Here is a 57,671-nt window from a genome sequence, read left to right as displayed (position 1 = left end):
TAGCAGACGTACAGCTAGAAAACTGTGATTCCACGACCAGCGCCATGAAAGCAGCATTAAATTGCGATAATAGCGCAGCCATTGGTTCAGCTGAAGCGGGTAAGCACCTTGGCTTAGAAGTATTGAAAACTGGCATCGCAAACCAAAGTGAAAACCATAGCCGCTTCATCGTAGTTGCACGCAAGGCAATGCAGGTATCAACGCAAATCCCTACCAAAACCACCCTTATTATGGCGACTGAGCAACATGTTGGCTCCCTTGCTGATGCGCTAATGGTATTCAAGGAGCATGGTATTAACATGGTGAAGCTTGAATCACGTCCAGTACCTGGTAATCCTTGGGAAGAAGTATTCTATGTCGATCTCATTGCTAACCTTGCACAACCAAAAGTTCAAGGTGCACTTGAAGCGCTAAAAGATCACACCCAGTTCGTGCGTATCTTAGGCTGTTATCAAAGTGAATCTCTGCAAGCAGTTGAAGTAAAATAAAAGGGTAAGGCCGAGGGATTCCAAATCGGTTTCCTCGGCTACTATCACCATGATGACGATGTATCCATTTTATAAGCACATAATCATCACTGTGGTGATTATGCTTTTACCCATGAAGGCTTTTACCAAAACAATGACATCCCCTTCTATCAGTGTTCAATTATGGTCGGTTAAAGATGAGCTAAAAGCGGATTTCCATGGTACGCTCACCGCCTTGGCTAATATGGGCTTTGAGGGTGTTGAATTTGCAGGCGACTTTGGCCCTTATGCGAGCAATCCGCAGCAGTTACATACACTGCTCAGTTCACTGGGGTTACAAGCGAGCAGTGCTCATGTCGGCTTTGACCAATTAAGTAGCGAAACCATAAACAGCACACTGCACTTTTACAAAACTCTGGGAGTCACCTCGTTGTACATTCCTTGGGATGAGCGCGCATGGGACAAGGATAAAATTGACGAATTCATAACACAGTTAAATGCGGTTCATAAAACAGCGCAGCAACTCGATATGGAGATCGGATTCCATAATCATGACAAAGAGTTTTTACAATTTGGCGATACCACGTACTGGCAACACATTGCCGATAATACGACGGCTTCTGTGCCATTACAGCTAGATATTGGCTGGGTTCACTATGCCAAACAAAACGCCATCAAATTGATCAAAGCCTACCCAAAGCGAACTCGCTCCGCGCATCTAAAAATAGTAGCCAAAGACAACTCTTTGAGTCCTATCTTGGGAGACAACGGTTTTGCATGGGAGAATATCATTACTTCATTGCGTAATGATGGTCACACACAGTGGCTCGTGGTGGAGCAAGAGCAATATCCACAAGGGATGAGCGCGCTGCAAAGCGTTGACGCATCTAAACGTGCTTTGGATAGAATTTTGTTTCTATCGACAAAATAATAAAAATAATTTAAATCAGCATCTTACACGCCATTAAATGCATTTGGTGGTGACATCAAGTTTTTTATCTCTAGCAACGCCTGCACGAATGCGATCACACACAACGCGTGCCTCGCTATCAGTTAACCCCCAGACAATAATGGCTCCTTTGCGGTCATCATTCTTGCCTGTTAGATGCACGTATCGCGTGCGTGCAGGCTGCTCTTCCAACAGGTCTTGATAGCGACTTTCAATAGTTTCTTGGCAAGTGAAGGTGGCCTGCGAGCAATATTGATCTGCGACACAATGTTGCAACGCCTCTTTAACTAGATTCTCATCACACTGCGCGTCTTTATAGTTATGAGCAACCGCAATAAGCTCTATTTCCCTGCTTGCTATTTTGTATTTAACCAGCGCCTTCGCGTAAACCATTTCTCTATCGTGGTGTGACGGAGCGCCTTTGAACTCATAGAGGTAAAACACTGCAATACCGATAAAAAGTAGCGCGATTATCTGTTTCATCTGCTTCATTCTTCCTTGAAATACAATCAAAAACACCTTTTGGGTACAGTGACATTATTACCAATCGCCTCATGAGATGCCAGTGCTTTTTATCCATTTTTAACCTCTCGATGAAACCCAAGGAGACATACGGCCTGAAATGCACAAATAATAAACAAAGACTATACTGAGGGTGTTCTAAGGAGTGCGCTATGATTAAAAAGCCAGCCTTTTATAGAAGCCATGACAGCGTAATATACGTATCGTTTCGCTGTGCGCACAACTCACGATCTACACTACTTGGATCAACTTCTGAGGATAACCGACAACACAGCGCAACAGTCATTAAACTCAACTCACATAAGAAAAATAACTCCTAGGGCGTGTTGTCGCCGGTAACCAATTAGTTAGATGAATTTCTCCCTCAGTAACCCCCTGTTTAACCTCAATGAAGGGGCACTCATACTAGGCGTTATCCCAAAGGAATTATTGCTAAATATCGAACTATAATTACATTATGTTGACCCTGACTTAGTGCTCAACGCAAAGGGATATAGCGAGTCCACCGATGCATGGCAACACAAGCAAAGGAGCGTTTAGTCATGAGTAAATTAATCTCTAGCGTTTGCGGTATTTTATGTTATTTGGTTGGGCTTGGTGGTCTCAGCGCCTTTATGCTATTTATGGGTGGATGGAGTTTTCTTCCTATTCATATAAACTCGCGCCCACTTTCAGAGGACACCGGCGTTGCCATCGCAATTAACTTAGCCATTTTGCTCTTGTTTGCCTTGCATCACAGCATTGCTGCACGAAGTAGCTTTAAAGAAAAAATAACTCAGTTCATCTCTCCCGCACTCGAACGCAGTCTCTATGTGTTAGTGTCTGGATTATTTATGTTGGCGTTTTGTTTCTACTGGCAGCCCGTCACAGGGGTTATATGGCACACTGAAAATGAATTTCTGGTGAGTGTTTTGCGGGGGATTCACATCTTCGGTTGGCTCTTCTTAGTGGCAGCGACATTCGAGATCGATCACTTTCACCTGATGGGTCTAAAACAAAGTATTTCTATGAACCCTAATGAAGGGAACCAATTTAAAGAAGTGTGTTTATATAAAATTGTTCGCCACCCTATTCAAACTGGAATTCTACTCGGAATGTGGGCCACTCCCTACATGAGCATGACGCAGTTTATGTTGTCTTTGGGATTCACAATCTACATCTTTATCGGCTTATATTTCGAAGAGAAATCACTCATACACCGCTTTGGTGACGTATATATGGATTACAAAAGAAGAGTACCGGCGGTGGTCCCGTTTTTGAAAATACCTTAGCTTGCCCAATGGGCATTAACAGCGCTAACTTACATTGAGTAAACATCGCTCTATGGGTTATGCTGAAACAGCCCCGTTGGGACGCTCCTACATTACCCTAATCCAATACCTTTGCGTCATTAGCCTTGTTCAATAACGCCCGACTTTGGCGTAAGAACACATCGCTAGCATCACTGAAGAAATGTTTTGCATCATTAAATGCCGCTATCAAAGCATCTTTATCACGATCTCTGAGCATGCTGAGCGTTTGCTCATACGTATTTTGATACGCTTCTAATAGTGGCTCTACCCGGTCAAATTGAGCAAGCATGATATCGCTGTATAACTCAGGGCTTTGTGCGAATAGGCGCCCTACCATCATCAACTCGAGCTGGTAGATTGGCGATGAACAATCACGGATTTCTTGTAAACTATGCTCTTGGCGAGCAAGGAACTGGCCGTAAACAAACGTGGTTAAGTGGCGCATCACCTGAATAATTTGCATTGCCTCATCGTGTTTACGCGCGCTCATTTGTACAAGCTGACATCCCCACACTTTTAATTGTGCAATTAATGCGTCTGCTGATGCACTTGGACGACCAGGACACACCACCACGGTTTGTTTCACCCAGTGACTAATATCTGGCCCAAACATTGGGTGCAATCCCAACACGGGGCCACTGTGCTTTTGTTTAAGCGCTGCAATCGGTTTTTCTTTAACCGAGGTAATATCAACCAACAACGCATCATCATCGAGCCTAGGGAGCGCTTCAACGACCTTCTCAACAGCGTTGATAGGCACACTGACAATCACACATTTTGCCCCAGAGATAATTTGCTCAGCTTGTCCACGTTGCTGCTCTTGTTTATCAAGGATGCGAACTTCAAGACCACTTCTTTGTAGTTGTTTAGCAAATAACTGGCCCATTGAGCCACGACCACCGACTATTACAACCGGGCTAAGCTCAGGACACACGCAGGCAAGCTCACTTTGTTGGTTCTGATACGCTTCACGCATCATGCGACGTAAAATGTCTTCAACTAAGTCGGGGTTAACGCCTGCTTGTTGCGCTTGCTCTCTGCGAGCAGCAACTAATGTGGCCTCACGTTCTGGCGCATGAAGGGCTTCGCCGTAGCGCTGCTTTACTTTACCAACTTGCTCGGTAATGTTATTACGCTTGGCTAAAAGACGGACTAATTCACTGTCGCAGGCATCTATTTCACTGCGTAACTGGGCTAACTGCTGCTCGGCTGACATAGTGTAAACTTATAATTACATGTGGAAATTATTTATTACACCGATACTAACATATTCGAAGCTTATGAGAAGAGGAAACTGGTTGGCTCAGTATATTTACCGTTACCTGTATAAAGACATGTCATGAGCTTAACGATACAACCCATATTGTTCAAGATACTCGACAACATCTCAGTGTACAAACCAAAACGGGCCAGCTATTACTAGCTGACCCGTTTTTTCACGTTTTAGTAAAACGCGCGTATTAATTAAGTTTTTCTTTAATACGTGCAGATTTACCAGAACGCTCACGCAAGTAGTAAAGCTTAGCGCGACGAACCGCACCACGACGCTTAACTGCAATGCTGCTGATAAGAGGGCTGTGCGTTTGGAATACACGCTCAACACCTTCACCGCTCGAGATTTTACGAACTGTGAACGCTGAGTGTAGGCCACGGTTACGCTTAGCGATTACAACACCTTCAAAGGCCTGTAGACGCTCTTTTTCACCTTCTTTTACACGTACCTGTACAACAACTGTGTCACCAGCGCCGAACGCAGGTACGTCTTGCTTAAGCTGTTCAGCTTCAAGCTCTTTAATAATATTTTGGTTTACTTTTGCCATTTTATTTCTCACTTTCCTAGGTGTAACTGTCTTCTAGCCACAAGCTATTTGGTTTCCTGCTGAAATTCAGCAAGTAACCTTGCTTGCTCCTCAGTCAGAGCTAGGTTTTGCAACAAGTCTGGACGTCTTTTCCAAGTCCTTCCGAGTGACTGCTTAAGCCGCCATTTCGCAATTTCTTGGTGGTTACCACTCAGTAACACTGAAGGAACCGATTTACCATCCAATATTTCTGGCCGAGTATAGTGTGGACAATCAAGCAAGCCATCCGAAAATGAGTCTTGCTCAGCCGACTGGTTATGACCTAACACCCCTGGCACTAATCGCGCTACTGCGTCGATTAATGTCATGGCCGGTAGTTCACCACCGCTGAGGATAAAATCCCCAATCGACCATTCTTCATCGATATAGGACTCGATGATCCGTTCATCTATACCTTCGTAACGACCAGCTACTAAAATCAGTTTGTCGCTAAGAGCAAGCTCTTGAGCGCCTTGCTGATCTAGCTTTCGCCCTTGAGGCGACATATAAATTACTTTGGCACCCTCGCCAGCAGCAGCTTTCGCATCGAGTATGGCTTGTTTCAATGGTTCAACCATCATCAACATGCCTGGACCACCACCATAAGGACGGTCATCCACTGTGCGATGCTTATCTGTTGCATAATCGCGCGGATTCCAGCAGTGAAACTCGATTAAACCGCGTTTCACTGCGCGGCCTGTCACGCCTTGCTCAGTAATAGCTGAGAACATCTCAGGGAAGAGGCTAATTACCCCTACCCACAAAGGTGCTTTTGCCATTAAAAGCCTGGGTCCCAGTCCACAGTAATTTGGCGAGCATCGTGGTCCACATTTTGAATAACTGAATCAGTTAAAAATGGGATAAGACGCTCACCTTTGCCAAACGCATCTTTGCTATTTGCTTTGACAACTAGCACGTCGTTTGAGCCTGTCTCCATCAAGTCATCAACTTGACCTAAGTCATAACCTTTATCAGTTACAACGGCCATGCCGATGAGATCTCGCCAATAGAACTCACCTTCCGGCAGTTCTGGAAGCTGCGCCGCATATACAGAAATTTCCGCATTGGTAAAAGCCATTGCTTGATCTCTGTCGTTTACTTGCGCGAACTTGGCGATAAAGCCTTTGTTGTGACGACGCCAGTCACTCACTTCAAAGGTTTGCCATTTACCTTGTTGCCCTATCAACCATGGGCTGAAATCGAAGATCCCTTCGGGATCATCAGTAAATGAATGCACCTTAAGCCAACCCTTAATCCCATACGGGGCTCCGAGTTTGCCAACGACGATTGTAGAGGCTTGCTCTTGTTGACTCATGGTTACACTTACGCCTATTAAGCCGCTTTACGAGCGTCTTTAACTAGTTTTGCTACGCGATCTGAAAGAGATGCGCCTTGGCCTACCCAGTGATCAACACGGGCTAGGTCTAGACGAAGCTTTTCTTCTTGACCAGCAGCAATAGGGTTAAAGAAACCTACTTTCTCGATGAAACGACCGTCACGCGAGAAACGGCTATCCGCAACCACAATTTGATAGAAAGGACGCTTCTTAGCGCCACCACGTTGCAAACGAATAGTTACCATACCGTCCTCTAAATAGATTGACTGTTTTCATTAATAAGTTTACTTCCCCATAGAGGGAAGCTGGGGAATTGTACGAATTTTTTGCCACAATGCAAGCAAGAACTGCATTTAATCCAAGGTTTATGTGCGTTAAATACTGATCTTAGCGGAAGATTTTCCTAGGATAGTGTGATTATTCATCCGCTTGCCAATTGAAAAACGCGTTGTCATTTAGGCGTGCGATTATTTTGCATAGCCACTACCAATTGCTGAAAATGGCATTTCTAACTCCAGTTCTGGAACCTGCTGACCAATCCACGCGGGAAAAGTATTACTGTTAGGGCCTGGAAACAAGGTGTACTCATCCGCCCAAGGATAACGTTTAGCCGCCTCAATTATTTTAGGAATAAGTACTTGTGCTTGCGAACCGGTGATAGATAAAAACTTTTGTGGTTTAGCGCCATACCAATACCTATCTGGCGTGGGAGTTTGATAGGTACGCAATGCTTTTCTTCCTCTGTCAACGCCCCAGCCAACCACTTCATAGACTGTGTACTCAGACGCACCGTGTTCTTTAATTGCAAACCAGGTATGAACAGCAAACCACCCTCGCCAACCGAAAGCATCTGCCGCGTAAAACTCAATCACTGCGTCAGGCTGTGATACAGGTGTAGCAATGCCAGCTGGCTCCCTACTGGCACTACGCCAGTCTGTTTTTGCGCACCCACCCAGCACCACAAAAGATAAAACAATAAGTAGCATTCTTCGCATGAATAAAACTCCTCCGAGTGATAGCATTAACATAGTAGGCAACTGTTTGTTGGACAAAAAGGCCGTGCAAGGCCATAAAAAAACGCGGTCGTTACCGCGTCTTTAAACTTAATGCCTATACGAAGCAATTAAAATTTCGGGCCACCAGGACCACCCATCATGCCCGGTGGTAACATGCCTTTCATGCCGCGCATCATTTTCATCATGCCGCCTTTGCCTTTCATCTTCTTCATCATTTTCTGCATTTGCGTGAATTGCTTGAGCAGCTTGTTGATTTCTTGCACCTGAGTCCCCGAACCAGCTGCTATACGCTTTTTGCGTGAGCCTTTAATGATTTCTGGACGGGCGCGCTCTTTTGGTGTCATTGAATTGATAATGGCTTCCATTTGCACAAATGTCTTGTCGCTCATTTGTCCTTTCACGGCGTCCGGTAGGTTATTCATACCAGGTAGTTTATCGAGCATAGACATCATGCCGCCCATGTTTTTCATTTGGCGCAATTGCTCTGCGAAGTCCTCAAGGGTAAACCCGTCGCCTTTAAACACTTTGTCAGCGACTTTCGCAGCCTTCTCTTTATCGACCTTCATCTCAACTTCTTCGATGAGTGAAAGGACATCACCCATACCAAGAATACGTGAGGCTACACGATCTGGGTGGAAAGGCTCTAACGCGTCAGTACGCTCACCGACACCAATAAACTTAATTGGCTTGCCAGTGATGTGTCGGATTGAAAGTGCTGCACCACCGCGCGCATCACCATCCGTCTTGGTCAATATCACACCTGACAATGGCAACGCTTCATCAAATGCTTTAGCTGTGTTAGCCGCGTCTTGACCTGTCATTGAGTCAACTACGAACAACGTTTCTATCGGATTGATAGCAGCATGAAGGGCTTTGATCTCATCCATCATGTCGCTGTCGATATGCAAACGACCTGCGGTATCAACGAGTACCACGTCAATGAACTTTTTCTTTGCGTGACTAATTGCATTCGTTGCAATGTCTACAGGCTTTTGACTGATATCACTTGGGAAAAACTCGACATCTACTTCGCTTGCTAATGTTTCAAGCTGTTTAATCGCCGCAGGGCGATAGACGTCAGCACTGACAACAAGTACAGATTTCTTTTTTCGCTCTTTGAGGAATTTGGCGAGTTTACCAACACTGGTTGTTTTACCCGCACCTTGCAGACCAGCCATCATCACCACGGCAGGCGGCTGTGCATTTAGGTTTAGCTCTTCATTAGCCTCACCCATTGCCTTCTCAAGCTCTTCACGGACAATCTTGATAAAAACCTGACCAGGGCTGAGGCTTTTTGTTACTTCTGTGCCTACCGCGCGCTCTTTTACTTGTTTTACAAATTCACGCACAACTGGCAGTGCGACGTCGGCTTCAAGTAACGCCATGCGCACTTCGCGCAGCGTTTCTTTTATATTGTCTTCGGTAAGACGGCCGCGGCCACTGATATTTTTTAGGGTTTTTCCTAATCGTTCCTGAAGGTTTTCAAACATCGCTAACGAGTCCGTTGCTACTTACATTTTTGCCGATTATAACTGAAAGCGAGGGGCAAATCCCAGTGGCATCTGCAATGGATTCACATAATTAGATCTAGGCAAGCGTGGACGCTTTACTTACAATGACCTTTTAAAGCATTCATTTAATTCCTTAAAAGGTCATTATGCTGATCACAGTTTTGACATTATTGAGTTGTGTTTTCTACGCTTTGGCGACAGCGCATGTACTTTCTCGCTTGTTTCACACTCAAGGTCCGTCACAAAGAACCACTGTCATTCTCAGTACGCTCGCCATTTTGTTACACATGGTGCTGCTGGTAAATTCTGTGTTCACCCATCAAGGCCAAGATGTCAGCTTTGTGAATGTGTCATTGCTTACCTGTTGGGTGATTGTCTTGAGTGTGACCGCTGTCTCACTCAAGTTCCCAGCCACATTATTACTCCCTGTAGTATACGGCTTTGCAGCACTATTGCTGTTAGCTAGTCTCTTTATGCCGCATCATGTGGTGGTGCAAGATATCAATTTGGAAGTTGGTTTAGTCGCGCACATCTCTTTGTCATTACTAGCATATTGCGTGCTGATTATTGCCACTTTATACGCTGTACAGTTTTACTTCATTGATAAGCGCCTCAAGCAAAAGGACTTAGCTATTGTATACAGTCATCTGCCTCCATTAATGGTGGTAGAGCGCCAACTTTACCAACTTGTTACTGTAGGGACTGCCCTACTGAGTATCGCTATCATCACTGGGTTTATTTTCGTTGAAGCCATGGTGAGTAAAGAGTACGCACACAAAACTATTCTTTCTATTATCGCGTGGGCAGTGTTTGCTGCAGTGGTGTTTGGACGCCACCTGCAAGGCTGGCGTGGCAAATCATCAGTGGTAACCATCATGGTGGGCGCGGGTATTTTAACCCTTGCCTATTTTGGTAGCCGCTTCGTGCAGGAAGTCATTCTGCAACGAATTTAATCAATTAGGCTTAGCTAGACTTGACTCTGAGCTTTGAGTACCGCTTAATATACCCTGGTTTTTAACAAAAGGATCCCTCTTTGGACGACATATCGACGAGTACGTTATTTATTATTTTAGCCGTGTTAATCGTACTCTCAGCTTACTTTTCTAGTTCAGAAACAGGCATGCTTTCGATCAATAAGTTTCGATTGCGCCACCTCGAAAAAGAAAATCATGCAGGCGCCAAGCGAGTCAGTGAGTTACTTAAACGCCCTGATCGCCTTATCGGCCTCATCCTGATCGGCAACAACCTTGTTAATATCGCAGCATCTTCAATCGCTACTATTATCGGTATACGTTTGTTCGGCGAAGTGGTTGGTCTAGCGGTTGCTACCTTTGGCCTGACCTTTATTCTTCTTGTTTTTGCAGAAGTCACACCAAAGACAATCGCAGCACTGTATCCTGAGAAAATAGCCTTTCCTAGTTCGTTCATCCTTAAGTACTTGTTGAAGATATCATTGGTGTTTGTTGTTGCACTGAACTGGATCACCAACGGTCTGTTGCGCTTGTTAGGCTTTAGTCCAGAGCAAGTTGAAGAACACAGCCTCAGTAAAGAAGAGCTTAAAACGGTTGTAAGTGAAGCAGGAGCGATGCTACCTGCAGAGCACAAAAGCATGTTGACGTCGATTCTCGATCTTGAGCAAGTGACTGTTGAAGACATTATGATCCCTCGTAACGAAATCAACGCGATTGATATCAACGATGATTGGAAGATTATCAGTAAGCAACTCACCAACGCGCAGCACACCCGTGTATTACTTTATCGCGACCAAATAGATGATGCTGTTGGTTTTATCCACGCCCGTGATGCGTTGCGATTACTTACCAAAGATAAGTTCGATAAATCGTCATTATTGCGCGCGGTGCGCGAGATTTATTTTATCCCTGAGGGTACATCGCTGAACACCCAGCTACACAAATTTCAGCAGGTCAAAGAGCGTATTGGTCTAGTTGTTGATGAGTACGGTGATATTCAAGGACTTGTAACTCTTGAAGATATTCTAGAAGAGGTTGTTGGCGATTTCACCACAACGACAGCGCGCACACCCAGTGAAGAAGTTGACGTTCAAGAAGATGGCTCAGTGCTTGTAGAAGGAAGTGCTAACATCCGTGAGCTTAACAAAGAAATGGGCTGGAAACTGCCTATTGACGGACCGAAGACACTTAGCGGGTTAATCGTTGAATACCTAGAAGACATTCCAGACGCTAACTTGAGTATGAAAATATCTGGCTACCCAATCGAAGTGTTGGAAGTGAAAGAGAATATGATCAAGCTAGTGCGAGTCATTCCACCGAAAAAACGTAAAAAATCTCAGAGTTAACACTCAGCGTCTGTTATCTGTGCTTTAATACCTTTTAGTCTCTAAAAAAGGAAAACACAGATGACAGACATATCCATCGAAAATATCTACAACACCGCAATCGAAATGCTGATGCAATATGGGCCCAAATTTGTGCTCGCTATTATTGTGCTAATTATTGGTTGGTGGCTGATAGGACGCGTTGCCAATGTCAGCGAGCGCTCTATGCACAAAGTGAAGGTCGAACCCGGTCTCACCCACTTTCTCGTTTCGTTTATTAGCGTCATTCTCAAAATCTTATTATTGATTTCTGTTGCATCAATGATAGGTGTAGAAACCACCTCATTTATCGCCATGTTAGGCGCCGCGGGTTTAGCTGTGGGTATGGCATTACAAGGCAGCTTGTCAAACTTTGCAGGTGGAGTACTTATTCTCTTCTTTAAGCCATTTAAAGTCGGTGATGTGATTGAAGCACAGGGCCACATGGGTAAGGTGGTAGAAATTCAGATTTTTGTCACCGTCTTGCTGACCTATGATAATCAAAAGATCATTATTCCCAACGGGGCGTTATCAAATGGCACTGTGAAAAATCTATTTGCTGAAGAAAATCGTCGTGTGGATATAGAATTTGGTATCAGCTATGGCGATGATGTTCATAAGGCCCGTGACGTACTTATGAGCGTGTTAAAAGACTACGACATGGTATTAGGAGACCCTGAGCCGGTTGTGCACGTTAGTCAACATGGCGATAGCCATATAGGCATGTTGGTGTGGGCGTGGGTCAAGTCAGAAGACTACTGGCCTGTATACTTTGGCTTGTATGAACGCGTGAAAATCGCATTTGATGAGGCGGATATTACTATCCCGTTCCCACAGCGCGATGTGTACATACACACATTTCCAAATCAGCCACAATAAATTTGGGCATTAAAAAACGGCGTATTTGCGCCGTTTTTAACATTTTTCACTACGAGAACAATCGTTCAAACCAGCTCTTATCCAAATCAGCTTCACAACGTTTTAGCTGCGCAGAATAGCGGCTCGCACGGTTTTTAACTTTATTCGCAACACCAAGCAACCATTTCTTGCTGTTGTGCGTGCCACGCTTATAACCACCCCACCCTTCGTGATAATTGAGGTACTGTGCGTACGCATCCCATTTCGACACGCCATTCACTTGATGGGTCTTCCACACAAACCACGCCATAAAGTCGATAGCATCATCAAAATCATCACGATCTGCACCAATGTTATCTGTCTCGCGCATGTAGTCTTCCCACGTCATGGTTTTAGCCTGCGAGTAGCCATAGGCATCACTTGCTCTACCAATGGGAATAAAACCGAGGAAATACTCCATCGGAGGGGCCGCATCATGTTTGAAAGAGCTTTCTTGATACATCATCGCCATGAGCACATGTTTGGGAGAGCCCCACTTTTCTTGGGCATCTTTCGCGTCGTAATACCAATCTTCTTTTTCTTCAAAAATCTTACAAATATCATCAGGTTGCTCGGGCGGTGCAGTTGCACAACCTGATAATCCAAGGGCGATTAAGACAATTAAAGAAATTTTTTTCATTTTTTTTGAACTAACTCTTTTATCACTAGTCTGAACTTATGAATGCAGCAGTTTAGCATTGTTTCATCCCTGTAGAATAATTTGCGCGGCCACCTAAGCCGCGCTTTTTTTATGCCTGAAAATAAGCATCCAAAAATGCTTCAAAGCTCTGCGTGTCTGCTTCTTCAATGTGCTTTTGCTCGACAATTGACTGCTGAGCTTTTTCTTTTAGATACGCCTCATCAAAGCATTCATACTGCCAACACGCATGTTGATCTTGATACTGCTGAGCCAAGCTCAACGCAAAAGTCCCATTGTCCAAATTGCTTTGGAGCAACTGTGTCATGTAGCGACCTGATATGGTTTTATCTGGCGCACTCACCCACGTTGCCATGTCATCAATAGTTGCGCTGTAATAATCGACACCATAGGCTTGGTCCATATACTCGGCCACTGCGTGCAACTGCGCAAAGATTTCATCCGCCCACTGCTTGAGGTAAATGCTTTGTTCGCCGCGCGTTAGCGTCAGCTCAGGGTCACGGCCCGCATTAACAACACGGCGTAAATTAACCTGAGATTGCATTTGCTCATCCCAGCTCATAAGCGGTGAGTCTTTTAGCAAACAGTATGTTAAAAACACATCTAAGAAGTGGATTTGCTGTAAATCAATCCCTGTATCGGCAAATGGATTTACATCCAGTGCGCGAATTTCAATGTACTCAATACCGCCACGAGTTAATGCTTCGGTTGGCTTTTCACCTGAGCGCGCGTTGCGCTTGGGTCTAATTGGTGAGTAGAACTCATTCTCGATTTGAAGAATATTTTTATTTAGCTGCTGCGGAGTTGGCGCGTGGTAATCATCAAGGTGCTGATATAAATCCGAGCGCAAGCTAATGGCTTTTTTCAACCCTTCAACATATTCGTCGAGCGAATTGTACATCACCCGTAAGCTAGACTGTGCACTGTTGGTGTAACCCAAATCACCCAAGCGCAAAGCAGTACCATGCTCTAAGTAGAGTGAGCCTTTGCCTAGGGGCTTAAACGGTAAATCCGTGGTGCGCCCTTCAAGGAAAGACTGACACAGTGCTGGGGAAGCACCAAATAAATAACTAATGAGCCACAACTCACGCTTGAAGTTACGAATGAGCCCTAAATACCCATTAGAAATAAAACTTTGTAAGTCACCGTTGTCGCCAGCTTGACGCTGCAGGCTTTGCCACAAACTCTCGGGGAATGAAATATTAAAATGCACACCCGCGATTGCTTGCATCATACTGCCATAGCGGTTTTTTAAACCTTCACGGTACAGTGTTTTCATGCGACCAATGTTAGAGCTACCAAACTGGGCCAAAGGTATTTCATCTTGGCTTTTGATATAGCAAGGCATACTAACTGGCCACAGCAATTCATCATCAAGCTGCGACAAAGTGAACTTCTGTAAATCTCGCAATTGAGCAAGCGTTTGTGTTGCATCATCACTGACAGGCGTAATAAATTCTAATAATGCTTCAGAGAAGTCAGTGGTGATCATTGAATTAGTTAGCGCGCAACCAATTGCTACAGGATGTGGACGCGTTGATAAGCCACCTTTTTTATTGGTGCGCAACGCCTCTCTTTCTATCCCTCGTTGAATGCCAACAATTGCTGCCAATTCCGATGGCGCAGATAACGCGCTAAGGCGTTGTTGTAATTGTGTACAAGTCAAAAAATCCTACCTCTAGCCTGTTGGCTCAATTGTTCTGTTATGGGGTGCACTTGTCATTACTCAAGACCATGGCAGTAAAATAACTTTCCCTTTGCAGATATTTTGCTCAATTTGTTGATGTGCCAACCCAGCTGCACTCAATGGCATAGTGCGGTGCATCAGCGCCAACGTGCCTTGTTTAAACCAATTGTAAAGACACGCTAGCTGAGCGTTATTCTTAACCACCAAAACGCCCTGCGCTTTTACGCCCTGCATCTGTGCGCCTTGAATGATCTGCCCCTGAGATAAGGTAGGAATAGTCACTACCTCGCTTTGTGCACTGAGCCCTTGTAAGCAACGCATACCCACTTCCATACCCACAACGTCAATCAGGTGACGCTTTGCTGGCACTTTAACAAACTCATCATAACTCATGCTTGTGATGTCGACACCTAACGTCTCTGGCAATTCACTACGGGTAACAGCTATCACTGAGTAGCCCATATTACGGGCTATTTGCACAGCTAAAGAGCCCACCGAGCCGGTGGCACCATTGATATAAATAGGCTGAGTTTTTGGGCATGCGAGGGCTGAAATTGCTTGAAATGCAGTTAAGCCCGCAAGACATAGACCGGACAACAGGGAATTTGCGTTCTCTTTACTCACTTTTATAACTTCATTAGCACGCGCGTTAGCATACTGCCCATAGGTGCCTGGTTGGGTAGCAAAGCCAACCATTCCCATGACTAAGTCACCTTGCTCAAACCCTTTGATATCCGGCGCACATTCAACGACTTCGCCAAATAAGTCATAACCGAGCACCAAAGGTAAATTATGCTTATTTTGCTCGGCTGCAAAACCAATACCTGCACGTGTTTTAACATCAATGGGATTAATAGACGTGCTAAGAACTTTCACTAAAAGTTCACCATCGGTAATTTGCGGCATTGGCAAGGTAATGGGTTTTAACACCCCAGCCTCACCAAATGCCTGTATAGCCATAGCTTGATAATCGCTTTGCATAACACATTTTGCCTGTTGGTAATTATGCTTATATTGACATTACCATCCGCTATAAACAATAAAAAGGCGGCTAAAAAGCCGCCTGTGTGTTTGAATATTATTGTATTTACCTATTTACTGACAAAGGTAAAGCCGTCGTCGTTTGCATCAATGCAAATTACATTGCCTGTTGAGAGTTCCCCTGCAAGCAACTTGTGTGCTAATGGGTTTTCTATAGCTTGCTGAATGGCTCGTTTAAGTGGTCGAGCACCGTACACTGGGTCAAAACCGCTTTGTGCCAACTTCGCAAGCGCTGCATCTGTGACCTCTAGGATGTAGCCTTTTTCAGTGAGACGCTCATACAGTTTAGCCAGCTGAATATCAGCAATTTGTTTAATATGCTCTGATGCCAGTGGATGGAAGACCACCGTCTCATCAATGCGGTTAATAAATTCAGGGCGAAACTGCTGTGCTAACACAGCCATCACTTTTTCCTTCATTAACGCATAATCATTATTGCCCGCTTGCTCTTGAATCACATCAGAGCCCAGATTTGATGTCATAATAATCACGGTGTTTTTAAAATCGACAGTACGACCCTGGCCATCTGTGAGACGGCCATCATCAAGCACCTGAAGTAAGATATTAAATACATCTGGGTGAGCTTTTTCTACTTCATCTAACAACACCACTGAATAGGGACGTCGACGCACAGCCTCTGTAAGATAACCACCTTCTTCATAGCCAACATAGCCAGGAGGAGCACCCACTAAACGTGCCACAGAATGCTTTTCCATGAATTCTGACATATCGATACGTACCATGGCATCTTCTGTGTCAAACATGAGCTGTGCAAGTGCTTTGGTTAGCTCTGTTTTACCGACTCCTGTGGGCCCGAGGAATAAAAATGAACCGATTGGCCGGTTGGGATCGGCAAGCCCTGCACGAGAGCGACGAATTGCATTAGCCACAGCCGTCACCGCCTCGTCTTGACCGATCACTCGCTCGTGTAGCTCTTGCTCCATCTGCAATAACTTTTCGCGTTCCCCTTGGAGCATCTTCGCAACAGGGATACCCGTCCAACGCGAAAGAATTTCAGCAATTTCGTCTTCACCCACTTTATTGCGCAGTAGACTCATATCCTGCATTTCAACTTGAGATGCCAAATCCAATTTACGCTCAAGTTCAGGAATACGGCCGTACTGCAACTCAGACATGCGCTGCAAGTCACCTGCGCGTCGCGCTACGTCTAAATCTAATCGAGCTTGCTCCAGTTCAGCCTTGATGACCTGAGTACCTTGCAAAGAGGCCTTTTCGGCATTCCACACTTCATCAAGCTCAGCATATTCACTCTCCAACTCTTTGATGAGTGACTGCATTTCTTCACGACGTTTGTGCGATGCTTCGTCCTTTTCTTTGGCTAGCGCATTATCTTCAAGTTTTAACTGAATGATCTTGCGCTCTAAACGGTCGAGCTGTTCTGGTTTGGAGTCGATTTGTAGACGAATTGATGAGCCAGCTTCATCAATCAAATCAATGGCTTTGTCAGGCAATTGACGATCACTAATGTAGCGATGTGATAAGTGTGCGGCAGCGACAATTGCGGGGTCTGTGATCTCCACTGAATGGTGTAACTCGTAACGTTCTTTTAAGCCTCGCAAAATAGCAATGGTGTCTTCCACACTCGGCTCATCAACCAATACTTTTTGGAAACGACGCTCAAGCGCTGCATCTTTTTCGATGTATTGACGGTACTCATCTAACGTTGTTGCCCCGACACAGTGTAACTCGCCTCGAGCAAGCGCCGGTTTGAGCATATTACCAGCATCCATTGCGCCATCGGTTTTACCTGCACCCACCATAGTATGAATTTCATCAATAAATAAAATCACCTGCCCTTCTTCTTTCGCAAGCTCATTAAGTACTGATTTAAGACGCTCTTCAAATTCACCACGGTATTTAGCACCCGCGACTAAGGCACCTAAGTCAAGTGACAACACGCGCTTGTTTTTAAGACCTTCAGGTACTTCACCATTAATAATACGTTGAGCAAGCCCCTCGACTATGGCCGTTTTACCTACCCCAGGCTCACCAATGAGAACAGGGTTATTCTTTGTTCTGCGCTGTAACACCTGCACTGTACGGCGGATCTCTTCATCACGGCCTATGACAGGGTCTAATTTGCCTTGCTCAGCACGCTCTGTTAAGTCAATGGTGAATTTTTCCAAGGCTTGGCGCGTATCTTCTGCATTGGGATCATCCACTTTTTGTCCGCCACGCAGTGCATCAATCGCTTTTTCGACCTTGTTGGTCGTGATGTTCAAGGCTTTGAAAATACCTCCCAAAGGTCCTTTATCTTCGCACGCAGCCAAAACAAATAGCTCACTGGAGATGAACTTGTCTTTGCGCTTTTGGGCATATTTGTCACACAAATTGAGCAAAGACACCATGTTGTTTGAAAGCTGAACATCACCGCCTACGCCCTCAACTTTGAACAGCTTTTCAATTTCTTGGGAAAGTTTGGTATTGAGCTCATCTGCGCTCACGCCCGCTTGGGCCAGCAAAGCGCGCACGCTTGAGCCACTTTGCTGTAACAATGCATACATCAAGTGAACGGGTTCAATGAATTGATGGTCGCGCCCGAGCGCCAAAGATTGAGCATCGGAAAGCGCTTGTTGAAATTTACTGGTAAATCTATCTAAACGCATGTGTCTGTTTCCACTAAAAAGTTCTATTACTTATTTAATGGGTGCACAACTCGCATTGTTCAAGTTTTGAGGATAAAAACTGGTGATTATTTGCGCCAGATCACGCTTGCCATGCGTCCAGTTTGACCGTCACGGCGATAAGAAAAATAACGTTCATTGAGGGTATATGTACATTGTGCAGCATCGTCAATAGCAGTGACGCCCAAATGAGTTAGCTTCTGTTTTGCCAACATGGGTAAATCCGCAAGGTATTTATCTGTGGTCGCCTTAAAGGCGCAGACATGCTCAGGGTTGTGTGCAATAAAAGCGCTTCTTACCTCGGCCCCTACTTCAAACGCTGATGAACCAATAGCTGGACCAAGCCAAGCACATATATTCGCAGGGCTTGCACTGAACATAGGGAGTGCTTTTTCAATGATACCACCGGCTAGAGAGCGCCAACCGCAGTGTAAGGCAGCTATTTCTTTACCGTCATCACTGGCAAGCAAAACAGGAAGACAATCTGCTGTCATTATCGCTAGCGGCACATTTTTGCACGCTGTGAACTGCCCATCAGCGTCGACAAGCGTATCGCTGTGATCATCCAAGACAATGTGAATATGCGTGCCGTGTACTTGGTTAACATAACGTGCTGGAGCTGGAAGTTGCGCATCAAGTAATGCACGGTTTTTTGCAACCGCATCGGGGGCATCATCAACATGGTTGCCCAAGTTAAAGCTGTCGTACACAGATTCACTAAAGCCCCCTGAGCGCATTGTTTGCAAAGCACCAATAGTATTTGGTGCTTGCCAACGAGGGGTAAAGAATGCGTCGCTCTTAGAACTCTTCATGACCATTGAGTTCGGTGTCTAAACGCAACGCCTCTGTGAGTTCCACCATATCTTGCGGCACAGGTGCCTGCCAGCGCATTTGCTCCCCAGTAATAGGGTGCGCAAGCTGTAGCTTGATAGCGTGAAGAGCCTGGCGTTTAAAGCCGCGAAGAGTCGTTAAAAACTCTTCTGACGCATTTTTAGGAGGGCGAGGACGACCGCCATAGAAAGGGTCACCAACAAGTGGGTGGCTAATATGCGCCATATGCACACGAATTTGGTGCGTACGACCTGACTCTAGACGCAGACGCAAACGCGTGTGCGCACGGAACTTCTCGGCTACACGAAAATGCGTCACAGCTGGCTTACCAAATTCTGTCACCGCCATATGTGTGCGCTTAGTCGCATGACGGCCAATAGGCGCGTCCACCATACCACCTGCGGTCATCGTGCCGTAACAGATCGCTTCATATTCACGCGTGAAATTCTCACGCTTTTGCAGCGCAGCAACCAAATGCGTTTGCGCTGGAATTGTTTTCGCCACCACCATTAATCCCGTGGTGTCTTTATCCAAGCGGTGCACAATACCAGCTCGTGGTACATTTTCAATTTCAGGACAATGATGTAACAGTGCATTCAATACTGTGCCATCTGGGTTACCAGCACCGGGATGAACAACAAGTCCTGCGGGCTTATTAATCACCAAAATGTCATCGTCTTCGTAGACGATATTTAGGTCAATATCCTGCGCTTCATATTCGCGAGGTGCTTCTACTTGCGCTTCAATATTAACTTGTTCGCCACCCAACAATTTTTCTTTAGGGGTGTTTACGACAGCACCATTTACATGCACCATGTCGTCTAAAATCCACGTTTTAATACGCGAACGCGAATAATCCGGGAACAATTGCGCCAAAATTTGGTCTAGACGTTTACCGCCAAGTTCAACCGGAACCTCTGCACTGAGGGAAATTTGTTCTGCCATAAGCAAGTTTTACCTAATTTACCAGTGCAAGCTCTGCTTGACTGGGTTAGAATCGCATAATTCGCATAGTTTACTCGGTTTTACCTACTTGGCCTAGCCAAAGACAACGAAGGTACCTAATTAATGATAAATAAAATAAGTAAACGGGCACTAGCAGTCGTATTTACAGCCACCTTACTTAGCGCATGTTCATCCGCACCCGAGCAAGAAGAAATAGAAAGAGTGCCCAACAAATCTGCGCAAGCCTTATATGAAGATGCCAGAGGAACCTTAGATTCCGGCCTATACGCACGAGCAATCGAGCTATTATCCGCTATTGACGCTCGATATCCGTTTGGCCCATTTTCAAAACAAGTGCAAATGGACTTAGTGTATGCCTACTATCAAACAGGCAACACAGAGCAGGCGCTCGCAACAATTGACCGATTCATCCGCCTAAACCCAAATCATAAAGACTTGGATTACATGTATTACATGCGCGGATTGGTGAACATCAAAGCAGATAAAAACGCATTCCAAGAATACTTTGGCGTTGACCGCGCAGACAGAGATGCTGAGCGCACACGTACAGCATTCAAAGACTTATCGACGTTAGTAAGTAGCTTCCCAGAGAGTAAATACGCACCAGAGGCTAAACGCCGCCTAGTGTGGTTACTAAACAAAATGGCGCGAAATGAGTTGAAAGTAGCGGAGTATTACTTTGAACGTGAAGCTTATCTAGCAGCAGCAAACCGTGGCAAGTACGTAGTCGAGCACTTTTCACAAAGCAGTTACCTAGAGCCAGCACTTGAAATGATGGTGAAAAGCTACAAAAAGCTTGGTCTTGATGACATGGCTGAGCATGCCAAACAAACACTGGATTTAAACAAGCGTAACCGTTAATGGTTCAGCGTTCAGTATTATAAAATTGCTAATAAAAAACCGATGCCATGGCATCGGTTTTTTTGTGCATAACCCAAGAAGAATCAGGACAAATATTAAATTGCTTCTTCGTCTTCTTCTTGTGTACGGATACGCACTACGCGCTCAACATCAGTGACGAAAATTTTACCATCGCCGATTTTCCCTGTTTGCGCAGTTTTAATTATCACTTCAATAGCACGATCCACATCTTCATCAGCAAGCACGATGTCGAGCTTCACTTTAGGCAAGAAATCAACCATGTACTCAGCGCCACGATATAGCTCTGTGTGCCCTTTTTGACGGCCGAAACCTTTTACTTCACACACAGTCATACCTGTGATGCCGACTTCAGATAACGCTTCACGTACGTCATCTAATTTGAATGGTTTGATGATGGCTTCAATTTTTTTCATTGTCTTTATAATTTGCTCTGGCAGATGGGCCGATTCTAGTCAATTGTGCTCCTATACGCAAACTTCAAAAATAGTGACTAATAGGTTAATGGTGTTACACTTAATATAATGATTCTAACGAGAAGATGTTATGAAAAGTTTCGAACAATCAAGGAATAAGGGCTTTACCCTGATTGAGCTGATGATGACAATTGCGATTGCCGCAATCCTTTTAGCTATAGCACTGTATGACACTTCGCAAATGACCGCGAAGGAAAAAGCTAATAACTTTAGTGGTGAATTCAAACGCCAGCTGAAGTTTGCTCGCGCTAAAGCAATGACTACCGGTGATCCTGTGATCGTCTGTCCAGTAACCACTCCTGGCTCAACAGGAGCATGTGGCAACGACTGGCAAGCTGGAACCATCGTTATGTTTTCTGACATTAATAATAACGGTAGTTTCGATGCAGACGCTGATATTCTAGTGCGTGCATTATCCCCTTTGACGGCAAATAGTAAATTAATAAATACCTCAGGAGAGAGTTCAATAAGGTTTGACCAGCGAGGTCAAACAGCCACTACACAGTCATTTATCTATTGCCCCTCAACTTCAGACAACAAATACAATATCTCTGTTGATGTTAGCCCATCTGGCGCAGTTCGCGATAAAGGGAGCACTACAAGCACTTGCGGAACCTAAAAAAGGTACTAAAATAACTAAACAAGGACCTGTTAAGAGCTTCAAGGATGAAAGCTTACACCTTCTCTAGTCAAGCTATAAAACACACTGGTTTTTCTCTAGTAGAGCTACTAATGGCAGTGACAATAGCTAGTGTATTATTGTCTATAACAATATCCAACTTATCACCACTTAGTCAGAAAAGCCGAAAGTATGACTACATGACCCAACTTCATAGTCATCTCATTGCCGCCCGCTCATTCGCTATCAACAATGCTGACTTCATAAGTATTTGTCCACACATTAATTATCAGTGTGTAGATTCTTGGACCAATGACATTATGATGTTTGTAGACAGCAATAAAGACATAACACGCTCACAAAACGAACTGGTCATTGCCGATTTAACATCTCCTGAGGGCGGAGATAGTTTACGCTACTCTCGAAGAGGCCTTACTTTTACACCGTCAGGAGGAATTGTTGGGTTTGCAAATGGAAGCTTTCTATACTGCTCTGAAAATTCTTCTTTAAATCAACCTGCTGTACGTATTTCTGTCGCCAACTCTGGGAGGGTCAGATTGAAAGAGGACAGTGACAAGTGTAAGCAGTCAAATCAAGGATAGTTTAACTAAATATACTCAAAGTAACTCATTAGGGCGTTGCGACGAATATCTGCACGCCCTAACATATCTGTTATCTCAATTTAGCCTTATCGGCAGCTTGCGCCTTCGCATCAGTAAACTCATCCGTGCGCAAAACACATTCCATTACCTGAGCTACGCTGTGACGCTCTGCACCAGGGTACATATGTCCTTCAGCCACAGCCGCTTTTTGCGCTTGAACTTTTGCTTTGTTTTTGACTTCAACATCAATAACAGCAAAGGTGTCATCCTCCAAAAGCGCATAGCACTTATACTTGTAGAGTGATTTTGCCTCTACTGCTCCTGAAGTTGCGATAAGCAATGCTGACGTTAACAGTAAGATAAATAATTTCATAATCACCTCTTCCAACATGTATCTGTACTTGCACTTCCTGTAGAGCCTTTGACACCTATCTCATTCACAGTAAAAGACGTACATTCTGTGTCCTTAGTAACCACGCCAGAAGCAGGTGTCGCAGTAATCGTAAAGCTTTGTCCATTCACTGTTGCTGATAGGGTATATAAACCTGACTCAGACGCTGTGCTTAGACCCAAATCGGCGATTGTAGCTGTGTATTGGCGATTGTCTGCGAAATATTGCTCTTGCTTACTGGCAGCGTCTAACACAGCCGACATCGCTTCAGAACGAGCGCTTTTAATAACAAAGTTCTGATAACTCGGGTAGGCAATAGAGGCTAAGATGCCTACTATTGCCACTGCAATCATTAACTCGATTAATGTGAAGCCTTTTTGCTTTAACATTAGGTTTATTCCTCTAATCGATAAATATAGTTTTGTGTGGTTCTAAAGCTAGGTTTTGTTGTTTTAGAAGGATCGCTTTCATCAACAGCAATCAACTGCAACAGACCGCCATCAGGTGAAGGATTTCCGTTTTCATCGACCGCTCCCCAGCCTGTGCCCGTACTAGTACCACAGTTGAGACAGTAGAACTGGTCTTCAACTACCCATGTTGGTGCGGGAGGAATTTTATTCCCCAAATCAAATGACAGCGAGCTGTATACTGTTGAACCATAATGTAGATTAAACGCATACAACTTGCCGGCGCCACCTTTTAGTACACATTTCGCCAAATCATTATCCTCACTCGGAGTGAAGGTTGTGAAGTAAGCAACACCAAACAGTACTGTAGGTTTAGACAGAGATTTTTCAGTTGCAGGTAGAGAGTACATCCAACCATCATAAGACCCCATAATAAGCTCTTGGTCCACAAACGCATCACTGCCTCCCTCAAGACCATCAAATGGCAGTTGTGTGATATCACGCAAGTCACTCGGTGTTAATGGTGCTGGTGCGGGGTTAGCAACTGGCTCAAATGTTTGAGTCCTGACATTTTCGTCTCGCAACATGTATAAGAAGTTTCCTTCTTCAGTTTCCAATGGATGCGACCGGTTTCCGCTCCCCACCGTAATGGCTTCAAAAGGAGTTTCTATTCGAGAGATGTAGGTTTCACCGTCTATTTCCGTCGACTGCACCAAAGCAGAAAAGGTTCTCGAAACAGATGGGCCATAATAGAAGCGACGATTTTCCGAAACGGGTGTTATTGCACCTAAATCAGCAAATTTAAATGTTGACCATGTGGATTTATCAGCGCTGGGCATGTCAAATCGCCAAACATTGCCACCCGTGTCGGTTGCATACATGCGATCGGTAAGGCCATCATAATTACTATCGAGTACCGCAATATCACCGACGATACCGTGATTCCCTGGGAAATAAACATCGCCTGTTAAAGTGTTAGTTAGCTCATTGGTGAATTTACCAACCAAGCTACCATTTCTAGCACGAACAAGGTAAACACCACGCCCAACACTATCTGCAGTGTAATTCAAGTCTTTGTTGGTATCGTAACCTGCGCCAAACACTAATACAGGCTCTGGGCGATTGTTACTGTTCACAACGCCTTTGAGGTAGGTGATGATTGGTCTAGACCAACTCTGACCCATTTCTTCAAACCCTATGGTCGTATTATCAATGTGCCACATTAGTTTGGGTGTACTACTGTTTGAGATATCTATCGCATAGTATGAATATCCGCCACGGCGCATACCAAAAAACACCCATACTGTATCCGTACCTTCATCAACAATACCGTTGTTATTTGCATCGATAAAGTGCACAGTGGCTGTACTGTCCATACCATACACTTTTTCACCGCCGGTGTTATTACGAAGCACTGATAAATTGTCGAATAACTCTTCAGGTATAAAGCTCCACTGTTCAGTCAGGGTGTTGTATTGATCTGAAAATAGATGAATAAAACCGGCATTTGTACCCATAATAACTTTAATTTCACCATCAGGGTATGACAATGCAACTGGACGCGAGTGAAGAGGATCGCCCATGACATCCAGGCGCGTATCTGTTCTTTGACCGTCGTTGTTATCATCGTCAACGTCCATACCACGCGCCCAAGCGATTAAGGGTTTGACCTCTGCTTTTTCAACACCTAATGCAATACCGGCATCAGCTTCACTACCGTAGTAGTCAATAATATTTCTTGCGTCAAATGCTGTAATTGCGCCATCTATTCCAATATTTGAATAAACCCTGCGGTTGGAAGCACTCACTTCAGAGAGCACGTAGTTTGCACCACCGGCTCGAACATCGCTTCCATCCGGTGCTGCGCTCCAAAAAGTTGTTGCAATATCTGTCCCTGACTTGATATTGCCGTCCTGATCCAGAGCTGGCTGGCCATTCAAATCAACCACTGTGCCATTGGAAACTTTTAACTTTTTCAAGTTACCAGCCCAACGAGCGCCTTCCGTCGGCAAGAACATTGCGTAATATACTGAGTCAGAAGTTCTCGTACGGTCAAAGTTATTACTGGCCACAGATGGAGCGGTAAATGATGTTGACGTTGCCAATATCTCAGCCAAAGTCTCTGATATCGCCTCTGAAAGCGACTCGCCATTATCAGCAAAATAATAACGACCACCACCTTCTTCCGCAGCTTTAGAAAGAATGGCTTCAGGCGCATCTCCACCAAAACCAACGGTATACAAGGTTGCTGTCTGATTACCCGGGATTAGCTTATTGATATCTTGCTTTTTCATATAATGAGCAAGTGCGGGCAGGTAGCTCTCAGCTATGACTTTTGGCTCTCCATTTTCATCAACAATAACTTCGCCATTTTCATCTTTAGCAAACTCTTTACCTTTTAGCGCCTCTGGGTCGGGAACTGTATCTGGCGTAACCCCTTCAATTTGACCGGTTACATAGTTAACAGTAGTAAACAATGATTTGACAGCCCCATCAGCAGCGTTGTCGATAGTTGGCGCACCATCCGTGATATAGACAATACTAATATCTTGAGGACAACCGCCACGATCTACATAAGGACTATTGTAAAGTACCCCCTCACCATTGACCGTCGAACTCAAATCGAACGCCGGGTCATTTCCTTGGTAGTTAACTCCCCCACACTCACCCGTTTCACTATTACACGTTTTATCATCATCAGCATATAAAACTGGGTTACCTGCAAAGTAATTATATGCCTCAAACAACGTCTCACACAGTGGCGTGTTTGTTTGACCGCTTACGCTGGAAACAATATCGAAAATACTTCCATCGTTACCAAAGCTCGCTACAAGTCTTCCACCGTCACGATCATTTTCTTGCGGAAAGTTCAAGTTATAAACCATCAAAGCAAAATCGGCATCAGGAGTAGCACCAAGCGTTGTTTGAATGGTCTCTTTAGCCACTTCAATCTTGTCTTGAGTCGTTTGATTCGCTTCTTTATCGATGTACCAACGTACATAATGCGGTGAGTATAAAGTAACGACCGTTGCCTCTTCAAAAATTGCCTCCATTTTTGCGCGCATCTCGGCATCGTACTCTCCGCCAGGGCTTTCGCCTGAATAACCCATGAAGTCAGCGTGGTCCGGATTTTTAGTCGTCGTTGGGAACCCTTTCAATTCATCATTAAACTGCGAGCTATAGATATTACTACCACTTTTCGCCACTTGGAGATATTGGTCGATCGTTACTTTAGTAGGCTCAGGGTGGAGGTATTGATTATCACCGTCATTGTTTCTGAAATCAGCTAGACAATCGACAGCACTTTGCATATTGCCGCCGTTGTCATTTTTGAGGTTAATCCATTCCCCTGTATTCTTTTTACCTGAAAATTCAAGCATTTTACCGGTAAAAAAACCATACTTTGCTAACGCTTCTTTTGCAGCATCACAACCATTAAGAGAAAAATTAAAGCGCTTTGCATCTGAGCGATTATCAAGCTCAGCGAGCACAATATCATCGATAGTCTGACCCACTGAATAAAAAATATAATCATCTTTAAAGCCACTATCGGCACCATCGGTTCCATACTCTGTGGTGTTGTTGTATGGCTCTGGGGCTAATACCCCCTCGTTCATACTATTTGAATTATCAAGTATGAAGAGTACCTTTGCTTTAGCACCAACTGCCGCTTTTTGACCTACATACACCTCAATGTCTTCTGCATGTATCGCTGCAGGAGAGCACAGTGCAATTGCCAAAGCTAATTTATTTAGAACTTTCATTTCGTTCACCTATTCCAAATTCTCAACCTGCTACAGAGACTCTTGCTCTATACCTGATACAACACTGACCGAATGACGGTTGCCCTTACCGAAGAACACTGTTGAATTCACTCTCAGGTCACGGCTGCACTTAATATCTGCACTGGTATCATTCGCTGCCCTTTTTCGAGAACAATTTGTTGCACTCAATACCCCTGGGGCCTTCACTAAAGTCAACGCAGCTTCTGCCCCCTCAGCTACAAGTGGTACACTCTCGTCTACGGTGCCCAAGTTGGGCGTAGTAAAATTAATACCGTTACTTGATTTTAACTCAGTATAAATTGCACGACTGGTATCTGCATGCGCCTGACTTAATGCTTGATCATAATCTTGAGCAGCATTAATCACCTTCATATCAACGCTACTGTTGCTCATTAAAGTAACCGCTATACCACTTACTACAAGCACCATAACGATAGCTGCGACTAACACAACACCTTGCTGCTTATGAATGTTTAAAGTGCGATAGACCATTGGTTATTCCCCGCATTATTTAGCTTAAATGTTGATACAAAAACCATTCGTCTATGACTGTCATTGCCGGTGATTACCCTCTGGCTATCGCCAAGTTTGTAAGTACGATTGCTGACCTTCGAGTTTTTGTCCTCTTCAGTCGCTCTTACAAGAACTGCCACCTGAATAGTCTCTATTTTAGTAATGCCGGACTGCTCCCAGTCCACTGCAGTCATTTGCGATGCATCTTTATAAAGATCAACCGCGCCATCACCATTAATGTCCATACCATATGAAAACTTTAGATTTTCAACACCTTCCAAAATAGGCTCCGTCACCATATTTCCTACCGTGAGTCTTTTGCGCATCAACACAGGCACTGTAATCGTCTTATCGCCTTTGGTGTAAGTATCTTCACTTACATAATAGACATGGTGGTTATAGGGCCATACATTGGTACCATCGATATCAATAGCAGTACCACCACCGGCAATAAATTTAGCTGTACCAAGAGTAGATTCAACGTAGTATTGGTTAGCATCCGTCGCTTGCCCACTGACGTCTTGGCCACTTGCCCGTTTAATTTGCAGCACATCACTCCCAGCTTTTGCGCCACTCAAGCATGACGTAAATTCGGACGCTGTTGAGCCAACCACTTCACCGTATAGCGTCCTGAAATTAGTAGCAGCTCCAGGAGTTGGAAAGCTTGCGCTGTTAGTCCCTGCGCCGGCGCTACAGTCGCCAGCGACTGCTGCAAGCCCAGTTACATCAGCAAATGCTAACTCCTCATTATTAACTCGGCCGAAAAAGCCGGCCATTGCTAAGTCTTTACCAATAATATCAAGGGCTATGCGACCCGTTTCCTGCATTTCACCCATCTCAACAGTATCGGTTGTCGTCACTTTCATACTAAGATAGGTAAACATCACGCCACCTAATAAAAAGATGCCTACCACCATGGCGATCATCAATTCTAGAAGAGTAAAGCCAGATTCTCTATTAGGGGTAGATATGTAATTGAATCTCATGATATTTCCCTAAACAAATAAGAATGAATCAACTGATAACACACGACGGCGATTGTTGTCGCCACCACAATCCGTTTTATCACCTACTGCATCGCCTGCGCTAGACAACTGCTGGCGCGAATCCCAGGACACGATGACGTTAATAGTAACTTGCTCTGCATCTCCTGCTGTTGAAATACAAATTTGTGCGTCTGAAAGTGAACCAGTGTTATCTACAGCACGGATTGCTCTGCGCCACTGCTCTCTATCAAAGGCAGCGACCTGAGCAGGTAGACAGTTGTTATTTATACAACTAACATACCCACCTGACTGTGTATCTCCACTAGAGATGTTACCGTTGTAGTTACCTGCCAATGTCGCCTCACTATTTGCTCGCATCCTGTCGATTACATCATTCGCTACACCTAACGCTGCAGCGCGTTGCATAGAGTCAAAAGTTGCTTGTTTAGCCTTAGCTTGCAGCGCTACTGCGCCAAGCAAACCAAACACCAAAACAATAAATGCTATTAGTGTTTCTAATAGAGTAAAGCCCCGTTGATTACGCATAGTCTTTTAATTTAAATTATTGGTAGATAACAGTTTAGTAACTGTGAAACAAGGAGCAACTGGAATAGGTATAAACGGTAAATTTATCAGGATGAACGGCAATGTCAGATATATAAGATACCAATGCGCATAAATATGTGATCAGATAAAGCGCTATTTATCCAGCGCTAGCCTAGCTCATTTTTCTAATACAATTGGTATAAGCCATGAAAACATAAATCGATGTTTTAATGAGGTTTATATTAACTACGATATACCAAGGAAGGCTTGTTACAATAAAGACTTAACTTGCTTTAATGCTCTTCTTGATACGGATATCGGCTGCTTATTACTTTTTAAACGAATCACATGACCTTGCTCATGGGCTTCTAACGCAGCTATCTCGCCGCTATTAACTAAACAGTTACGATGAACACGAACAAACCTCATGCCGAAACGCTCCTCAAGCGCTTTTAATGGCTCATCTACCAACCCCTGCGCTCCTTGCACGGTCATCACTTGGGTGTATTTACCATCTGCATGAAAGTAGCAGACATCTTCAAGCGCAACTTTTATTATTTTATTGCCCAATTGATAGCTAATTGTCTCATCTTGACGCTCACTATTTTGCGCTCTGTTTGTGGTACCCAATTTACTAAGGATGTGTGCGAGGTGCTCTGCTTCAACAGGCTTTAGAAGGTAGCCCACAGCCTGCAAATTTACAGCTGTGAGCGCATGTTCGCTATAAGCCGTTGTGAAAACAATTGCCGGAGGATGCGGTTCGTTTGCAAGCACCTTTGCAACCTCAACACCACTTAATTCAGGCATTTCTATATCAAGAAAGACAACGTCTACTTGCAGCGCCTTAAACTGTGCAAGCGCCTCTTTACCATCGGCTGCTTCTGCTAACACGCACACAGTGGCCTCGTGCGCGCTGAGCAGTCTTTTGAGGCGCGCTCGTGCAAGAGGTTCATCATCAACAATCAAGGCTCGAAGCATATTACACTCTCCTTGGCACAACCAGTTTAACGCGGAACTGTCCGTCGTATTTGCGAGTCGTCAATTGCGCGGCATCCGCAAATTTTAACTTCAATCGCTGTGCTATATTGCCAAGGGCTATACCGTTACCTTGTTTATCTGATATCGCACTGCCAATGGTGTTTTCGACCACAATGGTGACGGATTTTTGTGTCGCGACCATTTGCACGGTAATTTGAGATTGCTGGTTTTCACCTTGTACGCTGTATTGCACAGCATTTTCTAATAAGGGTTGTAACGTTAAACACGGCAATGCAGCCTGAGGCAACGTCTCGGGCAACTGCCAATCAACGAGCAAGCGCTCACCAAAACGCCACTGTTCTAATGATATGTATCTTTTTGCAAGAATGACCTCTTGCTCTAATGTACTATCTTGACCCGCATTGATGGCAGCTCTAGATAAAGATGCCAGCGCCAATGCAGACTCCTCTGCAGCATTGGGATCCTGATGTGCAAGTTCAGCTACGGTGTTTAAGGTATTAAATAGAAAATGCGGCTTAATACGCGCCTGTAGTGCGTCCAATTGCGCCTGAGTGTAAGCATAGTGCGCATTTGCGTGTTCGTTGACCATCGCCATAAATTGCACAAACAACGTTGTGACTAATACACTAATCGCACAACTTTTAACTACAAACCAATAAGATATGGGGTCGTCCAACACACTTAGATAACTAATGTAGCTTGTTGTTAGAAAGGTCACTACTACCAAGGTGAGCACAAAGGAAACTGCTTGTATAGTCTCGCTCAGTTGCGGTTTTAGGCGATTTAAAACGTAGAGAATTGCTATGCTTACTGAGGTGATAAACTGAACTAATAGGCTGGTTTGCCCAAGCACCAGCCAGAACTGGCTATAGTCATACTCGCTAAGGGTTATGATCAGAGCCAGCACCTGAGCGACGACCACTGCGCTGAGTACCCCGCGGGTCTGGCACAGGGTACTTAATAGTGAATACGGGGGCGATTTAATCGCTGACGACATACCTGACCCCCTATATTGTTACCTTAATTCAGCTGGAACAGCGAACACGATGTCTTCTTCACGACCTGGGTTTTCAACCACTTCTTCGCCGCCAAGAGATTTTAGGTGACTAATCACTTGTTGCACTAGCACTTCAGGCGCTGAAGCTCCTGCCGTTACACCAACACTCGAAGCATTATCTAGCCACGACGCCTCAATTGAATCAGCATCATCAATTAAGTAAGCAGCTGTGCCCATCTTGTTTGCTAATTCACGTAAACGATTAGAGTTAGAGCTATTTTTCGCGCCAACCACTAATAGCACATCAACTTTGTCAGCTAAATCACGCACTGCATCTTGGCGATTTTGAGTTGCATAACAAATGTCATCTTTGCGTGGGCCATCTATTTCTGGAAAACGCTCACGTAATGCATCGATTACATCGGCGGTGTCATCCACCGACAATGTCGTTTGGCTACAATAGAACAAGTTGCTCGCATCTTTCACTTCAAGCTTAGCAACATCTTCAGGAGTTTCAACAAGATAGATCCCACCCTGCGGATTATCATATTGGCCCATTGTGCCTTCGACTTCAGGGTGTCCTTGGTGACCAATTAACACACACTCGGTGCCACGGCGTGACGCCCGAGTCACTTCCATATGTACTTTCGTCACCAACGGGCAAGTTGCATCAAACACTTTAAGCTCGCGACGCTTAGCCTCTTGACGAACCGCTTGTGACACCCCGTGCGCACTGAAAATCACAATGCTATCATCAGGCACCTGATGCAACTCTTCCACAAATACAGCGCCGCGGTCTTTGAGACCATTGACAACGTATTTGTTATGTACCACTTCATGGCGCACATAAATTGGCGCTTCGAAAATATCCAAAGCGCGCTCCACAATGCTAATCGCTCTATCTACACCCGCACAAAAGCCGCGTGGGTTTGCTAGCATGATTTTCATTAGTTCGTCACCTCTAGGATCTCAACTTCAAAAGTCAGCTTTTGGCCTGCCAATGGGTGATTAAAATCAATCGTCACCGACTGCCCTTGCACTTCACGCACAACACCCGGCAACTCCGTACCATCAGGCTGAGTAAAGGCGATAATAGCGCCAACTTGTGCGGGAGCCTCGGCACCGAACTTGCTGCGGTCAACATGATAAATGTTATCCGGATTCGGGTGGCCAAAGGCATCTTCTGGTTCAAGCTCAAATGACTTTGCATCGCCAGCCGATAGACCCAATAAACATTTTTCAAAGTTTTCGGTCAAACTGCCGTCACCCATCACCAACTTAGCAGGCTTATTATGTACTTTTGTCGAATCAGCCGCTGAGCCGTCAGATAACTTAATTGAAAAGTGAAATAGCACCTGTGAATTTGCGCCAATTACCGCATCACTCATTGACCGACTCCTCTTTACCACTCGTTTTAAAGGCATCAATTAATAACAGCGCCGCACCAATACAAATCGCACAGTCAGCAATATTAAACTTAGGATAATGCCAATTTTGATAATATACGTGAATAAAATCAATTACATAACCGTAAACCATACGGTCATATAAGTTGCCAAGAGCACCTGCCAACACCAATGCATATGCACAACCAAGTAGCTTATTTGATGCAGGTAAACGCTTTAACCACCACACCAGCAGCACTGAAATAGCAATGGCAATTGCGCTTAGAAACCAACGCTGCCAGCCACCGGCTTCACTCAAGAAGCTAAATGCAGCGCCAGGATTATGCACATAAGTAATATTGAATACAGGCAACACATCAATGCTTTGCCCTAGGGCCATAGTGTTAACAACATACGTTTTGGTGGCCCAATCGACCACCAAAATGATTGCTGTTAGCACCAACCAAATTAATCCATTTCGTTTTGCTAACACGACAACTCCTAAACGCTCAAATTATGCGAACTGACGTGTTTCGCCATCACCATCGACGTTGGTTACACAGCGACCACACAGTTCAGGGTGTTCAGCATGCGTGCCTACGTCATCACAGTAGTGCCAACAACGGTCACACTTTTGCGCGTTGGTTGCACCAACCGCTACAGCAAGTCCTGCCAACTCAGACTCTTCAACATCAGCCGGTTTGTCGCCGTGAGCGAGTACCGATACTTTTGAAGTTAACAGCACAAAACGAAGCTCATCTGATAACGCGTCTAATGTCGCTTTGAGCTCTTCATTTGCATACAAAGTAACTTCTGCTTGCAATGTCGCACCGATCACCTCTTCTTTACGTGCGCTTTCAAGTACGCGGTTTACCGCGTCACGCACACTCAGTACGGTTTGCCATTGCTCATCAGAGAACTTACCGTTTACACAAGCAAGACCTTCATACCATGTACCTGTGAACACAAATTGGCTACGCTCACCTGGAAGGACTTCCCATATTTCTTGTGCTGTGAAGCTCAAAATTGGTGCCATCCAACGCGTCATCGCTTCGGCAATGTGATATAGCGCGCTCTGACATGAACGACGAGCATGAGAATCTGCTTTCGCTGTGTACTGACGGTCTTTAATTACGTCTAAGTAGAAAGAGCCAAGCTCACCCGTACAGAAATTCATCAACTTTTGCGTTACTACAAGCAGTGAATACTCATCGTACGCATTGATAATTTCTTCTTGTAATTGCGCCGCACGCGACACAATCCAGCGGTCTAATTCAACCATGTCAGCGATATCGACTAAGTCAGTTGCTGGGTTGAAGCCACTTAGGTTCGCAAGTAAGTAACGACTAGTGTTACGGATACGACGGTAACGGTCCGCTGCGCGTTTGAAGATTTCATCTGACACCGTCATTTCTGCAGTAAAGTCTGTAGATGCAACCCAAAGACGCAGGATGTCAGCGCCCATTTTGTTCATCACGTCTTGCGGAGAAATAACGTTACCTAAAGATTTCGACATCTTGCGGCCATTTTCATCTACAGTGAAGCCATGCGTCATAACTTGGCGGTATGGTGCGCGACCATGAATGGCAACGCTTGTCATCAACGATGACATAAACCAACCACGGTGTTGGTCAGAACCCTCAAGGTATAAGTCAGCCGGTGAGGTCAACTCTTCTCGCGCATCCATCACACACGCATGAGTTACGCCTGAGTCGAACCACACATCTAGGGTATCTTGTACTTTTACATAACGCTCAGCATCTGCGCCTAAGAGTGTTTCTGGGTCCAAGTCATACCATGCTTGAATACCTTCTTTTTCCACTAATTGCGCAGCTTTTTCAATTAACTCGCTAGTATTAGGGTGCAAATCACCTGTATCTTTATCTACAAACAATGCAATCGGCACGCCCCATGTACGTTGACGTGAGATACACCAATCAGGACGGCCTTCTACCATGTTTTCGATGCGACTTTCGCCCCAACTTGGTAGCCACTGAGTTTTCTTGATTTCTGCGATTGAATCTTGGCGCAAACCGGCTTTGTCCATCGAAATGAACCATTGTGGTGTCGCGCGGAAGATAATGGGTGTTTTATGGCGCCAACAATGCGGATAGCTGTGCTGAAGTGCATGGTGGTGCATTAACGCACCTTTTTCTTGTAGCAATTCGATTACCGCTGGATTCGCCTTAAACACATGTTGGCCTGCAAAAATTGGCGTATCTGGTAAATACACGCCATTTGCACCTACAGGGTTGGCCACTTCCAAACCATACGCAAGACCTGCCGCGTAGTCTTCTTGACCATGACCTGGGGCCGTGTGCACGATACCTGTACCAGAGTCAGTCGTCACGTGATCACCTAAAATGACAGGCACGTTGAACTCTAGGAATGGGTGAGCGGCTTGCAAGTTTTCAAGAGCAGCCCCTTTTGCATAGCCAAGCGTGTGGAAATGCTTAAAACCAAAGCGATCCATACAATCTTTAACAAGCTCAGAACCTAGCACTAAACGCTGTTGATGACCTTCGTCTTCAACTTGAACCAACGCATACTCAAGGTTAGCGTGAACAGCAACTGCGCGGTTCGCAGGCAATGTCCAAGGCGTTGTCGTCCAAATCACGGTACCGATGCTACCTGTGCCTTTGTGCTCAGCATTGAGGGCAAAGGCTGTTTCAACAGCTTGCTCATCAGTGAAAACAAATTTTACATCGATTGCTGGTGATTGCTTGTCTTGGTATTCCACTTCTGCTTCTGCAAGAGCAGAGCCACAGTCCGTACACCAATGCACAGGCTTGGCGCCTTTGTGTAGATGACCTTTATCAATGATGCGACCAAGCGTGCGAATTGCATTAGCTTCAAAGTCGAAATTCATTGTTAAGTAAGGGTTGTCCCAGTCACCGAAAACGCCAAGACGTTTAAAGTCAGTCTTTTGGCCATCAACCTGCTTTGCCGCATACTCACGACATTTTTGTCTAAATTCAGCAGCCGTTACCTTATTCCCTGGCTTGCCAACCTTCTTTTCTACCATCAATTCGATAGGTAGACCGTGGCAGTCCCAACCAGGCACGTACGGTGCGTCGAAATCAGATAAAGTTTTCGACTTAATAATCACGTCTTTAAGGATTTTATTTACTGAGTGACCAAGGTGAATGTTGCCATTCGCATAAGGAGGTCCATCATGCAAGATGAAAGACTTCTTACCTTTTTTTGCTGCGCGAATTTGACCGTACAAGTCTTGCTCGTACCATTGCTTCAACATTTTTGGTTCGCGCTGGGCTAGGTTGCCACGCATTGGAAACTCAGTTTCCGGTAAGTTTAAGGTATGTTTATAGTCGCTCATTAATCCTACTTTCCGTATCGGCTACAGACTTTCGCTGCGTTCAGCGTTTGTCGATAAAGTAAAAAACTGTTTTGCCGCAATAACATCGTGCTGTATTTGCTGCACGAGTTCATCGAGGCCATTAAATTTTTGTTCGTCGCGAAGCTTATGTTTGAGCTTCACTTCTATAAATTGTCCGTATATCGACTCTTCAAAGTCGAATAAGTGTACTTCTAACAATGCACGAGTACCATTAAATGTGGGCTTATTACCCACATTTGCAACCCCATAGACTTGTCGCCCTGCAATGTCTACTTGCACAGCAAACACGCCACTGAGTGGGCATACTTGGCGCTTGAGCGCGACATTTGCGGTTGGAAAGCCAAGCTCTCGACCTTTCTTCCAGCCATGGATCACACGGCCACTGATTGCATAATCATGACCAAGCATATCTTTAGCTTGCTCTAATTTGCCATCTTTGAGGGCCGTACGAATTGCGGTACTACTGACGCGAGCGTTTGCTTTTTTGAAGCTGTCGGTATTTTTCACCGCCATATTAGCTTGCTCGCCAATGCGTTTTAGCAGGGTGAAATCCCCCGCCCTGTCATGACCGAAGCGAAAATCATCCCCCACAGTCAAGGCTTTAACACCCAGCTTTTCTATCAGTACTTGGCGCACAAAATCTTGGGCTTCATAATTGGCGAACTTGGCATTAAAGCTCACACATATAACCCGCTCTACACCTAACTTAGCGAGTAACGCGAGTTTGTCACGTAACCTAGTCAAACGCGCTGGCGCCTGCTCTTTTCTGAAAAACTCTTGCGGCTGCGGTTCAAAAATCATCACGGTACTTGGCAAATTCAATGCTTTTGCATCGCGCAGTAACCCCTTGATCACTTCACGATGCCCTAAATGGACACCGTCAAAGTTACCAATAGTGAGTACACACCCATGATGTTTGTCGCGTATATTGTGGATTCCGCGTATAAGCTCCATCGCTCAAATGCCTTGTTTTTGCGCACTACTGCTGACGAAAGTGCTCGATTATAATCTTTTTTTTACTGTGATTCAGCAGTTGCCACACTTTTTATCGTACTTGGGCGAACACCGGTTAAAAAAAGCACACCAAAGTAACATAAAGCCGCGCTACTGATCAGCGAGCCAAGTAAGGCTATCTGCTCTAACAGTGCCCACGACTGCCAGTCAAATTGCGCTTGAAAGAGGTAAACTACAGCGCCCATCACTGCACTGGCCAACACACATTTAAATGTAAATCCGACACTGAACGCAGAGAAATGATACACCCCTTCTTTTGCCAAACCTCGATATAACATAAATGCATTACATGTTGCCGACATGGCCGTTGCTAACGCTAACCCTAAATAACCTATAAAGGGAGCCAGCATGAGGTTAAACACCATGTTTAACACCATGGCAATAATGCCAATTCGCACCGGAGTGCGCGTGTCTTGTCGGGCGTAAAACCCAGGTGCTAATACTTTAATCAACATAAAGCTCACAAGGCCAACAGAATAGGCAGCAACGCCAAGTGCTACAGCGTTAACATGATCATGCTCTGAACTTGAAAAGGCTCCATGGTCGAATAATACGGTGATAATCAGCGGGCTGATGAGCATCAACCCAACCATCGCTGGTAAGCCAAGAAAAATGACAAATCGTACCCCCCAATCAAGGGTCACTTGAAAATCTGAACTTTTGTCACCGGCGTGTAGCTTGGACAAGGTTGGCAAAATCACGGTAGCGATGCCAATGCCAAATAAGCCAAGAGGAAATTCAATGAGCCGGTCGGCATAATACAGCCATGCTATGGATCCCGTGACAAGGAAAGAAGCGATCACAGTGTCCAAAAACAAATTGATTTGCGACACCGATACACCAAACAAAGCCGGGATCATTAAAGTACGCACTTGCTTTACTCGCTTGTCTTGCCAGCCCCACTGCGGGCGAACTAGCATTTTTGCGCGATATAGAAACGGCAATTGGAATGCCAACTGCACTACCCCACCCACAAATACACCAATTGCCAGTGCATATGCACCCACATCAAATTGTTGGTGTAAAAAAATCGCGCAGCCAATGATAGAGACGTTGAGCAACACTGGGGTAAATGCAGCTACAGCGAAGCGGTTATACACATTTAAGATAGCCCCGCTTAAGGCCACTAAGGAGACGAAGAATAGATAAGGGAAAGTCCATTTGAGCAACTCTGCCGCCAGTATAAACTTATCACCATCACCGCTACCGTGATACCAGTCAACAAACCAGCCCGCACCGAACAAAGCGGCAATAATGGGAGAGCCTATTACCCCTAAAATGGTCACAATCAGTAGGATAGTTCCGAGTGTTCCCGCAGCCCTAGCGACAAATAATCTCACTGCATCATCGCCTTCTTGCTCTTTAATTTCACTCAGAACTGGCACAAAGGCTTGTGCAAATGCCCCCTCTGCAAATAATCGGCGTAAGAAATTTGGAATACGATTAGCGAATAAAAATACGTCTGCGCTCGCATTTGCACCCAGCAAATTTGCTACGACAGCATCACGTACAAGCCCCAGAACACGTGAGATCATCGTCATTGCGCTGACTATCATCCCCGAACGAAATAAACTGTTAGCCACACATCCTCTCTTGGGCTGACATTAATGCTTTGCATTATGCCAATAAAATTCAAGTGAATACAGCGCTGGTCTGCGTCAATTTGCTTTGCTATAATCCGCCGCGGTCACAGGCCTTAAACTGCAATAACAGATCAACTTTTATTGGGTATACAGTGCATTAACCCAAATTTCGCACTGTGTATATGTGTCTCCCGGTAGTCATTGGCGACTCGTTACTCCAGCAGTTGGCTTTGCCACAGTATAAATTTGATTGACAAATTTAAAAAAAACGGGCATAGTCCACGGCCTTTAAATATAAGCTTTATTTAAGATTGTTAGGAGCAAACCTTGGCTAACATCAAGTCTGCAAAGAAACGCGCTGTAACGAGCGAAAAACGCCGTCAGCACAACGCAAGCCGTCGTTCAATGATGCGCACGTACACTAAAAAAGTAATCGCTGCCATCCAAGCTGGCGACAAAGAAGCTGCACAAGCTGCTTTCGCTGTAGCGACACCAATCCTAGACCGTTACGCAACTAAGGGTCTAATCCACAAGAACAAGGCAGCTCGCCATAAGAGCCGTCTTGCTGCTAAGATCAAAGCTCTTTAATTAGCGCTTAATCTTAGAAAAAAACCGGCCTAGGCCGGTTTTTTTATGTCTGCTCTGCACTCGCTGCCAAAACCAATTGGCCATTGATATCGATCTGCATAACACGGCGATAACAAGGCAATATTTTACTGGTGTAGTTATTCAACACAGAAAAATTTTAACGGCATTTGTATAATATTTAGCAGCTAGAGTGATTCTCTCGTTAAGTTGATCGGTTTGAACTAAGCAAACTCGATTTTTGGATAAAACTTTTTCAAAATCGCAGCTATTTTCTTGGGCGAGAACGGTTTAACAACAAATCCCTTCGCGCCATTATCAATTGCTTCTTTGACATTCTCGATATTGGAATGCGCACTGACCATCACTACGTTGGTTTTCTCTGATACCGCATTAATATCCGCTATCATCGCTTTACCATCACCATCTGGTAACTCGATATCTAAAAATATAATGTCGTATTCTTTTTTTGCACATGCTGCCATGCACTGGGCTGCGTTCGGGGCTTCATCAATATCATCAATTCCAAGGTGAACCAAGGTTTGATTCAAAAAGCTACGCACAGTCCCCACATCGTCCACAATTAAAATTGCAATATCATCTTCCATTGAGTTTCTCACTTCATCCACAAATAAGGACGGATTTATTAACTTAAGTGTTAGCACCGCGCTATACTTTGAATGATTATATTACAGAGCCCTATCAAGACAAGGCTAATCACGTTTATTCGCACAATGATATAGGAAAGAGTCTGGTTATGTTGTTAAGTAAAGCGCCTGTTCGCAAACAAGCTCAACGCCCTGAAAAAAAGAAACATGAACCTGCGCAAGACACTGTGGCACAGCCAACTCAGAGCCAACATAGCGACGTACAACCACAAACAACAGGCAAAAGTTCATCAGCGAAACTTATGCTTTATATTTTTATATGCATAACCCTTGTATTTTTATTCATCCCCAAACCGCAACTTATAACCTATGAGAAACTCGGCATGGTAAGCACCAGCGTGTATCTACCTGAGCTCCTCGGAGGCCCGTCACTCGTGGACTCTTCCTTGCATGTGCAGTCAATTATCGAAGGCGATAGTCTCTACTTATGTCAGGATATCACTCAGGCTAACACCTGCCAGAAATACCAAATAGTGAAACAAGACGGTTTCATATCGGCACTTTCCCACCTTATTTCGAGTTAGAAAAACTTATCTGAAAACGGTATTTTTTTTCGTTTGTTCAGCGCCACATTGATTTGCATAATAGCGACCCTTTTTTGAACAAATATCTTTTTGGAGTGGCGTAAATTGGACATTAACCTTGGAATTCAACTAATGCTTGGAGCTCTTGCTATTGGTGCTTTTTTTATAAGCCATGGCACTCTTTTGCGCATTGCCGCGAGCTTGGCAATAGGGTTGTTGTTTTTTGTCCATGCTCAACAGTTAGTAACGCCAAATGGCTTAACTAACGTCACCCTTGTATTGATTAACACCTTTTATCTATTCAAAGTGTACACCAGCCGTGTCACTAACTCGCTAATGTAAGTTTACAACGGGCGAAAATCTCAGCATTTAGAACCACAGCAAGCAATTGCTGTGGTACACAATCAATAAAATAAGCTAACATGACTCTAGCTGTATTAAACTCTAGCGAGGCGTTCATGAGCTCATCAAACCAAGCCCAAGATAGTCATTTGTTTGCCGAATTTATGGGCGATGTTACTCCATTGGCAAAACCCGATACAGTCAATCATTATGGTCGCCCCAACACACCCACTCTCGCTCAGCTAGAAAAGCGTCGTGCAGCAGAGCAAGCGGTTATACTCGATGAGAATCTTTTAGCGAGCGAACATGTCGAGCTTCTAGAGCCTCATGACTTTCTCGCATTTAAAAAGTCGGGTGTCCAAGAAGGTGTGTTTAAAAACTTGCGCTTGGGCAAGTATGACGTTGATGCCACGCTCGATTTGCACGGGCAAACGCTCGTACAGGCTCGAAAAGCTATGTTTGAGACCATAACTGATTGCCATCAACGTAATATCAGAGTGCTATTAGTTCGCCATGGTATCGGTGAGAAAAGCCAACCTCACAAAGGCATACTTAAGAGCTATGTACGTCACTGGCTCGAGCAACTCGACTGTGTGCTCGCTTTTCATAGTGCACTTAAGTGCCATGGTGGTTTAGGTTCCACCTATGTGTTGCTTAAAAAAAGTGCGCAAAAGAAATTAGAGAATAGAGAGTTACACGCTAAACGCTGACATGAAAATGCCGAGGTGTCCTCGGCATTTTTACATTCGAATTGTGATTCTAGCTCTTGCTTATAACGGCATTGCATTGGCTTGGTTAAACCAGGCAGCTAACCCCAAAAGGGCTACCCACACTAGGACATAACTAAACTTAGCCCCACCTTGGTTGTGTCTCATTGCGCTTCCCATTAGCATTTTTCAAAACGACTGGTATTTTTATTTTTGTTATACATCAAAAATGTAACGCAATTACTATATGGAAACTAAGCAAGTTTAACAAGCTGTTTACTTAAACAGTAGTTAATAGGTACTACCACCAAAGACTTATATCTGTCTGATCTTAATAGTTTTTATCTCTATCAATACAGTGCTCTAAGGGGCTTCCTTGTTGTAAACGATTGTAATTATCCACGACTTGATTAACCACTGTATCGACACTGGTTAATGCACTGCAGTGCGGGGTCACAATAATATGTGGATTGTGCCAAAACTCATGCTCTGTGGGCAAAGGTTCGTGCGTAAAAACGTCCAAAGAAGCGCCGCCAATACGCTGTTCTTTTATTGCTTCGATAAGCGCTTGCTCATCAAGATGCTGACCTCTACCGACATTGATAACAACCGCATGACTTGGCAGCAAAGCCAATAATTGCGCATCGATAATCTGGGTTGTCTGCTGTGTTAAAGGAAGTACACATACAAGATAATCTGTGCGGGCAACCATTTCATGGAGCCCCGATTCACCATAAAAATGGTGTACGGCGTCCGCATCTTGTTTTTGGCTGTTAGACCAAGCCATGATCTCAAAGCCATTAGCATGTAACCGTTTGGCGATGGCTTGTCCTAATTGTCCAAAACCTAAAAGCCCAACACGATTATGTGGTTGAACACGTTTTGGCTGCCAAAGAGATTGCTGTTGCTGCCTGGTGTACCTTGGCATATTAGTTTTATGTAACAGGATCTGGCTCAGCACATATTCAGCCATATCTGTGGCAAGATTAGGGTCCACGACACGTGTCACCGGTAAATGTTGTGGCACTGCAGCCAAATTTAGACCATCCACCCCAGCCCCAAAAGAAGCGACAGCTTGCACATTAGGCACGCTTTGCCACAAATCCGCAGGCACTTGCCAGCCAAGTACCATGGTTACTGAATCTGGGTCTGTAACATCCGGCCATTGCTGCACCAGATCCTCACCCAAGTGTCTTTTGAGTTGGGTAAGTAACTTATCAATATTACGATTTGGTATGGCCACCAACAAACTCATGATGTGCTCCCTAAAATGCAAAGCTCAAGTATCCCACAGCATCACTAAGTCGTCATCTACCTGCCCTAAACTTCAGCGCATTAGGTTATTTAAAGTGTCATCACGTAGACACCGCATTGTCATACTTGAAAATTACCCTAGCGAGTAAATTGCTAAAACTAGGACTCGCTATGATCAGTGTTGATAAAGTAATGGCCGATAATTTGCCGCGCCTAGCGCACTGTCCAAAAATTAAAGGACTGGTGAAAAAAGGATTAAGCTACTTACTTCACGAGCAGGAATTCATTGCCTTTGCTAACACCTATCCACACCTACAGGGGCTGGAGTTTATTGAACAGGTGCTTGATGAACTTAACTTCACTACCAAGTGTATAAATTCACAGCTAGACAATGTCCCCTGTGAGGGACGATTAGTGATTGTAGCAAACCACCCTATCGGCTCACTCGATGCGCTCGCACTCATTAGCACTCTTGCACGCGTTCGCCCTGATATAAAAGTTGTCGCTAATCGTTTGCTAATGAGTATAGAGGCGCTGCACTCGCTGCTATTACCTGTTAACAATCTGAGCGGAAACAGCAAGAAGAAAGAACTCAGTGATATCCATAATCACCTCAAAAATGAAGGTGCGCTGCTTATCTTCCCCGCGGGTGAAGTATCCAGGCTTACGCCAAGTGGTGTCAAAGACTGCGATTGGAACCATGGCTTTGTGCGCATCGCCCAAAAAGCCCATGCGCCAATCTTACCTATTCACATCAAAGCAAAAAATAGCCCACTGTTTTACAGCACCTCGCTACTGTATAAACCGTTGGCAAGCCTGTTGTTGGTTAAAGAAATGTTCAAGCAGCGGCAAAAGTCACTCGAGTTGACAATTGGTAGTGCCATCGCACATCACGCCTATGCGCTTGAACACCTAAGCAGCAAAGAAGTGAGCCAACTCATTCGCAAACAGCTTTATCGTCTTGGTAGTAAAAAACCTTTGGTGCTCAAAACACAGTTGCCCATTGCACAAAAGGAATGCCCCAAGGCGCTAGTGCAAGCACTTAACGAATGTGAATTGCTTGGGCAAACACACGATGGCATGCAGATTTATCTATATCACTATCAGGGGAGCTCTGCGCTTTTTCGCGAACTAGGTCGCCTCAGGGAAATCGCATTTCGAGCGGTAGGCGAAGGCAGTGGGCAACGCCGTGATGTTGATAAATATGACATGTATTATCATCACTTATTGCTTTGGGATCCAAAAGACTTAGAGTTAGTAGGTGCTTACCGACTTGCATGTGCTGACGAGGTAATAGCAGAGCAAGGCATTGACGGTTTATATACCGCGAGCTTGTTTAATTATGACCAAGCAATGCAGGAATACTTTAACAAAGGCATTGAGCTTGGGCGCAGCTTTGTTCAACCTAAATATTGGGGTCGCAAAAGCCTTGACTACTTGTGGTTTGGCATTGGCGCATTTATCCGCCGCTACCCGCAATATCGCTATTTATTTGGTGCGGTCAGCCTCTCAAATACCATGGTGCAAAATGCCAAAGAACTGTTAGTGCATTATTACCAAGGTTACTACCAACACTCGCACACCTTAGCGCAACCAAAGCATGCATTTACAGTAAGCGAAGGCACCCAGTTACAAGCACAGCAACTGTTCTGTGGTCACGATGCAAAAGCTGACTTTACCGAGCTCAAACATGTATTAGCAAATATGAATACGCAAGTACCAACGCTCTATAAACAATACACTGATTTATGTGAGCCCGGGGGGGTGTCGTTTCTAAGTTTCAGTGTGGACCCATGTTTTAACAACTGTATTGATGGACTCGTGTTGGTAGATATGAGCGCGCTTAAAGAGAAAAAGGCAGCTCGCTATTTACATGCGCAGCCGACCCAGTAACTCTTGGGCGTGTACTTTATTTTCTTAAGCATCAAGCCAGTATCAACACTGGCTTGCCTCATCGCGGTTAAATACACTTTTTAACATGTACTCGTAAATGTCAGTGATAACGGTTAAATCTGCAATCGCTACACGTTCATTGTCTTGATGAATGGTGTGATTTCTTACGCCACACTCAACAACCTGAGTGTATTCGTTTGCAAAGAAGCGACCATCCGACGTACCTCCGCTGGTGCTCAAAGATGGATAACTTTGTGTCACTTCATATATCGCCTGCTCCAGCAGAGCTATTGCATCAAAGCCTGAAGTGGGCGATGTGTAATAGGGTTCACACGGACGCTCCCAGCTAATATCTATATACTCACGCCACGATGATAATGCCCCTTCAACGGTATTGATTATGTCATCACTATGATAAGCATGACTGTAGCGCACATTAAATGCGAGATGGCAACGCGCTGGAACCAAATTATCCAAACTATTAGGGACATCTATTGCTGTGACCTGTAGGCACGTTTTTGAACCAAGGATATCTTCAGGCCACTTTATTGCTTGCAACACAAGAGCTATGTTTGCGCCAATGTGCGCTGCATTAATACTATTTTCAGGATAGGCAACGTGGCCACTTCTTCCGCTAACACGAACGCGAGCCGACAGTGCGCCGCGGCGACCATTTTTAATGGTATCACCTACTTTGTGTTGTGACGTCGGCTCCCCCACTAAACACGCATTGACCCTAACCCCCTGCTCTTGGAGATACTTGGCAATCAGCGCACTACCATATTCAGCCTCTCCTTCTTCATCGGAGGTGATAAGCCAATAGAATCTGCCTTGATTTGGTTCGTCGCACAGCAATCTATCTGTAGCGGCTAACATAGCCGCAATGCCTCCTTTCATATCTGCCGCACCACGCCCTATTATTTCACCGTTGATAATGTCACCGGCAAAAGGGGCACAGCACCACCGATGTTCAATTGCAGGGACCACATCAACATGACCACTAAATGCAAAAGTTGGCCCAACACCAAAATCAATGTACGCAACAAGATTTGTTACTCCATGGGAACAAATAACCTCGGTGGTAAAACCTCGCTGTGTTAACTGCTCAACGAGCCAAGTAATTGCGCCACCATGATCCGGTGTTACTGATTTGAAACGAATAAGCCGTTGTAAATAATGCACAGCATCGTGATTGTATTGCTGTTGAGCACAGGCGGTGAGTGACATAACTGTCTCCGTGTAAAACCTTCTTGCTCATTACAGCCACACTTTATGACACCATGATGTCAGCGCCATGCAGTTAAAAAGCCTAAAAGTTTAATCTAAATCAAAGATCCGACCTACTTTGCATAAAACAGCTGCCAATTGTTGATCTAGAACAGTTTTTGTTTTGGCTAGGGGATGATAATAGGGCCAACAACAAATTAAATTAGTTTATCTACTAGGATGATGACGATGAAAAAAACACTTAGCGCAGCGTTAGTTGGCCTTTTACTTGGTACCTCTTCTTTAGCTCACGCAAACCTGAGCATCAACGTAGGTGCAATCAACGTTAATCCAGACAACGCAGTTTCTGCGATCAATGAAGCACCTGCATTAGGCCTCAGTGCAGATGATGACACACAGCTTGGTTTAACCTTTGATTATGCATTTAACGATAACTGGACAGCCGAGTTAATTGCCGCTACGCCATTTAGCCACGATGTGAATGGTCGTGCAGGATTAGAAGGTGCAGCAATTGGTAATATTAAACATCTACCACCCACACTTCTTGGTCAATATCACTTTGGTCAAGCAGGTGACAAATTCCGCCCATTCATTGGCGTAGGTGTGAACTACACTATCTTTTTTGACGAGCAAGCGAGCCAAGATCTAAAAACAGTGCTTGGCACCAATGACGTTAAACTAAAACTGGACGACTCATTCGGCTTTGCAGGTCAAGTAGGCTTTAACTATGCCCTAGAGCAAAACTGGGGGATCCACGCCATGGTAAGTTTTATGGATATCGACAGCAAAGCAGCTGTATACGCTAATGGCGCTAAAGCTCTTACGGTTGATGTAAAAATTGACCCAGTTGTTGCTATGGTCGGTGTACGTTATAGCTTCTAATTTACAGTTTCACAGAAACCACTTGCTAATGTAAGCGAATAAAGTGACTACCTTTTGTTAGTCACTTTTTTTTGTTCTAGCATTTCTTTCCAGTGCACAATTTCAGCCGGTAGAATCGGCATTTCGCCTTCATACCCTGCTAAGGCAACAATCTCTTCGACATCGACAACACCGCTTGGGCCACGAAATACGCCACGCACATAAGCGATAGCATGAAGCCCTTTGTGGGAGGTAAACTTTTGTTCGATATAGAAATACTTGTGGTCCCACCCGACTAGGCGTGTAGATACGGTGAATTTCTGCCAAGGTTTAATATCGCGAATGTAAGTGATAGCAGTGGCATTTACTATAGGGAACCAACGGCGTTTCATAACCGCGCCTAATAACCCTAAGCGCTCTGTCATCCATGTGCGGGCGACATCCATCAAAGCAAGATAACGAGAATTGGTAACGTGTAAATTAATATCGCAATCAAGAGGCCAAGCACGAAATTGGATATCTACCGTGTCGAGTAGTTCTTGCTGTGTCTTATTGCCTTTTATTTTAAAAAACAACCATATCAATCGAAAATACAAATTCACAAAAAAGCTCCAAATGCCTAGGGCGTGTTAACCTAGCTCATGAGATGTAACAGGTAAGACCACTATAATAACATTGCTTATAAAAAACCTCACGTTATTCCAATAAGTTGCATCAAATTCAACTGTGCTCTATGTTAAGAACGATAACGAGTTGTTTGGTAAATAAGAAAATGAAAACAAAAATACTACTAGCGGCTGCTTTGCTAACAAGCATGCCATGTTTGGCTGATTTTGATTTTGTCGGCAAAGGTGAAACAAAGAATGCGCAAGGTGAAGCCTCTGCATTTTCCTATGGCTTTGCTTGGAACAGTGATAAAAAACAGTTCCGTATCGGTAAAAAAACCTATGATATGGATACCCTACCAGAATCCTATTCCATCGCTTTTGTGCTCAGTAAAGACGAGAAAAATGTGTGGGTTCAAGAGTTTAAATCTGATTGGGTAGAAAGTTTTTATTGGGAGTTGGGCAATCACATCATTCGCTTAGAAAAGCGCAATTTTGAACAGCCGGTAATGGGCAACTATGAATTGAAAATTGATGACCGCAGCTTCTTTTTAAATAATCGTAACATCGCCATTAAATTAAACTTTGGCAAAGATGGTATCGATAGCATTACTGCCAGTGGTGTGACCAAAAATATGGGCACCAAGGACTAGCGCGAAAGTAGCGCACATCCTTGGTGGGTTGTGCGCTACACTTTAACCGTTTTGCGGTTAATACCATACTCACGTAGCTTATTCGCGACCGCGGTATGGCTCAGCCCTAAACGCTTGGCGAGCTGTCTTGAGCTCGGATAGGCTGGGTAGAGTTTGCGCAATAAGGTTGCCTCAAATCGTTTCACAGCTTGATCCAAACTACCCTCAAAGTCTGATTCCAAGTAACCCAAATCATTTGTGAACGTTGGTAACTGCAGATGCTCGGTTGTGAGCTGTGAATCATCCAACAAAGAAACAGCACGATAAATCGCGTTTTCTAATTGTCGAACATTGCCTGGCCAAGGGTAGGACTGCAAATATTCAATGGTTTCTTCGCTCAGCGTTGGAATATCGGCACCACTTTGTTGTGCGTACTTCTGCACAAAATGTTCAGCTAGAGGACCTATATCCGCTTTTCTGTCACGCAATGGCGCAATTTCGAGGGTCAACACATTGATGCGATAATACAGGTCTTCTCTAAACTTACCTTCTTGCACCATCGCAGGTAAATCCTTTTGCGTAGCTGCAATAATACGCACATTGACCTTCACTTCGTTCTCGTCGCCGACTTTACGGAATGTACCGTCTTGCAAGAAACGCAGAAGCTTGGTTTGCAGTTGAGACGACATCTCCCCGACTTCATCAAGAAAGACGGTACCACCATCTGCTTGCTCTAGCACACCACGTTTTGGCGCAGCATTATCTTCATATCCGGCATAACCAAATAATTCAGACTCTGCGACATCATCTGGTAATGAAGCACATGAAAGGGCAATAAAAGGCTTAATAGAGCGATTCGATGCATAGTGGCACGCACGCGCTAACAACTCTTTACCGGTACCCGTTTCACCGGTAATCAGAATAGGGGCTTCGAGCTGCGCCATTTTGCGCGCTTCACGCACAGTGCGGCGCATGGCCGTTGAGTAATTGTGAATGGTCGCGAAGCTTTCTTGCCCATAGCGACGAAACGCACTGACTTGCTGGCCCAATCGGCTTTGCGATTTGATATTGATAACCGCACCTGCCAGCGCATTTTTCTCATCACCCTGAGGAATAGCAATAGGCAGAATATCAGCAATAAAGTCCTCACCCGCAACTTCCACACGCGTCGTTTGCCCGAGCACTTCCTTGCCCTCTAACCAACGCGTAAAGTTAAAGCCTTTAAGCAAGTTATTAATGTTTGCACCAACAACTTCTTGCTCAGTCATCTGTAAATCACGACATGCTGCAGAGTTGCATAAACGCACCCAGCCTTTGTTATCAATTGAGATCACACCATCAGGCAGCGCACTTAATAAGGTATTAAGCTCATTGTGCTCACGCTCAGAAGGCAAAAAGGCAGTGGTTCGAACGTCTTCGACACCGTCAATTAAACGAATTGACGGCATGATTTTTTGAAACTGTTCAAACTCGATGGGAGGGAAACTAACGTACATCCGGCAGTTCTTGGCATCGACTTCGATACCTTTGAGATCCACCTGATAGTTAACCAGAATATTGAGTACCTCTTGAGCGATACCAATTCTATCCTGACAATATATTTCAAGACGCATGAATTCCTCAGTCGCGCGGTTGCTATGTGTTGCAGGCGCAATGATACGCTAAATCATCATCAGGTGGGTAGCAAATTGTAAACATTTTTGCACAAACTTGCCATAAAGCGCACCAAACCTGACTTGTACCTTTATAGCACCCGGCATTCACTGCATGTTAAGCCGTAAGTCTTCCCCTGATGTCACTGGATATGTATACTGTCGCGCGTTTGTCGCTAGGATAAAGCAGCGCCCGCTGCACTCATCCAGATTGTTAGCCGCTCTTTTATCCTGCCGATACAGACCTCCTATAACCCTAAGTGAACGATATGCTCATTCATCTGTTAACGGTGAAATAGGAAAATAAAAGCAATAATACGGTCTACTAAAAACTGCGTTGCCAGACATCGCAAAATAATAAATCAATTAGTTTAGGAAGTTTTTAATGAGTTCATTACCTAAAACAGGTGACTTTTTAGGTCACCCGAAAGGGCTGTTCTTGTTGTTTTTCACTGAAATGTGGGAACGCATGAGCTACTACGGTATGCGCGGTATTTTCGTGTTATACCTATCGACTGTTGCTACAGCAGCCGCTATGGGTTGGGATATGGCCTACTTTGGCATTGACCCACTAGCAACTGGTGCAGATGAAGAGTATCAAAAAGCACTTAATTCAAATGCCCTTAGCATCTTAGGCTTTTATGCATTTTTGGTTTACGTAACTCCTGTGTTAGGAGGCTGGTTCGCTGATAACGTATCAGGTCAGCGTAAAGCTATCATCACTGGTGGTATCATCATGGCCCTGGGCCAATTTGCATTAGGTACGCCACATGAAATGGTTGCAGGCTTTGAAGTAGAGTTTATGTACTTGGGTCTTGGTCTACTCATCATTGGTAATGGCTTCTTCAAGCCAAACATCTCAACCATGGTTGGTGACCTTTATTCAGAAGGTGACAAACGTCGTGATGGCGCATTCACTATCTTCTATATGGGTATCAACCTAGGTTCAATCCTTGGCTACTTCGTTGTTGGTTCAATCGGTGAAAAGTTTGACTACCAGTATGGTTTCCTAACTGCCGGTATCGGTATGCTTCTGGGTGTTATCCTTCAGCTGGCTCTTGCTAACGAATACCTAGGTAACATTGGTACTGTTCCTTCAGCAAAGCAAACAGGTGAGAACAACGAATCAGCGTCTAAAAAGCCTTTGACTCATGAAGAGCGTGACCGCATCAAAGTAATTTTGATCATGAGTTTCTTCACTATCGTATTCTGGGCTGGTTTTGAGCAAGCAGCTGGTTCTATGAACCTTTTCGCAAAATACAAAACTGACCTTGTATTCTTTGGCTGGGAAATGCCTGCAAGTTGGCTACAAGCTGTAAACCCTATTTTCATCATCCTACTTGCACCTATCTTTGCAAGTTTCTGGATCCGCATGGGTGACAAAGAACCAGATTCACCACGCAAGTTTGCCCTAGGTATGTTCTTCCTTGGCTTAGGCTTTGTATCTATGGTGGGTGCTGCTTTGCAAATCGGTGACGATGCAAACACCAAAGCACACGTAATTTGGTTAGTCATGGCCTACGTATTCCACACCATGGGTGAACTATGTTTATCACCTATCGGTTTATCAATGGTGTCAAAACTAGCGCCGCTTAAGTACACATCACTATTAATGGGTATGTGGTTCTTCTTCTCTGGTGTAGGTAACTATGCTGCAGCAGAAATTGGTAAGCTAGTAGGCGACGCAGGTCCTCTAAGCACCTTTGGTGGTGTAGCTGTGATGGCATTTTTGGCTGGTATCTGTTTGTGGCTACTTGCGGATAAGCTAGTAGACTGGATGCATGGTGCCGAAGGTACACATGATGAAGAGCAACTTCTTGAAGAAGAATTAGAGCTCACTGGTGAGAAGCAGTAATACTCACAAAATCATATAGAGGCGTCTTAAGGCGCCTTTTTTATTGCAAAAAAGCGTATCGCCAATTTAACGAAAAGCTTACACTTTGACTTTATTGTCCACCATTGTTTACAGATATCTGTCTAGCTAATTCCCCCCAAAAGCTTTCGCTTTCGAACATTTTCTCCGATTATGCGCTCAAACAAATATGGTCTTGAGCCTATGGCGGCGCTTTATTCGAATTATCGACTTCTACCGCCGAGGCCACACCAATAACACAGCAAGTGGAGCAACATCATGAGTGAAGTAAACAATCCATTAGGCCTAATGGGCATTGAATTTACTGAGTACGCAACACCAGATGCGGACTACATGGACAAAATCTTTACCGACTTTGGTTTTTCAAAGCTAAAGAAATTCAAAGATAAAGACATCGTTTACTACAACCAAAACGATATCCATTTCCTACTGAACAACGAGCGTGGCGGTTTCTCAGCTGAGTTTGCTAAAAGCCATGGCCCTGCTATTTGTTCAATGGGCTGGCGTGTACAGGACGCTCAGAAGGCGTTCGACACAGCAGTAGAACGCGGCGCTAAGCCAGCAACTGACTCTACTCACAAAGACATGCCATACCCAGCGATTTATGGCATCGGCGACAGCCTGATTTACTTCATCGACCAGTTTGGTGATAAAGGCAGCATCTACGACACTGACTTCGTAGACTTAGAAGAGCAAAATGTTGTTTCAAGCAAGGGCTTCTTGCGCATCGACCACCTTACGAACAACGTATACAAAGGCACGATGGAAACGTGGGCTAACTTCTACAAAGATGTATTTGGCTTTACTGAAGTGCGTTACTTCGACATCAAAGGTCAAAAAACAGCCCTGTTGTCATACGCACTTAAATCACCGTGCGGAACGTTCTCGATTCCAATCAATGAAGGTAAAGACAACAACAACAACCAAATTGATGAGTACCTGAACGAATATAACGGTCCTGGTGTACAACACCTTGCTTTCTTAACTGATGACCTAGTTGCATCGCTTGATCAGCTAGATCAAAGCAACATCGCGACATTAGATATCGTTGATCACTACTACGACACTATCTTTGACCGTGTACCTTGGGTTAAAGAAGACAAAGAGAAGATCAAGCAACACCAGATCTTAGTAGATAGCCAAAGCGAAGATTGTTACTTACTACAAATCTTCACTAAGAACCTGTTTGGTCCTATTTTCATCGAAATGATTCAACGTGTTGATGACGGTGGCTTCGGTGAAGGTAACTTCCAAGCACTGTTTGAGTCTATCGAACGTGACCAAGAGCGCCGCGGCGTTATCTAAGCGCAGTTTTATTTAGCGCCAAAAAGCAGGGCTCGTATTATGCGGGCACTGCTTTTTTAAGTTCCGAGCCCTTGTTTTTTTTCTCTATGGCTCAATAACACATAAAAGCTTTAGCAAAAGGAATAACTCATGCAACTCAATGAAACGCACGACATTAACCTGACCAGCTGGGTCAGCTCTGCGAACAATGGCAACACAGATTTTCCTATCCAAAACTTGCCTTTTGCCTCATTCCGTCGCGCTGGCACGAACGAAGCATTTCGTGGTGGCGTTGCAATTGGTGACCAAGTAGTCGATTTAGCTGCTGTTGCGCACATGGGCATTTTCAGCGGCCTTGCTCAAGAAGCGCTTGAAGCGGCTCAACAAACAACATTGAACGCGTTTATGGCGATGGGACAAGCCCATTGGTCAGCACTGCGCCTTGCACTGTCAAAAGCATTACGTACTGGCAGCGAGCACGAGCAAGCACTAACACAAGCGCTTATCGCTCAAAGCGATGTTGAATATGACCTACCATGTCATATCGGTGATTACACTGACTTTTATACGTCTATCTACCACGCAACGGCTGTTGGTAGCTTGTTCCGTCCGGATAACCCATTGCTACCGAACTACAAATGGGTACCAATTGGTTACCACGGCCGAGCCTCAAGCATTGGTGTAAGTGGTCAAACTTTCCCTCGCCCTAAAGGTCAAACAAAAGCGCCTGATGCAGATGCGCCATCATTCGGCCCGTGTAAACGTTTGGACTACGAACTAGAACTCGGCATTTACCTTGGTAAAGGCAACGAACTAGGTGAGTCAATTGCACTAGATGACGCTGACGAACACGTATTTGGTTTTTGTTTATTCAATGACTGGTCTGCACGTGACCTACAAGCGTGGGAATACCAGCCTCTTGGTCCATTCCTAGCAAAGAACTTTGCATCAACCGTTTCTCCTTGGATTGTTACTAACGAAGCTTTAGCGCCATATCGCATGGCGTGGACGCGTGACGAGAACGATCCACAGCCACTTGAGTATCTAGAGTCTGCGAAAAACCGCGAGCTAGGTGCGTTAGATATCCAAATGGATGTGGCTGTTGAAACTCAAAAAATGCGTGAACAAGGCACCCCAGCGGCGAAACTTTCACAGTCAAGCTTCAAGCACTCATACTGGACAGTGGCACAAATGGTTGCTCACCACACGGTAAATGGCTGTAACTTTAACGCTGGTGATATGCTTGGTTCAGGCACACAATCAGGTCCTGAGCACGAAGAAGCAGGCTCACTGCTTGAGCTGTCACGTGGTGGTAAAGAGTCATTGGATTTAGGTAATGGTGAAAGCCGTACTTTCCTAGAAGATGGTGACACGGTGATCATGCGCGGATGGTGTGAAAAGCAAGGTTTTGCCCGCATCGGCTTCGGTGAGTGTCGCTCAACAGTATTACCTGCTAAGTAAAGCGAGGGCATGTTGGCCTTTGCTGTAAGTTTTTGGGGTGTTTTGGCACGGCTAGACCTGCGCAACATAGCTATTCTATGTAAACCTTGGAATAGTGCACACATAATGCCTCAATGACACCACCATACAGTTCGGTCTAAATAATGCAGTTTATCTCTGTGTACCTGAGATAAACTGCATTTTTTTGGGTTGAGTTACAATTTTTTGCTGGCTTTTTAATCTCACCTTGATATCTTAGCTACGTTTTTGTCAGAAGTTTGTATATATGAAGCGAGTAAAATCATACTTTGTAACTAAGTTGTTTCCTGCAAGACAACTGTTAATTCGCCAGCTCGGTGAAGTAAAAGTCCTTGAGTTATCGACTACAAAACAGTGTGGTTTTGCTCTTGGTGCATTTGTATGTGTCGCGTCTTTAGCTGCGTTTGGCGGTTATAACTTTTGGCAACAGAGCCAACTGCAATTGAGCAGTGGCGATGTCATTGCACAAAACAACGAACTGCGCCTGCAATTAGAACAAGCGCAGCAACGTCATGAACAATTTGTTGCCCAGCTCTCAAAGCTAGAGCAGCGCCAACAACTCACTCATAATGTACTTGCTTCCCTACCCGCATCATTGATGCCACAGCAAGGTGTGCCTTTTGAAGCCAGTGACAATCAGTTTGACTCTGGCGTTGAGCAAAGACTTGCTAACTTAGAACAACGTCAAAGCAATACCTTCTTTGTACTAGACCAAGCAATTGAAAAGCGTGAGGTCATGCTCTCAGAGGCCATTGCTCGAGCAAGCCTTCCGCAAACTCTGATGGAAGAACTTGTTGCCAAAAGTGCGCAACAAGTTGCCCAAGGCGGCCCACTCGAACCATTAGATGCTGATGAACAAGACCTGAGCTCAATGTCAGTGGTAGATAAGCTACTGACGTTGAATCAACTTGAGAACATGCTTGAGCAAGTACCGCATATGCTTCCTGCCGCTGACTACTATATCTCGAGCAGCTTTGGACTGCGTAAAGACCCAATAAACGGCTCTCGCGCAATGCACAAAGGTGTTGATTTAGCAGCGTGGCGCAATACCGAAATTTTTGCACCAGCCGATGGTACGGTTGTGCGCGCTGGACGTAACGGTGGTTACGGTCGTTTCATCGAAATTGAGCACGCAAATGGTTTTACTACGCGCTTTGGTCATTTAAACAAGATTAAAGTGAAACGTGGTGACATGGTATCAAAAGGCGAAGTCATCGCTTTAATGGGTAGTACCGGTCGCAGTACTGCGACGCACCTGCATTATGAGGTGTTACATAACAATAAGCACATCAACCCGGTAAAAATCACCAAGGCATTAACCGATGTTTTCAAAGAACAAAGATACACAGAAGAGTAGCCCTATTGTGAATAATAAGAGCAACAACACCCCTTCCCTGATTTCTGCAGACGTTCGACTGACTGGTTCACTTATCAGTCAAGGCGAAGTTCAATTAGATGGTCGCATCGATGGCGACATCAAAGCCGACGTATTACTTGTTGGCAGCCAAGGCCGAGTTGATGGCAGTGTGCAAGCAAATGAAGTAACCATTCACGGCGAAGTAAGTGGCTCGATCAGCGCAAACAAGGTTGCGATTGAAAGCTCAGCAACAGTCAAAGGTGATGTGTATCACAACACCCTGAGTATTGCTGCTGGCGCACAAATGGAAGGTCAAATTAAGCAACTTGCGCAACACGAAGCGCTTTCGGTTGTCAGCAACGAAGAAGACGTCCTCGTCGCTGAGTCTTAATCAGCCTTCTTTCGCGCAGTAATGTACATGGTGACTGCTGCGCGAAACACCAATTCCCCTGCGTCATTAGTGATTTCTACAGGCACAATTAAATCTTCTTTATCGCTGAACTCATGCGGCATAGGTATTTGCGCCGTTGCCTGCATATCTGTTTCTACTTTATTTAAATACTCAACAGTCATCCCTTTTGGGATCCAGCGATGAGTTTTGTGTGGTACGGTAGCATCCGTCATTACCCCAGCAACGAGTTCAGCTAAATTACACTGCGCAATCGCATGAATCGTGCCTATGTGGTTATGCACTGCCTTTCGGTTTTTAACTCGTGCGACGCATTTCCCTGCTTCTAACGAGGTAATTCTCGGCTTAATGGAGCCAAAATACGGCGCTTTCATACACACTGCTTTAGAAAACAGCCAATGGCCAAAAGGCCAACCGATCATTTTGTTATAGGTTTTTAGTAATGGTGGAGTTGACATACTTAGTTCTCATTATTTAACTCATCGTACCAGTAAATATGAGATAACGGATAATTGCAACTCTCAAATGCGTAGTGGCGAGTGCCATTCAAAATGAGAATCTACGGCACGATGAGATTTTGGAATGATCTCCCCTCAAACAACTAGACATCTTTTATTTTGAAAATGAAGTAAGATAGAAGGTGTTATGAGAAATAAATATCCGCAAGAATTTAAAGACCGTTTGTTAGGCATTTGCCTGAGTGAGCCTCGACCACTCTTGCTTTGTACCCACTGCAAACAAACTACCTATTAACAAACAGATACCTGAACTTGTCAGCCAAAAAGTTAAGGTATTATCTGGAAAGCTTGGCATTAGTACTGGGAATGAAAATGCTCTGAGGAGAAAAACACTTGTTATCACTACTAAAATGGAACGCGTAAATGGAAGTTTCTTTATTACGCCCGCCCCAGCTAACGCAAAAATACCCCAAAAACACAAAATTGCTGCTATTGTGAGCGTGACCAGTGAAGGGTACCAAAGCTCTTGCTCCGCCATTTGTGCCATCGCTTCTCCGGCCCCAAACATTCGATACCAGTCAGCTCCAAACACAATACATCCCAAATGAGCTAATGCTGCCAAAAAGCAACACGCTGAAGATGCTATGAGGTATTTGTTCTCTCGACGATTCATCCATCCTCCTTGATGCCTAACGCCGCAATATGGGGCGTATTAAGCTTGGCTAAAATCAGCGAAGAATGAGCGCCAGCCAAGCTTTAGACGTCCCAAACATAATTGCCTTGTTATAAGTTACCTACAGATACCTTTTCATAGTTTAGCTTTTTATTTAGCTTGCCGTAATGTATGTAGCCGAGCAAACAACTACCTACACCAACAAAGAGTAATAGGTATTTTATGATGCTATTGATTTGATCTCCGTATACTAGGTAATTAACCAATAACAACGACAAAAACAAAATTAATCCACCATAGATTAACCAACTTGCCTTCTGAGTAATCTCTTTGATTGGTCGATTATTCAGTTTTTGACTACAGTTGGGGCAATTAAATTCAGTTAGCTTTCCCACCTTTTCGAGTTTATCTAAATGCAGGTAACCAAATTCATGATGACATTCCGGACAGTTCATAACACCAATACTTGAGTAACTTATAACGCCTTACTAATGGGCGCATAAATGCTTGGCTAAAATTAGCGACGAAGGAGCACAAGCCAAGCGTTTTGCGTCCTTTTGAGTAACTTGATACTTATTGAACCTTCTCCCCGAAGTTTAGCGAAATACTAAACTTCAAGGCGACCAAACCAAAAGGAGAAAGCTCAATGAAATTTTA

At 44.6% G+C, this 57,671-nt stretch carries 57 protein-coding genes and 1 pseudogene (1 of these 58 running past the window's edge); 21 read left to right on the top strand and 37 right to left on the bottom strand.

Annotated features, from left to right (window positions below):
- On the top strand, positions 1-488 hold the 3' end of the coding sequence (locus tag AAEU32_RS03290) for a chorismate mutase (protein WP_421969107.1). 667 nt of this gene lie to the left of the window's left edge; only the last 488 of its 1,155 coding nucleotides appear in the window; the start codon falls outside the window, past its left edge; it ends in the stop codon at positions 486-488.
- 112 nt (positions 489-600) lie between these two features.
- Complete coding sequence (locus AAEU32_RS03285) at positions 601-1,398, top strand: sugar phosphate isomerase/epimerase family protein (RefSeq protein WP_421969106.1); 798 nt, start codon at positions 601-603, stop codon at positions 1,396-1,398.
- A gap of 33 nt (positions 1,399-1,431) precedes the next feature.
- Here AAEU32_RS03285 and AAEU32_RS03280 read toward each other — a convergent pair whose 3' ends face one another.
- A complete protein-coding gene (locus AAEU32_RS03280) occupies positions 1,432-1,899 on the bottom strand; it encodes a hypothetical protein (protein ID WP_421969105.1) in 468 nt (155 codons plus the stop codon).
- A 581-nt stretch (positions 1,900-2,480) separates the two neighbouring features.
- On the opposite strand from AAEU32_RS03280, the gene AAEU32_RS03275 reads away from it, so the two are divergent.
- Complete coding sequence (locus tag AAEU32_RS03275; protein ID WP_421969104.1) at positions 2,481-3,209, top strand: methyltransferase family protein; 729 nt, start codon at positions 2,481-2,483, stop codon at positions 3,207-3,209.
- A gap of 97 nt (positions 3,210-3,306) precedes the next feature.
- Here AAEU32_RS03275 and tyrA read toward each other — a convergent pair whose 3' ends face one another.
- The 7 genes and pseudogenes from tyrA to ffh form a co-directional block, all read right to left on the bottom strand.
- Entirely contained in the window at positions 3,307-4,446 is a 1,140-nt protein-coding gene (gene tyrA / locus AAEU32_RS03270) for a bifunctional chorismate mutase/prephenate dehydrogenase (RefSeq protein ID WP_421969103.1), read from the bottom strand.
- A 244-nt stretch (positions 4,447-4,690) separates the two neighbouring features.
- On the bottom strand, positions 4,691-5,050 hold the full coding sequence (gene rplS / locus AAEU32_RS03265; protein ID WP_070992439.1) for a 50S ribosomal protein L19: 360 nt from the start codon (positions 5,048-5,050) through the stop codon (positions 4,691-4,693).
- A 33-nt stretch (positions 5,051-5,083) separates the two neighbouring features.
- Positions 5,084-5,847, bottom strand: a pseudogene (gene trmD / locus AAEU32_RS03260) (tRNA (guanosine(37)-N1)-methyltransferase TrmD).
- Positions 5,847-6,383, bottom strand: coding sequence for a ribosome maturation factor RimM (gene rimM, locus AAEU32_RS03255; protein ID WP_421969102.1), 537 nt, complete (start codon positions 6,381-6,383; stop codon positions 5,847-5,849). The pseudogene trmD and the gene rimM overlap by 1 nt, the downstream one beginning before the upstream one ends.
- 17 nt (positions 6,384-6,400) lie before the next feature.
- The gene (gene rpsP, locus AAEU32_RS03250; protein WP_045978188.1) at positions 6,401-6,649 is read right to left on the bottom strand and encodes a 30S ribosomal protein S16; all 249 of its coding nucleotides are present in this window, start codon (positions 6,647-6,649) and stop codon (positions 6,401-6,403) included.
- Positions 6,650-6,871: 222 nt separating this feature from the next.
- The gene (locus AAEU32_RS03245; RefSeq protein WP_421969101.1) at positions 6,872-7,399 is read right to left on the bottom strand and encodes a DUF3750 domain-containing protein; all 528 of its coding nucleotides are present in this window, start codon (positions 7,397-7,399) and stop codon (positions 6,872-6,874) included.
- Between the two features lie 128 nt (positions 7,400-7,527).
- The gene (ffh, locus tag AAEU32_RS03240) at positions 7,528-8,910 is read right to left on the bottom strand and encodes a signal recognition particle protein (protein ID WP_421969100.1); all 1,383 of its coding nucleotides are present in this window, start codon (positions 8,908-8,910) and stop codon (positions 7,528-7,530) included.
- A gap of 167 nt (positions 8,911-9,077) precedes the next feature.
- Between ffh and AAEU32_RS03235 the strand changes: the two genes are divergently transcribed.
- The 3 genes from AAEU32_RS03235 (at position 9,078) to AAEU32_RS03225 (ending at position 12,145) form a co-directional block, all read left to right on the top strand.
- Positions 9,078-9,884, top strand: coding sequence for a cytochrome C assembly family protein (locus AAEU32_RS03235; protein WP_421969099.1), 807 nt, complete (start codon positions 9,078-9,080; stop codon positions 9,882-9,884).
- An 80-nt stretch (positions 9,885-9,964) separates the two neighbouring features.
- Positions 9,965-11,248 carry an HlyC/CorC family transporter gene (locus AAEU32_RS03230; RefSeq protein WP_421969098.1) on the top strand — a complete coding sequence of 428 codons (1,284 nt, stop codon included), beginning with the start codon at positions 9,965-9,967 and terminating at the stop codon, positions 11,246-11,248.
- Positions 11,249-11,308: 60 nt separating this feature from the next.
- Positions 11,309-12,145, top strand: coding sequence for a mechanosensitive ion channel family protein (locus tag AAEU32_RS03225; RefSeq protein WP_421969097.1), 837 nt, complete (start codon positions 11,309-11,311; stop codon positions 12,143-12,145).
- Between the two features lie 49 nt (positions 12,146-12,194).
- Here AAEU32_RS03225 and AAEU32_RS03220 read toward each other — a convergent pair whose 3' ends face one another.
- From AAEU32_RS03220 to rluD, 6 genes are all read right to left on the bottom strand, one after another.
- A complete protein-coding gene (locus AAEU32_RS03220; protein WP_421969096.1) occupies positions 12,195-12,803 on the bottom strand; it encodes a transglycosylase SLT domain-containing protein in 609 nt (202 codons plus the stop codon).
- A gap of 109 nt (positions 12,804-12,912) precedes the next feature.
- Positions 12,913-14,487: a glutamate--cysteine ligase gene (gshA, locus tag AAEU32_RS03215; RefSeq protein ID WP_421969095.1), complete on the bottom strand. Its 1,575-nt coding sequence runs from the start codon at positions 14,485-14,487 to the stop codon at positions 12,913-12,915.
- A 60-nt stretch (positions 14,488-14,547) separates the two neighbouring features.
- Positions 14,548-15,489 carry an NADP-dependent oxidoreductase gene (locus AAEU32_RS03210; protein WP_421969094.1) on the bottom strand — a complete coding sequence of 314 codons (942 nt, stop codon included), beginning with the start codon at positions 15,487-15,489 and terminating at the stop codon, positions 14,548-14,550.
- Positions 15,490-15,599: 110 nt separating this feature from the next.
- Positions 15,600-18,176, bottom strand: coding sequence for an ATP-dependent chaperone ClpB (gene clpB / locus AAEU32_RS03205; protein WP_421969093.1), 2,577 nt, complete (start codon positions 18,174-18,176; stop codon positions 15,600-15,602).
- Between the two features lie 86 nt (positions 18,177-18,262).
- The gene (gene pgeF, locus AAEU32_RS03200; protein ID WP_421969092.1) at positions 18,263-19,006 is read right to left on the bottom strand and encodes a peptidoglycan editing factor PgeF; all 744 of its coding nucleotides are present in this window, start codon (positions 19,004-19,006) and stop codon (positions 18,263-18,265) included.
- The gene (gene rluD, locus AAEU32_RS03195) at positions 18,993-19,970 is read right to left on the bottom strand and encodes a 23S rRNA pseudouridine(1911/1915/1917) synthase RluD (RefSeq protein WP_421969091.1); all 978 of its coding nucleotides are present in this window, start codon (positions 19,968-19,970) and stop codon (positions 18,993-18,995) included. The genes pgeF and rluD overlap by 14 nt, the downstream gene beginning before the upstream one ends.
- Positions 19,971-20,093: 123 nt before the next feature.
- Between rluD and AAEU32_RS03190 the strand changes: the two genes are divergently transcribed.
- Positions 20,094-20,852 carry an outer membrane protein assembly factor BamD gene (locus AAEU32_RS03190; RefSeq protein WP_421969090.1) on the top strand — a complete coding sequence of 253 codons (759 nt, stop codon included), beginning with the start codon at positions 20,094-20,096 and terminating at the stop codon, positions 20,850-20,852.
- A 95-nt stretch (positions 20,853-20,947) separates the two neighbouring features.
- Here AAEU32_RS03190 and glnB read toward each other — a convergent pair whose 3' ends face one another.
- Positions 20,948-21,286: a nitrogen regulatory protein P-II gene (glnB, locus tag AAEU32_RS03185; protein WP_421969089.1), complete on the bottom strand. Its 339-nt coding sequence runs from the start codon at positions 21,284-21,286 to the stop codon at positions 20,948-20,950.
- Between the two features lie 130 nt (positions 21,287-21,416).
- Between glnB and AAEU32_RS03180 the strand changes: the two genes are divergently transcribed.
- Together AAEU32_RS03180 and AAEU32_RS03175 are read left to right on the top strand one after the other, a co-directional pair.
- A complete protein-coding gene (locus AAEU32_RS03180; RefSeq protein ID WP_421969088.1) occupies positions 21,417-21,965 on the top strand; it encodes a GspH/FimT family pseudopilin in 549 nt (182 codons plus the stop codon).
- Positions 21,966-22,012: 47 nt separating this feature from the next.
- Positions 22,013-22,567 carry a GspH/FimT family pseudopilin gene (locus tag AAEU32_RS03175; RefSeq protein WP_421969087.1) on the top strand — a complete coding sequence of 185 codons (555 nt, stop codon included), beginning with the start codon at positions 22,013-22,015 and terminating at the stop codon, positions 22,565-22,567.
- 70 nt (positions 22,568-22,637) lie between these two features.
- Here AAEU32_RS03175 and AAEU32_RS03170 read toward each other — a convergent pair whose 3' ends face one another.
- The 14 genes from AAEU32_RS03170 to murJ form a co-directional block, all read right to left on the bottom strand.
- The gene (locus AAEU32_RS03170) at positions 22,638-22,940 is read right to left on the bottom strand and encodes a TapY2 family type IVa secretion system protein (RefSeq protein ID WP_421969086.1); all 303 of its coding nucleotides are present in this window, start codon (positions 22,938-22,940) and stop codon (positions 22,638-22,640) included.
- A gap of 2 nt (positions 22,941-22,942) precedes the next feature.
- Positions 22,943-23,347 (bottom strand): type IV pilin protein, encoded by a 405-nt coding sequence (locus tag AAEU32_RS03165; protein ID WP_421969085.1) that lies wholly within the window; start codon positions 23,345-23,347, stop codon positions 22,943-22,945.
- A 5-nt stretch (positions 23,348-23,352) separates the two neighbouring features.
- Positions 23,353-27,129, bottom strand: a complete 3,777-nt coding sequence (locus AAEU32_RS03160; RefSeq protein WP_421969084.1) for a pilus assembly protein — start codon at positions 27,127-27,129, stop codon at positions 23,353-23,355.
- Between the two features lie 30 nt (positions 27,130-27,159).
- Complete coding sequence (locus AAEU32_RS03155; protein ID WP_421969083.1) at positions 27,160-27,642, bottom strand: pilus assembly PilX family protein; 483 nt, start codon at positions 27,640-27,642, stop codon at positions 27,160-27,162.
- Positions 27,624-28,649: a PilW family protein gene (locus AAEU32_RS03150; protein ID WP_421969082.1), complete on the bottom strand. Its 1,026-nt coding sequence runs from the start codon at positions 28,647-28,649 to the stop codon at positions 27,624-27,626. The genes AAEU32_RS03155 and AAEU32_RS03150 overlap by 19 nt, the downstream gene beginning before the upstream one ends.
- A gap of 9 nt (positions 28,650-28,658) precedes the next feature.
- Complete coding sequence (gene pilV, locus AAEU32_RS03145; protein WP_421969081.1) at positions 28,659-29,195, bottom strand: type IV pilus modification protein PilV; 537 nt, start codon at positions 29,193-29,195, stop codon at positions 28,659-28,661.
- A gap of 270 nt (positions 29,196-29,465) precedes the next feature.
- Complete coding sequence (locus AAEU32_RS03140; RefSeq protein WP_421969080.1) at positions 29,466-30,173, bottom strand: LytR/AlgR family response regulator transcription factor; 708 nt, start codon at positions 30,171-30,173, stop codon at positions 29,466-29,468.
- Position 30,174: 1 nt separating this feature from the next.
- On the bottom strand, positions 30,175-31,191 hold the full coding sequence (locus AAEU32_RS03135; RefSeq protein ID WP_421969079.1) for a sensor histidine kinase: 1,017 nt from the start codon (positions 31,189-31,191) through the stop codon (positions 30,175-30,177).
- A gap of 18 nt (positions 31,192-31,209) precedes the next feature.
- Positions 31,210-32,139: a 4-hydroxy-3-methylbut-2-enyl diphosphate reductase gene (gene ispH / locus AAEU32_RS03130; protein WP_421969078.1), complete on the bottom strand. Its 930-nt coding sequence runs from the start codon at positions 32,137-32,139 to the stop codon at positions 31,210-31,212.
- Positions 32,139-32,579 (bottom strand): FKBP-type peptidyl-prolyl cis-trans isomerase, encoded by a 441-nt coding sequence (fkpB, locus tag AAEU32_RS03125; RefSeq protein ID WP_421969077.1) that lies wholly within the window; start codon positions 32,577-32,579, stop codon positions 32,139-32,141. Before fkpB ends, ispH begins: the two co-directional genes overlap by 1 nt.
- Positions 32,572-33,069, bottom strand: coding sequence for a signal peptidase II (lspA, locus tag AAEU32_RS03120; RefSeq protein WP_421969076.1), 498 nt, complete (start codon positions 33,067-33,069; stop codon positions 32,572-32,574). The genes fkpB and lspA overlap by 8 nt, the downstream gene beginning before the upstream one ends.
- A 21-nt stretch (positions 33,070-33,090) precedes the next feature.
- Complete coding sequence (gene ileS / locus AAEU32_RS03115) at positions 33,091-35,913, bottom strand: isoleucine--tRNA ligase (protein ID WP_421969075.1); 2,823 nt, start codon at positions 35,911-35,913, stop codon at positions 33,091-33,093.
- A gap of 21 nt (positions 35,914-35,934) precedes the next feature.
- The gene (ribF, locus tag AAEU32_RS03110; protein WP_421969074.1) at positions 35,935-36,888 is read right to left on the bottom strand and encodes a bifunctional riboflavin kinase/FAD synthetase; all 954 of its coding nucleotides are present in this window, start codon (positions 36,886-36,888) and stop codon (positions 35,935-35,937) included.
- 62 nt (positions 36,889-36,950) lie between these two features.
- The gene (gene murJ / locus AAEU32_RS03105; RefSeq protein WP_421969073.1) at positions 36,951-38,531 is read right to left on the bottom strand and encodes a murein biosynthesis integral membrane protein MurJ; all 1,581 of its coding nucleotides are present in this window, start codon (positions 38,529-38,531) and stop codon (positions 36,951-36,953) included.
- A 327-nt stretch (positions 38,532-38,858) separates the two neighbouring features.
- Here murJ and rpsT point away from each other — a divergent pair, with 327 nt between their 5' ends.
- Complete coding sequence (rpsT, locus tag AAEU32_RS03100; RefSeq protein WP_105190149.1) at positions 38,859-39,119, top strand: 30S ribosomal protein S20; 261 nt, start codon at positions 38,859-38,861, stop codon at positions 39,117-39,119.
- A 221-nt stretch (positions 39,120-39,340) separates the two neighbouring features.
- On the opposite strand, the gene AAEU32_RS03095 is transcribed toward rpsT, so the two are convergent.
- Positions 39,341-39,724: a response regulator gene (locus AAEU32_RS03095; RefSeq protein WP_421969072.1), complete on the bottom strand. Its 384-nt coding sequence runs from the start codon at positions 39,722-39,724 to the stop codon at positions 39,341-39,343.
- 149 nt (positions 39,725-39,873) lie between these two features.
- Between AAEU32_RS03095 and AAEU32_RS03090 the strand changes: the two genes are divergently transcribed.
- From AAEU32_RS03090 to smrA, 3 genes are all read left to right on the top strand, one after another.
- The gene (locus AAEU32_RS03090) at positions 39,874-40,308 is read left to right on the top strand and encodes a hypothetical protein (protein ID WP_421969071.1); all 435 of its coding nucleotides are present in this window, start codon (positions 39,874-39,876) and stop codon (positions 40,306-40,308) included.
- 132 nt (positions 40,309-40,440) lie between these two features.
- The gene (locus tag AAEU32_RS03085; protein WP_421969070.1) at positions 40,441-40,650 is read left to right on the top strand and encodes a hypothetical protein; all 210 of its coding nucleotides are present in this window, start codon (positions 40,441-40,443) and stop codon (positions 40,648-40,650) included.
- Between the two features lie 116 nt (positions 40,651-40,766).
- Positions 40,767-41,360 carry a DNA endonuclease SmrA gene (smrA, locus tag AAEU32_RS03080; RefSeq protein WP_421969069.1) on the top strand — a complete coding sequence of 198 codons (594 nt, stop codon included), beginning with the start codon at positions 40,767-40,769 and terminating at the stop codon, positions 41,358-41,360.
- Between the two features lie 328 nt (positions 41,361-41,688).
- Here the strand turns inward: smrA and AAEU32_RS03075 are convergent, their stop codons facing one another.
- Positions 41,689-42,612, bottom strand: a complete 924-nt coding sequence (locus tag AAEU32_RS03075) for a 2-hydroxyacid dehydrogenase (RefSeq protein WP_421969068.1) — start codon at positions 42,610-42,612, stop codon at positions 41,689-41,691.
- A 170-nt stretch (positions 42,613-42,782) separates the two neighbouring features.
- Here AAEU32_RS03075 and olsF point away from each other — a divergent pair, with 170 nt between their 5' ends.
- Positions 42,783-44,504, top strand: a complete 1,722-nt coding sequence (gene olsF, locus AAEU32_RS03070; protein ID WP_421969067.1) for a bifunctional ornithine lipid synthase OlsF — start codon at positions 42,783-42,785, stop codon at positions 44,502-44,504.
- Positions 44,505-44,546: 42 nt separating this feature from the next.
- Here the strand turns inward: olsF and dapE are convergent, their stop codons facing one another.
- On the bottom strand, positions 44,547-45,731 hold the full coding sequence (gene dapE / locus AAEU32_RS03065) for a succinyl-diaminopimelate desuccinylase (RefSeq protein WP_421969066.1): 1,185 nt from the start codon (positions 45,729-45,731) through the stop codon (positions 44,547-44,549).
- A gap of 228 nt (positions 45,732-45,959) precedes the next feature.
- On the opposite strand from dapE, the gene AAEU32_RS03060 reads away from it, so the two are divergent.
- Complete coding sequence (locus AAEU32_RS03060) at positions 45,960-46,613, top strand: OmpW/AlkL family protein (RefSeq protein WP_421969065.1); 654 nt, start codon at positions 45,960-45,962, stop codon at positions 46,611-46,613.
- A 47-nt stretch (positions 46,614-46,660) separates the two neighbouring features.
- Here the strand turns inward: AAEU32_RS03060 and AAEU32_RS03055 are convergent, their stop codons facing one another.
- Complete coding sequence (locus AAEU32_RS03055; RefSeq protein WP_421969064.1) at positions 46,661-47,194, bottom strand: thioesterase family protein; 534 nt, start codon at positions 47,192-47,194, stop codon at positions 46,661-46,663.
- 170 nt (positions 47,195-47,364) lie between these two features.
- Here AAEU32_RS03055 and AAEU32_RS03050 point away from each other — a divergent pair, with 170 nt between their 5' ends.
- Complete coding sequence (locus tag AAEU32_RS03050) at positions 47,365-47,850, top strand: hypothetical protein (RefSeq protein ID WP_421969063.1); 486 nt, start codon at positions 47,365-47,367, stop codon at positions 47,848-47,850.
- Positions 47,851-47,885: 35 nt separating this feature from the next.
- Here the strand turns inward: AAEU32_RS03050 and tyrR are convergent, their stop codons facing one another.
- Positions 47,886-49,442: a transcriptional regulator TyrR gene (gene tyrR / locus AAEU32_RS03045; RefSeq protein WP_421969062.1), complete on the bottom strand. Its 1,557-nt coding sequence runs from the start codon at positions 49,440-49,442 to the stop codon at positions 47,886-47,888.
- Positions 49,443-49,866: 424 nt separating this feature from the next.
- Between tyrR and AAEU32_RS03040 the strand changes: the two genes are divergently transcribed.
- The 5 genes from AAEU32_RS03040 to AAEU32_RS03020 all read left to right on the top strand — a co-directional run bounded on the left by AAEU32_RS03040 (position 49,867) and on the right by AAEU32_RS03020 (position 55,865).
- The gene (locus AAEU32_RS03040; RefSeq protein WP_421969061.1) at positions 49,867-51,336 is read left to right on the top strand and encodes a peptide MFS transporter; all 1,470 of its coding nucleotides are present in this window, start codon (positions 49,867-49,869) and stop codon (positions 51,334-51,336) included.
- Between the two features lie 276 nt (positions 51,337-51,612).
- On the top strand, positions 51,613-52,659 hold the full coding sequence (gene hppD, locus AAEU32_RS03035) for a 4-hydroxyphenylpyruvate dioxygenase (RefSeq protein WP_421969060.1): 1,047 nt from the start codon (positions 51,613-51,615) through the stop codon (positions 52,657-52,659).
- Positions 52,660-52,788: 129 nt separating this feature from the next.
- The gene (fahA, locus tag AAEU32_RS03030) at positions 52,789-54,099 is read left to right on the top strand and encodes a fumarylacetoacetase (RefSeq protein WP_421969059.1); all 1,311 of its coding nucleotides are present in this window, start codon (positions 52,789-52,791) and stop codon (positions 54,097-54,099) included.
- 265 nt (positions 54,100-54,364) lie between these two features.
- Positions 54,365-55,474, top strand: a complete 1,110-nt coding sequence (locus tag AAEU32_RS03025) for a M23 family metallopeptidase (RefSeq protein ID WP_421969058.1) — start codon at positions 54,365-54,367, stop codon at positions 55,472-55,474.
- 7 nt (positions 55,475-55,481) lie between these two features.
- Positions 55,482-55,865 (top strand): bactofilin family protein, encoded by a 384-nt coding sequence (locus tag AAEU32_RS03020; RefSeq protein ID WP_421969057.1) that lies wholly within the window; start codon positions 55,482-55,484, stop codon positions 55,863-55,865.
- On the opposite strand, the gene AAEU32_RS03015 is transcribed toward AAEU32_RS03020, so the two are convergent.
- The 3 genes from AAEU32_RS03015 to AAEU32_RS03005 form a co-directional block, all read right to left on the bottom strand.
- Positions 55,862-56,341: a hotdog fold domain-containing protein gene (locus AAEU32_RS03015; protein ID WP_421969056.1), complete on the bottom strand. Its 480-nt coding sequence runs from the start codon at positions 56,339-56,341 to the stop codon at positions 55,862-55,864. The genes AAEU32_RS03020 and AAEU32_RS03015 overlap by 4 nt on opposite strands.
- 226 nt (positions 56,342-56,567) lie before the next feature.
- On the bottom strand, positions 56,568-56,963 hold the full coding sequence (locus AAEU32_RS03010; protein WP_421969055.1) for a hypothetical protein: 396 nt from the start codon (positions 56,961-56,963) through the stop codon (positions 56,568-56,570).
- Positions 56,964-57,124: 161 nt separating this feature from the next.
- Entirely contained in the window at positions 57,125-57,469 is a 345-nt protein-coding gene (locus AAEU32_RS03005) for a hypothetical protein (protein ID WP_421969054.1), read from the bottom strand.
- Between the last annotated feature and the right edge of the window lie 202 nt (positions 57,470-57,671).

Source organism: Pseudoalteromonas maris (assembly GCF_049257235.1).
Lineage (GTDB): Bacteria > Pseudomonadota > Gammaproteobacteria > Enterobacterales > Alteromonadaceae > Pseudoalteromonas.
The sequence above is the reverse complement of the archived record's forward strand: the minus strand, read 5'-3'. Positions and strand labels throughout refer to the sequence as shown.

Excerpts from the sequence above, each read along its gene's own strand:
- AAEU32_RS03285 (WP_421969106.1), top strand. The coding sequence starts at position 601 with ATGAAGGCTTTTACCAAAACAATGACATCCCCTTCTATCAGTGTTCAA.
- AAEU32_RS03280 (WP_421969105.1), bottom strand. The coding sequence starts at position 1,899 with ATGAAACAGATAATCGCGCTACTTTTTATCGGTATTGCAGTGTTTTAC.
- AAEU32_RS03275 (WP_421969104.1), top strand. The coding sequence starts at position 2,481 with ATGAGTAAATTAATCTCTAGCGTTTGCGGTATTTTATGTTATTTGGTT.
- tyrA (WP_421969103.1), bottom strand. The coding sequence starts at position 4,446 with ATGTCAGCCGAGCAGCAGTTAGCCCAGTTACGCAGTGAAATAGATGCC.
- rplS (WP_070992439.1), bottom strand. The coding sequence starts at position 5,050 with ATGGCAAAAGTAAACCAAAATATTATTAAAGAGCTTGAAGCTGAACAG.
- rimM (WP_421969102.1), bottom strand. The coding sequence starts at position 6,383 with ATGAGTCAACAAGAGCAAGCCTCTACAATCGTCGTTGGCAAACTCGGA.
- rpsP (WP_045978188.1), bottom strand. The coding sequence starts at position 6,649 with ATGGTAACTATTCGTTTGCAACGTGGTGGCGCTAAGAAGCGTCCTTTC.
- AAEU32_RS03245 (WP_421969101.1), bottom strand. The coding sequence starts at position 7,399 with ATGCGAAGAATGCTACTTATTGTTTTATCTTTTGTGGTGCTGGGTGGG.
- ffh (WP_421969100.1), bottom strand. The coding sequence starts at position 8,910 with ATGTTTGAAAACCTTCAGGAACGATTAGGAAAAACCCTAAAAAATATC.
- AAEU32_RS03235 (WP_421969099.1), top strand. The coding sequence starts at position 9,078 with ATGCTGATCACAGTTTTGACATTATTGAGTTGTGTTTTCTACGCTTTG.
- AAEU32_RS03225 (WP_421969097.1), top strand. The coding sequence starts at position 11,309 with ATGACAGACATATCCATCGAAAATATCTACAACACCGCAATCGAAATG.
- AAEU32_RS03220 (WP_421969096.1), bottom strand. The coding sequence starts at position 12,803 with ATGAAAAAAATTTCTTTAATTGTCTTAATCGCCCTTGGATTATCAGGT.
- AAEU32_RS03210 (WP_421969094.1), bottom strand. The coding sequence starts at position 15,489 with ATGCAAAGCGATTATCAAGCTATGGCTATACAGGCATTTGGTGAGGCT.
- clpB (WP_421969093.1), bottom strand. The coding sequence starts at position 18,176 with ATGCGTTTAGATAGATTTACCAGTAAATTTCAACAAGCGCTTTCCGAT.
- pgeF (WP_421969092.1), bottom strand. The coding sequence starts at position 19,006 with ATGAAGAGTTCTAAGAGCGACGCATTCTTTACCCCTCGTTGGCAAGCA.
- rluD (WP_421969091.1), bottom strand. The coding sequence starts at position 19,970 with ATGGCAGAACAAATTTCCCTCAGTGCAGAGGTTCCGGTTGAACTTGGC.
- AAEU32_RS03190 (WP_421969090.1), top strand. The coding sequence starts at position 20,094 with ATGATAAATAAAATAAGTAAACGGGCACTAGCAGTCGTATTTACAGCC.
- glnB (WP_421969089.1), bottom strand. The coding sequence starts at position 21,286 with ATGAAAAAAATTGAAGCCATCATCAAACCATTCAAATTAGATGACGTA.
- AAEU32_RS03180 (WP_421969088.1), top strand. The coding sequence starts at position 21,417 with ATGAAAAGTTTCGAACAATCAAGGAATAAGGGCTTTACCCTGATTGAG.
- AAEU32_RS03175 (WP_421969087.1), top strand. The coding sequence starts at position 22,013 with ATGAAAGCTTACACCTTCTCTAGTCAAGCTATAAAACACACTGGTTTT.
- AAEU32_RS03170 (WP_421969086.1), bottom strand. The coding sequence starts at position 22,940 with ATGAAATTATTTATCTTACTGTTAACGTCAGCATTGCTTATCGCAACT.
- AAEU32_RS03165 (WP_421969085.1), bottom strand. The coding sequence starts at position 23,347 with ATGTTAAAGCAAAAAGGCTTCACATTAATCGAGTTAATGATTGCAGTG.
- AAEU32_RS03160 (WP_421969084.1), bottom strand. The coding sequence starts at position 27,129 with ATGAAAGTTCTAAATAAATTAGCTTTGGCAATTGCACTGTGCTCTCCT.
- AAEU32_RS03155 (WP_421969083.1), bottom strand. The coding sequence starts at position 27,642 with ATGGTCTATCGCACTTTAAACATTCATAAGCAGCAAGGTGTTGTGTTA.
- AAEU32_RS03150 (WP_421969082.1), bottom strand. The coding sequence starts at position 28,649 with ATGAGATTCAATTACATATCTACCCCTAATAGAGAATCTGGCTTTACT.
- pilV (WP_421969081.1), bottom strand. The coding sequence starts at position 29,195 with ATGCGTAATCAACGGGGCTTTACTCTATTAGAAACACTAATAGCATTT.
- AAEU32_RS03140 (WP_421969080.1), bottom strand. The coding sequence starts at position 30,173 with ATGCTTCGAGCCTTGATTGTTGATGATGAACCTCTTGCACGAGCGCGC.
- AAEU32_RS03135 (WP_421969079.1), bottom strand. The coding sequence starts at position 31,191 with ATGTCGTCAGCGATTAAATCGCCCCCGTATTCACTATTAAGTACCCTG.
- ispH (WP_421969078.1), bottom strand. The coding sequence starts at position 32,139 with ATGAAAATCATGCTAGCAAACCCACGCGGCTTTTGTGCGGGTGTAGAT.
- fkpB (WP_421969077.1), bottom strand. The coding sequence starts at position 32,579 with ATGAGTGATGCGGTAATTGGCGCAAATTCACAGGTGCTATTTCACTTT.
- ileS (WP_421969075.1), bottom strand. The coding sequence starts at position 35,913 with ATGAGCGACTATAAACATACCTTAAACTTACCGGAAACTGAGTTTCCA.
- ribF (WP_421969074.1), bottom strand. The coding sequence starts at position 36,888 with ATGGAGCTTATACGCGGAATCCACAATATACGCGACAAACATCATGGG.
- AAEU32_RS03095 (WP_421969072.1), bottom strand. The coding sequence starts at position 39,724 with ATGGAAGATGATATTGCAATTTTAATTGTGGACGATGTGGGGACTGTG.
- AAEU32_RS03090 (WP_421969071.1), top strand. The coding sequence starts at position 39,874 with ATGTTGTTAAGTAAAGCGCCTGTTCGCAAACAAGCTCAACGCCCTGAA.
- AAEU32_RS03085 (WP_421969070.1), top strand. The coding sequence starts at position 40,441 with ATGCTTGGAGCTCTTGCTATTGGTGCTTTTTTTATAAGCCATGGCACT.
- smrA (WP_421969069.1), top strand. The coding sequence starts at position 40,767 with ATGAGCTCATCAAACCAAGCCCAAGATAGTCATTTGTTTGCCGAATTT.
- AAEU32_RS03075 (WP_421969068.1), bottom strand. The coding sequence starts at position 42,612 with ATGAGTTTGTTGGTGGCCATACCAAATCGTAATATTGATAAGTTACTT.
- olsF (WP_421969067.1), top strand. The coding sequence starts at position 42,783 with ATGATCAGTGTTGATAAAGTAATGGCCGATAATTTGCCGCGCCTAGCG.
- dapE (WP_421969066.1), bottom strand. The coding sequence starts at position 45,731 with ATGTCACTCACCGCCTGTGCTCAACAGCAATACAATCACGATGCTGTG.
- AAEU32_RS03060 (WP_421969065.1), top strand. The coding sequence starts at position 45,960 with ATGAAAAAAACACTTAGCGCAGCGTTAGTTGGCCTTTTACTTGGTACC.
- AAEU32_RS03050 (WP_421969063.1), top strand. The coding sequence starts at position 47,365 with ATGAAAACAAAAATACTACTAGCGGCTGCTTTGCTAACAAGCATGCCA.
- tyrR (WP_421969062.1), bottom strand. The coding sequence starts at position 49,442 with ATGCGTCTTGAAATATATTGTCAGGATAGAATTGGTATCGCTCAAGAG.
- AAEU32_RS03040 (WP_421969061.1), top strand. The coding sequence starts at position 49,867 with ATGAGTTCATTACCTAAAACAGGTGACTTTTTAGGTCACCCGAAAGGG.
- hppD (WP_421969060.1), top strand. The coding sequence starts at position 51,613 with ATGAGTGAAGTAAACAATCCATTAGGCCTAATGGGCATTGAATTTACT.
- fahA (WP_421969059.1), top strand. The coding sequence starts at position 52,789 with ATGCAACTCAATGAAACGCACGACATTAACCTGACCAGCTGGGTCAGC.
- AAEU32_RS03025 (WP_421969058.1), top strand. The coding sequence starts at position 54,365 with ATGAAGCGAGTAAAATCATACTTTGTAACTAAGTTGTTTCCTGCAAGA.
- AAEU32_RS03015 (WP_421969056.1), bottom strand. The coding sequence starts at position 56,341 with ATGTCAACTCCACCATTACTAAAAACCTATAACAAAATGATCGGTTGG.
- AAEU32_RS03005 (WP_421969054.1), bottom strand. The coding sequence starts at position 57,469 with ATGAACTGTCCGGAATGTCATCATGAATTTGGTTACCTGCATTTAGAT.